Genomic DNA, 56,765 nt, shown 5'->3' on the forward strand with positions numbered 1-56,765 from the left:
CTCTCACAGGCTGACACATCGTAGGCCCGGTAAGCGCAGCGCCACCGGGCGATGATAGCGGGCACGGAGCCGTTTTATGCCCGGTGGCGCTGACAGCGGGCACAGAGCCGTTTTATGCCGGGTGCCGGCTGGCGCCTGACCCGGCCTGCGGCCCGCGCCATTTATAGCCCTTCCACCCGCTCCCCGCCGGGAAGAGGGCGTGACTCAGGCGCTGGCGCTGTCCAGCCGCGCCACCTGCTCCGCGCTCAGGCTCAGCGCCGCCGCGCGGGCAAAACTTTCCACCTGGGCCACGCTGGTGGCGCTGGCGATCGGCGCGGTCACCCCTTCGCGGCCGATCAGCCACGCCAGGGCCACTTCCGCCGGCTTCGCCCCCAGCTCCTCCGCAACCGCCACCAGGGTATCGATAATCCGCATCCCGCGCGGATTCAGGTACTTACCAATCCCCCCTCCGCGCTGACTCTGCGCCAGATCCGACGGCTGACGGTACTTACCGGTTAAGAACCCCGAGGCCAGGCTGTAGTAGGTCACCACCCCGATATCACGGCTGACGCAGAGATCGCACAGCGCGCCTTCAAAGGCGGAGCGGTGGTAGAGGTTATATTCCGGCTGCAGCACCTGCCAGGCAGGCAAGCCGCCCTTGCGCGCCACCTCCAGCGCCCCCGCCAGCTGCATCGCATCGAGGTTAGAGGCCCCCATCGCGCGAATTTTCCCCGCCTGCTGCAGGCTGTGGAAAGCCTCCAGCGTTTCCGCTACCGGAGTTTGCGGATCCGGCCAGTGGGAAAAGTAGAGGTCGATGTAGTCGGTATTAAGGCGGCGCAGGGAGTCGTCTACCGCCTGCTGGATCCAGGCTTTGCTGAGTCCCTTATGGCCAGGAAGGCCGAGATCGGAGCCGACTTTAGTGAAGATTTTGACCTTATCGCGCATGCCGGGACGCGCCTGCAGCCAGCGGCCGATAATGGTTTCGGATTCGCCGCCCTGGTTGCCCTCCGCCCAGCGGGAATAAACATCCGCCGTGTCGATAGCGTCAAAACCATGGTCAACAAAAGCATCAAGAAGGGCAAAACTGGTTTTTTCATCAATGGTCCAGCCAAAGACGTTACCGCCAAACACTAACGGGGCGATGGAAAATCCGGTTTTGCCCAAGGGACGTGTCATCATGCCGAGTACTCCTTAGCTTATATTCTGCTTCCCTCAGGTAACCACAGGGGTCAGGAGAGGAGGTCGATTGGATAATCAGAAAAGGAATCTTACGGCGGGCGATCCTTGCCCGCGGGTACACTCAGACATTATGTCCCGGAATAAACATCAAAGCTAAAATATTTGCTGGCTAATTTTTTATAGGTGCCGTCGGCAAGGATCTTCGCAATCGCGCCGTTTATTTCCTGACGCAGCGCCTCATCGTCTTTACGCAAGCCGATCGCCGCCCCGGCGCCAAACAGCTTATCATCCTGCAGATGGCCGCCGACAAAGGTGAATGCCTTACCCTGCGGCTGCTGCAGGAAGCTGTAGTCGGCCATCATCCCGGAAAGCACCGCGCCGTCGATGCGCCCGGACTCCAGATCGCGCACCACGCTATCGGCCCCCTGGTAGGCCACAATGTTGATCCCCTGCGGACGCCAGTGCTGATTGACGTAAGTCTCCTGCGCCGAACCCTGCTCGACGCCGATGGTTTTGCCCTTCAGCTGCGCCGGCGTATTGCCTTGCAGGGTATTTTTACGCGCCACGAGGAACACCGGCCCGTTATACAGCTTGTCGCTAAAGGCAATCTGCGCTTTACGCTTCTCGGTCATGTACATCCCGGAAAGGATGGCGTCGAATTTCCGCGCCTTCAGCGCCGGGATAATGCCGTCGAAATTGCTTTCCACCCACACGCATTTCGCCTGCAGCTGCTGGCAAATGGCGTTGCCTAGATCGATATCAAACCCCGCCAGCTTGCCCTGCGGATCCTTCCATTCAAACGGCGCGAAGGTCGGGTCGACGCCGAAGCGGATCGCCTTTCCCCCTTCGGCCAGCGCCGACGTCGACGCCATTAACGCCAGCCATAGCAACAGTGATTTTTTCATTCCAGTTCTTCTCCAGAGGTTAACGGCAGTGCTTTTCCACCAGGCGGGCGAACAGCGTCGCGCCGGTGGTGATAATGTCATCGTTGAAGTCGTAGCCGGGGTTATGCACCATGCAGCCGCCCTTCTCCCCCTGCTCGCCGTTGCCCAGCAGGAAGTAGCAGCCCGGACGTTCGCGCAGCATAAAGGCGAAGTCCTCGCTGGCGTTCATCGGCGAGACCGACTCCAGCACCCCCTCGCGACCAAACACCTCCAGCGCCAGCGCCCGGGCGAAATCAGTCTCTTCGGGGCTGTTGGTTAATACCGGGTAGGAGTCGTAAACCTCTACTGCGCTGCTGGCGCCATAGCTTTTGGCGGTAAATTCGCTGAGCTCGTGAATACGTTTGATCAGCAGGTCGCGGATTTCCGGCTTCATCGCCCGCACGCTGAGCTCCATCACCACGCTCTCCGGAATAACGTTGGAGGCGATACCGGCCTGGAAGGTGCCGACGCTGACCACCGCCGTTTCGCCCGGCGGCACGTTGCGCGCCACGATGCTCTGCAGAGCCATCACCAGCGCCGCGCCGGCGACGATCGGGTCGACGGTGCGCTCCGGATGGGCGCCGTGGCCGCCGTAGCCGGTAAGGGTGATTTTGACGGTGTCCGCCGAGGCCATAAAGTTGCCAGCGTAGAAGCCCAGCTTGCCCACCGGCAGCCCCGGCATGTTGTGCAGACCGAAAATGCGTTCGCAGGGGAACTGCTCAAACAGGCCGTCTTTAATCATTAAATCGGCGCCGCCGATAGCCTCTTCCGCCGGCTGAAAAATCAGATGCACCGTGCCGTTGAACTGACAGGCCGGCGAGGCGATATATTTCGCCGCCGCCAGCAGAATGGTGGTATGACCGTCATGACCGCAGGCGTGCATTTTCCCCGACACCGTGCTGGCCCAGGGTAAACCAGTGGTTTCATGAATCGGCAGAGCGTCCATATCGGCGCGCAGGCCGATGGTGCGCGGCGAGTCGCCTTTGCTCAGGCTGCCGACCACCCCGGTCTTGCCGAGGCCGCGCGTCACCTGGTAGCCCCACTCGGTCAGCTTGCCGGCAACCAGTTCGCTGGTATTAAACTCTTCCAGACTTAATTCCGGATTGGCATGTAAATAATGACGCAGAGAAATCATTTCCGCTTCCGTCGCTTTAATTTCTGGAATTACATAATCACTCATGCCGCTCTCCGGGGAAATATCGTAAGGACTTAACACGGTATCGTGGTGAAAACTTTATGCAAGCAGGATTTCTAATACCGGCGATGGCGGCATCTTATTTAATAATGCGCTCACAACAGTGTAATAAGCATTAAAAACGGCGAAGTTTAAAAATAAACGTTTATTTTATGGAGAATTAACCATTATTTACCCTACCATCCCCGGCCATATTCAGATTTAAATAAAAAGATTTCGATGAAATTACAGACGCTTTTCCTCGTCGCCATGACCGCGCTGGCGGGCTGCAGCGCGCAGGGCGATACCGCCAGCCAGCAGCGGGCCAGCATTCAGAAGATGCGCAACGAAACCCTCAATAAACTTTACACCCTGCAGCCCGAGGCCCGCAGCGATATTCAGCATGCGAAGGGTTATGCGGTATTCGCCAATAACAGCAGCAAGATCCTGCTGTTCGGATTTGGCAGCGGCTACGGCGTGGTGCGGGATAAGGCCTCCGGGAAGGACACCTATATGAAAATGGCCCAGGGCGGCGCCGGTCTGGGAATAGGGATCAAGCAGCAGCGCACGGTGCTGGTCTTCCATGATAAAGCGGCCCTGGATCACTTTATCCGCCAGGGATATATGGTCGGCGCCGATGCGAACGCCGCGGCGAAATATGATGACAAAGGCATCGCGCCGATCGCCGCCTCCGCGAACGGCGTAGCGAAGGACACCTCCTCGCTGCCGTCGAAAGTGAACGTCTATGAAATCACCGACAAGGGGCTGGCCGCCCAGGCGATGGTCAATGGCTATAAATACTGGCCGGATGACGAACTGAACCCGTAGCCCCGGCGGTGATCCATCGCCGGGTCAGGTGTTCCCTGCCCGGCGTTGGGAAACGCGCATTTAGTGGCCGAGGGCGCCGCTCACCAGAATCGAGGTGATGATCCCGGTCGCCGCGGCGATCAGCACATAGTTACCGTCGATATAGGACCAGTGATGGCCCTCCGGCGGGGGCGGCAGGCCGCGGTCGCTCCAGTCACGGACGCGATACTCATCGCCACGGAACGGCGCCGGAGCCGGGTGGCCTTTGCGGAAATCGTTACCGCGCCAGGCGAAATGGTCCTGCTCATGACGTGCCTGATCGCGTTTGTCATGACCGTCACGATCCGGGCCACGCTGGTCATGGTCACCCTGATGATGCGCGTCAGGTCCGCCCTGCGGCGCATGCCCATTATGATCCGGACCGTTCTGCCACACCGTTGGCTGCCCCGGGCGATGGCCGTCGTTCGGGCCATCGGCAAAGGCCGGGACGCTCAGCACAGTGGATAACATTACCGCCAGAGAAATCATCTTTTTCATCGTACACCTCCTGATTGAAGTTCTTTGTAACGGGAAAATGTGAAGAAAGAGTGAGTATCCGCTTAACCAGGACGATTCCTGGCACCTGGGGTTTCTGCTGTCGGGGAAGGCATTATGGGGGAGGACGAGCAATAAAAAAGGCCGCTCTCGCGACCTTTATTCAGACTACTATCAGGACTTACTCAGTCACTTTATTTTTTAACTCTTCAGCGCCGGATTTGGTTTTATCCCAGCCCTTTTCTGCGCCGGATTTGGTGGCGTTCCAGCCTTTTTCGCTGACCTCTTTGGTCTTATCCCAACCTTTCTCAGTCCCTTCTTTGGTCTTGTTCCAGGTCTTCTGCGCGCCTTCGCTCACCTGGCTGCCGACGCTATCCTGTTTGCCTTCGGCCGCATGTTTCGCCTTCAGCTGCTGCTCTTCGCCCTCGTGCTGGGCCTGGTGCAGCTTCTCTTTGGCGGTGTTGGCGTTGGCATTGGCCGCCGCGACGGTATCATCTGTTGCATGTGTTGTCGCAGCAAAAACCGGAGCCGCAACCAGAATAGCCGATAACGCAATCATTGCTTTTTTCATAATATCCTCTCTCACATGTCATGTTATGAGTCGCATTCAGGATGGCACAGCGAACCGGGGATGACATTAGGAATTAGCCTGAAAAACGTTTTCGACCTCCAATCATGGCAGAAAATGCTGCCGCCGCGCGCCCTGTCGGCGTTCACATAATTTCCAACACGTTTGTTACATTTCGTGAAATTTGCCCTTGATATACTTGCCGTTGAGGTTTACTCGAGAATAATTCTCAGAATCATTATATTTATAAATTGGCAAACGGAACTCCTTTTATGGCAAGAAAATCAGTAAGATCGCTGTTGCTTACTGCGCTGATCGCGACGCCCTTCCTCAGCTATGCGACCCAATATCCGCTGACGGTTACCGACCTTGACGGCCGGCAGGTCACCCTGGTCAAAGAGCCGCAGCGTATTATTTTGCAGGATGGTCGCGACATTATGACCCTCGCCCTGCTGGACCGGGACAATCCGTTTAAGCGGCTGGTGGCATGGAATAATCTGGCGAAAAAGCAGGATGTTGCCACCTGGCAGATGCTGAAAACGGCGTGGCCGCAGTCGGCTACGATTCTGGACATGGGCTTCAGCGACAAGGGGAACGTCGATCTTGAAAGCGTCATCGCCCGCCAGCCGGATCTGATGATCGCCCAGCTGCGCGCCAGGCCTGCGCTGATGGAGAGCGGGGTCATTGACAAGCTTAGCGCCCTGCACGTTCCGGTGCTGTTTGTCGACTATGAGATCGACCCGGCGAAAGATACCGCTCCCAGCATCGACCTGCTGGGCAAAGTGCTTAACCGCGAGAGCCAGGCCAAAGCCTTTACCGATTACTATCGCCATCAGCTGCAGACGATTCGTCAGAAAACCGCAGCCATCACGCCGAAGGCCAACGTCTTCGTGGAAGCGCTGGCCGGCAACAGCGACGCCTGCTGCTTTACTCACGGCCACAGCGGCTGGGGCGGGCTGGTGGAGGCGGTCGGGGCGAACAATATCGGTTCGCAGCTGCTGCCGGGCGCCTCCGGGTTCGTCTCGCTGGAGAAAATCATCAGCATGAAGCCCGACGCCTGGATCATGACCGGCTCGAAGCGTGGCAACAGCCAGGTGCTGCCCCTGGGCTATGAAGTCAAGCCGGAGGCGGTGAAGACCCAGGCGCAGACGCTGCTGGCGCGGCCAGGGGTCAGCCAGATCCCGGCGGTCCAGGAAAAGCGGGCCTATGGCGTCTATCACCACTTCTATAACCACCCGTGGAATATTGTCGGCATGGAGTATCTGGCGAAAGATATCTATCCGCAGGCCTTCCGCGATCTCAACCCGGATGAGACTTATCATTATATCGTGCGCCATTTCACCGACCTGCCGGACCAGCCGTTCGTCTTTTCCTGGCAGCAGAGCGAGTAATCCGGCATGCGTTTAACTTCCGACTCCGTTCTGGACGGGCTGCCCGCCGGGACGCCTGGCGTGATGGATCATTATCGCCATATCGTGCGTCGCCGCCTGCTGCTGATGCTGCTGCTGGCGCTGTTGATTGTCGCTTCGCTGCTGCTCGATTTTATGCTCGGCCCCTCCGGACTGCCGCTGCAGAGCCTGTGGCAGACGTTAACCGATCCGGCCAGCGCCGATCCGGGCACTCGCGCCATCGTCTGGGACATCCGGCTGCCCTATGCGGTGATGGCGATTATCGTCGGTCTGGCGCTGGGACTGGCCGGTGCCGAAATGCAGACCATCCTCAATAACCCGCTGGCCAGTCCGTTTACCCTCGGCGTCTCCTCGGCTGCGGCGTTTGGCGCCGCGCTGGCGATTGTACTGGGTATTGGCCTGCCCGGTATTCCCGGCCAGTGGTTTATCTCGGCCAACGCCTTTATCTTCGCCCTGCTGGCGGCCCTGCTGCTGGACGGCATTACCCGCTGGACCCAGGTGGCCACCTCTGGCGTCATTCTGTTCGGCATCGCGCTGGTCTTTACCTTTAACGCCCTGGTCTCGATGCTGCAGTTTATCGCCAATGAAGACACGCTGCAGGGGCTGGTGTTCTGGACCATGGGCAGCATCGACCGCACCTCCTGGAGCAAAGTCGCCATCCTGCTGGTCGCCCTGGCGCTGGTAATGCCCCTGTCGCTGCGCAGCGCGTGGAAGCTGACCGCCCTGCGGCTGGGCGAGGACCGGGCCATCAGCTTTGGCATTAACGTTCGCCGTCTGCGCCTGGCCACACTGCTGCGGATCAGCATTTTGTCGGCGCTTTCGGTGGCCTTTGTCGGGCCAATCGGCTTTATCGGCCTGGTGGCGCCGCATATTGCGCGGATGCTCTTCGGTGAAGACCATCGCTTTTACCTGCCCGCCAGCGCGCTGATCGGCGCCCTGGTGCTCTCCCTGGCCTCCATCGCCTCGAAGAACCTGATCCCGGGGGCCATTATTCCGGTAGGGATCGTCACTTCCCTGGTAGGGGTCCCGTTCTTTTTAAGCATTATTTTACGTCACCGGGGGCAGGTATGAGCGACCAGACGTTATCCGGGCTGTCGCTGTCTCACTTCAGCGCCGGCTACCCCAGACGCAAGGTGATCGAGAACCTGACGGTTCCCCATCTGCCGCGGGGGAAAATCACCGCGCTGCTGGGGCCAAACGGCAGCGGTAAATCGACGTTAATGCGGGCGATGGCGGGTCTGGGACCCTGCCGCGGCGATCTGCTGCTGGAGGGGGAAAATCTGCTGACGCAGCCCTTCGCACGTCGCGCGGAACAGGTGGTCTATCTTCCGCAGACGCTGCCCGCCGGCGTGCATCTGCATGTGCTGGAGTCGATTATCGTGGCCCAGCGCGCCGCCGGAGGACGCCACAGTCCGCAGCACCAGGAGGAGGTGATGGCGCTGCTGCGCCAGCTGGGAATTGCCCATCTGGCGATGAGCTACCTCGATCAGCTCTCCGGCGGGCAAAAACAGCTGGTGGGTCTCGCCCAGTCGCTGATTCGCCAGCCGCGCCTGCTACTGCTCGACGAACCGCTCAGCGCGCTTGATCTCAACTATCAATTTCACGTGATGGATCTGGTGCGCCGGGAGACCCGGCGGCGCAACATCGTGACCCTGGTGGTGGTGCACGATATCAATATTGCCCTGCGTCACGCCGACCATGTGCTGATGCTCAAAGCGGGCCAGCTGCTCGGCGACGGCCCCCCGGCCGCGGTCATCACCCCCGAGACCCTGGCGGCCGTCTACGGCGTGCGCGGTCGTATTGAGCCCTGTTCGCAGGGGGTGCGGCAGGTGATTATTGACGGGCTGGTGGACAGCGAGGCCTGACCGCGGCGCGGGGAGGATACGGCCTCCCCGCGCCCGCCGGCTTAGTGATCGAGATAGATATAGTTTTCCCAGCTCTTCATGCGGATCAAGATCTTCCGGATCAGCGACAGCTCTTTCAGGTGATCCGAGTAGACCGCCGCCTCGAGGGTGGCCCCCTGCGGCAGGGCGTATTCGGCAAATCGCGGATCGGTCACCTTCAGCACCACCAGCGCCCGGCCATGGGTATTGAGCGCGTCCGTGGTCAGCAGTTTGCCCTGGCCCTGAAACTGACTCTCGCCAATCGCCGGCAGCACGTCGGCCACTTCCCCGCGGAAGACGGTGCCCGGAATGGCCGGAAACATCAGCTCCGCGGGCTCGCCTTTGTGCAGACGCTGCAGGGCGTTCTGGCGAAATGCCGCGACATACTCCCGCGAGGCGTCGCCCTCCACCGGCACAAAGGTCATCACCGGCAGCATCCCCAGGGCGGTGGACATGGTGCCTGGCCGTAAGCCGACGGTGCTGACATAGCCGTCTTCCGGGGCGCGGACGACGGTGTTATCCAGCTGAAACTGCGCCTTCTGCAACTGCGCCAGCAGGGAGGCCACGGTGGTATTTTTGCCCTTCACCACCGAGTCCAGCGCGTTACGCGCCTGAACCACGTTCGCCTGAGCCGCGCTGACGCTGGCTTCATCGGCTTTCCACGTCTGCAGACGGGTATCGACCATTTGATCGGAGAAGGCGCCCTGGGCATGCCCCTCCCGAAAACGGGCATACTCCCGCCGCGACTGGTCGCGCTGGGCCACCGCTCTGCTCAGCTCGGCCTCCGCCTGGCTTAACGCGGCGTTGAGGGAGAGCGCATCCTGACTGGCCGCTTTAATTTGCGCCTGCAGATCGTCCACCTTTGCCTGGAACGGCGTCGGGTCGAGAGTAAACAGCACATCGCCCTTATGCAGCCTCTGGTTAGGCTTCACCGGTACGGTCTGCACCCGACCGCGCACCTGCGACACAATCGGCACGGTGCGAAACACCTGATTACCGACGTCGGTATAGGGGAAGTTGTAGTTCATCCCGAAGATCACCGCGCCAATCAGGGCGATACCGCCGAGCACCGCCGTCGGCACGGTCCACTTATTGAGCGGAATGCGGAAAACTTTAAACACCACGATGCATAGCGCGGCGTAGGTCAGCAACATTAACGTTTCCATTATTCTGCCTCCTTCGCTTTAAGTTCCTCGACCTCGCGCTGCACCTGCTCCAGTCGCTGAGCGACCGTCTCCAGACGCTGATGCAGGGCCTGCTGATCGTCGGCGATGCGGCGCATTCCCCATCCGCGGTCTTCGCGCCATAGCGTCGCCCAGATCCACAACAAGGGCCACAGGGCGTGCAGGGTAAATAAGCTGACCCAGCCGGCATAATGAATCGCATCCTGATGAGGATGGCGCCGCTCTTTGGCGATTTCATAAGGAATATCGTGAATAACAATCACGCCATAAAAAAGTATTAAGGCCACGGCGATGAGAATGGCCAGCGCCACATAGTCCAGGGTCATAAAATAACTCCAGAGTGAAAGGTTAAATAAATAAAACGGCCAGGTTCAGGCGTAACGGGGCCGGGGGAAAACGCGCGCGTAGCGCTTTCCTCGGGCGGGTTTTAGCGACGTTATGTCGGGGAGCCGACGAACCTGAATCAGAATTTCTCAGGAATATGACGGTCGATGGAAATCAGTTTGCCTTTTTTCACCGTGATATATCCCCCCTCGCGCAGGGCGGCCAGCACCTGATAAACATAGCTGCGCGAAAGATTGGTTCGTTTAATAATAAATGCCGACAGGCTTTCATGCTGACCACCATCGATTCCTCCACGATATAAATAGCGCGACAGCATTGATTTAATGGTCTGAAAGCTAGTCTGGCTGCCGCGTTCATAATGGGCATCAAGGGCAAATATGCCCATATAGGCCAGGATCGTGGTCAGCTCTTGCATATAGCCCGGCGACGAATGAAAGAATATCCGTTCAAAATCGCTGGCGGATATTTTCGCCAGCTGGCATTCGCCCAGACACCGATAATAGAGCGCCACCGACGGACAATAATGTTCAAGCAGCCCTAACGGCATATGCGCGATAACAATCCCGATCAGGTTCTGCTCATCACCAAAGGCCAGCGTCATTTGCCCCTGCAGCAAAAAATAGAGATAGCCCGGCTGCGGCAGAAATGGCTGGTCTTTACTCAGGCTCAGAGTTTCACTACAGGCGATGACCGCCGGCAGGTGCGTGGTCAGCGACAGCTTCTGGTACCGATCGTAAATATCGCCAAAACTGGGGTTCATCGCGCTACGCACTCCTTCACCTTTTATCACCGCGGCGGGGTTAACCGCGGCCTGTGGAACTATACCTAAGCGGGTCAGGAAGGAAAAGTCCAGATCTGGAGTGGCGAAATATTCCGCCTCGCTCACATTTTTTACCCTCGCCCCGCCCTTTCGTCTACCAATCGTTCCGCTTGCCGCCAGGCTGTGCTTTAATTAGCTAAACCGGTTTAACAAAGTTTAGCTAAGAGGAGCTGTCCTATGAATGGTAAAATCTGGGTACTCGGCGATGCGGTCGTCGATCTCCTGCCCGACGGAGAGGGCCGCCTGCTGCAATGCCCCGGCGGCGCGCCGGCCAACGTCGCGGTCGGCGTGGCGCGGCTCGGCGGCGACAGCGGGTTTATCGGCCGCGTCGGCGACGATCCGTTCGGTCGCTTTATGCGCCACACCCTGGCGCAGGAGCAGGTCGATGTGGATTTTATGCGCCTCGACGCGACGCAGCGCACCTCCACGGTGGTGGTCGATCTCGATCGGCACGGGGAGCGCACCTTTACCTTTATGGTTCGCCCGAGCGCCGACCTGTTTCTTGCGCCTGAGGATCTTCCGCCGTTCGCCGCCGGCCAGTGGCTGCACGTCTGCTCTATCGCCCTCAGCGCGGAACCGAGCCGCAGCACGGCATTCGCGGCGATGGAGGCGATAAAGCGCGCCGGGGGCTATGTCAGCTTCGACCCCAATATCCGCAGCGACCTGTGGCAGGATCCGCAGGAGCTGCGCGACTGTCTCGACCGGGCGCTGGCCCTCGCCGACGCCATAAAACTGTCGGAAGAGGAGCTGGCTTTTATCAGCGGCAGCGACGACATCGTCAGCGGCATCGCCCGGTTGAACGCTCGCTTCCAGCCGACGCTGCTGCTGGTCACCCAGGGCAAAGCGGGAGTCCAGGCCGCGCTGCGCGGGCAGGTTAGCCACTTCCCCGCCCGCCCGGTAGTGGCCGTCGATACCACCGGCGCCGGCGATGCCTTTGTCGCCGGGCTGCTCGCCGGGCTCGCCGCCCACGGCATCCCTGACAACCTCGCCGCCCTGGCGCCGGACCTCGCGCTGGCGCAAACCTGCGGCGCGCTGGCCACCACCGCCAAAGGCGCCATGACCGCCCTGCCCTACAGGGAGGATCTTCAGCGCTCGCTGTGATCCCGTTGGGCCGGCTAGCGGCCCACTTTGCTGGCGACATCACAATTCTTAAACCGGTTTAGCAATTTTTATTTTCACTGCGTTACCGACATGTTTACCATATCAACTAAACCGGTTTAGCAAACGTTAGCACACTCACTGATTTACCTTTGGATGTCACCAACATGTATAAAAAACGGAAGTTAGCCATTCTTATTGCTTTGCTAACCGGCGCCGCCGCCGCCCATGGGCAGACAGACCTGAACAGCATTGAAGCGCGTCTCGCCGCCCTGGAAAAACGTCTGCAGGATGCCGAGACCCGCGCCAGTACCGCCGAAAGCCGCGCCGCCTCAGCGGAGCAGAAAGTTCAGCAGCTAACCCAGCAGCAGCAGCAAACCCAGGCCACCACCCAGCAGGTGGCCAAGCGCACCACCCAACTGGAAGAAAAAGCCGAACGGCCCGGCGGCTTTGAGTTCCACGGCTACGCCCGCTCCGGGGTGATCATGAACGACTCCGCCGCCAGCACGAAATCCGGGGCCTATATGACCCCCGCCGGGGAGACCGGCGGCGCCATTGGTCGTCTTGGCAACCAGGCCGACACCTATGTGGAAATGAACCTCGAACATAAGCAGACCCTGGACAACGGGGCGACCACCCGTTTCAAAGTGATGGTGGCCGACGGGCAAACTACCTATAACGACTGGACGGCGAGCAGCAGCGACCTGAACGTGCGCCAGGCGTTCGTCGAGCTGGGCAACCTGCCGACCTTCGAGGGTCCGTTCAAAGGCTCGACCCTGTGGGCCGGGAAACGCTTTGACCGCGACAACTTCGACATCCACTGGGTTGACTCGGATGTGGTGTTCCTCGCCGGGACCGGCGGCGGGATCTACGACGTGAAGTGGAACGACAGCCTGCGCAGCAACTTCTCGTTATATGGCCGCAACTTTGGCGATATCGCCGACAGCAGCAACAGCGTGCAGAACTATATCGTCAGCATGAATAACTTTGCCGGCCCGGTGCAGATGATGGTCAGCGGGATGCGGGCGAAAGATAATGACGACCGCCAGGACGCGAACGGCAATCTGGTGAAAGGCGATGCCGCTAACACCGGGGTTCATGCCCTGCTGGGTCTGCACAATGAGAGCTTCTATGGTCTGCGCGACGGGACCAGCAAAACGGCCCTGCTGTACGGCCACGGACTGGGCGCCGAGGTTAAAGGCATCGGCTCCGACGGCGCGCTGCGTCCTGGGGCCAATACCTGGCGTTTCGCCAGCTACGGCACCACGCCGCTGAGCGATCGCTGGTTTATTGCCCCGGCCGTGCTGGCGCAGAGCAGTAAAGACCGCTATGTCGATGGCGACAGCTATCAGTGGGCCACTCTCAACCTGCGTCTGATTCAGGAGGTCACGCAGAACTTCGCCCTCGCCTGGGAGGGCACCTATCAGTACATGGATCTGCAGCCTGAAGGCTACAACGATCGCCATGCGGTCAACGGCAGCTTCTACAAGCTGACCTTCGCCCCGACCTTCAAGGTCGGCAGCATCGGCGACTTCTTCTCGCGTCCGGAGATCCGCTTCTACACCTCGTGGATGGACTGGAGCAAAAAGCTGGATAACTACGCCAACGACGACGCGTTAGGCAGCAACGGATTCAAATCGGGCGGCGAATGGTCGTTCGGTATGCAAATGGAGACCTGGTTCTGACGTGAACCCGGACGACAGGGTAAGTCACACATAAATATAAGGTTCGCGGTGCCTGCCACGGCCGGCGCCGCCCACGCCATATCATCATGCATTCAGAGGGTACTATGGATTTTGAACAGATTTCCCGCTCACTGCTTCCCCTGCTGGGCGGCAAGGAAAATATCGCCAGCGCCGCGCACTGCGCCACCCGCCTGCGGCTGGTGCTGGTCGACGACGCGCTCGCCGACCAGCAGGCGATTGGCAAAATCGACGGCGTGAAAGGCTGCTTTCGCAATGCCGGCCAGATGCAGATCATCTTCGGCACCGGGGTGGTCAATAAAGTCTATGCCGCCTTTATCCAGGCGGCGGGCATCAGCGAATCGAGCAAATCCGAAGCCGCCGACCTGGCGGCGAAAAAGCTGAACCCGTTCCAGCGCATCGCCCGCCTGCTGTCCAACATCTTCGTGCCGATTATTCCGGCCATCGTCGCCTCCGGCCTGCTGATGGGCCTGCTGGGGATGGTGAAAACCTACGGCTGGGTCGACCCGGGCAACGCTATCTATATCATGCTGGATATGTGCAGCTCGGCGGCGTTTATCATTCTGCCGATCCTGATCGGCTTTACCGCCGCCCGCGAATTTGGCGGTAACCCTTATCTGGGCGCGACCCTCGGCGGGATCCTTACCCACCCGGCGTTGACCAACGCCTGGGGCGTCGCCGCCGGCTTCCACACCATGAATTTCTTCGGCATCGAAGTGGCGATGATCGGCTATCAGGGCACGGTCTTCCCGGTGCTGCTGGCGGTGTGGTTTATGAGCCTTGTCGAGAAACGGCTGCGCCGCATTATCCCTGACGCGCTGGATCTGATCCTCACGCCGTTCCTGACGGTGATTATCTCCGGCTTTATCGCCCTGCTGCTGATCGGCCCGGCCGGCCGCGCGCTCGGCGACGGCATTTCGTTTATCCTCAGCACGCTTATCAGCCATGCCGGCTGGCTGGCGGGCCTGCTGTTTGGCGGCCTCTATTCGGTGATCGTCATTACCGGTATCCATCACAGCTTCCATGCCATCGAGGCGGGCCTGCTCGGCAATCCGTCGATCGGCGTCAACTTCCTGCTGCCGATCTGGGCCATGGCCAACGTCGCCCAGGGCGGCGCCTGCTTTGCGGTGTGGTTTAAAACCAAAGATGCCAAAATCAAAGCTATCACCCTGCCGTCGGCGTTTTCGGCGATGCTGGGGATCACCGAGGCGGCAATCTTCGGGATTAACCTGCGCTTTGTGAAACCGTTCATCGCCGCGCTGGTGGGCGGTGCCGCCGGCGGCGCCTGGGTGGTGTCGATGCACGTCTACATGACCGCGGTGGGCCTGACGGCGATCCCGGGAATGGCCATCGTGCAGGCCAGCTCGCTGCTGAACTACATTATCGGGATGGCGATCGCCTTCGCCGTGGCCTTCACGCTCTCTCTGACGCTGAAATACAAAACGGACGCTGAATAATGTCATTACCGTCACGCCTGCCTGCGATCCTGCAGGCCGTTATGCAGGGCCAGCCGCAGGCGCTGGCCGACAGCCATTACCCGCAATGGCATCTGGCGCCGGTCAGCGGACTGCTGAACGATCCCAACGGCTTTTGCCAGGTCGCCGGGCGTTACCACCTGTTTTATCAGTGGAACCCGCTCGCCTGCGACCACACCTACAAGTGCTGGGGACACTGGAGCTCAGCCGATCTGCTGCACTGGCGGCATGAACCTATCGCCCTGATGCCGGATGAAGAGTATGACCGCAACGGCTGCTACTCCGGCAGCGCGGTCGAGTTCGAGGGCGCCCTGACCCTGTGCTATACCGGCAACGTGAAATTCCCCGACGGCGGGCGCACCGCCTGGCAATGTCTGGCGACGGAAAATGCCGATGGCACCTTCCGCAAGCTGGGGCCGGTGCTGCCGCTGCCGGAAGGCTATACCGGCCATGTGCGCGACCCTAAGGTGTGGCGACAGGACGGGCGCTGGTACATGGTCCTCGGGGCGCAGGATGTGCAACAGCGCGGCAAAGTGCTGCTGTTTACCGCCAGCGACCTGCGGGATTGGCGCCTGGTGGGCGAGATAGCCGGGCATGACGTTAACGGCCTGGCGAACGGCGGCTACATGTGGGAGTGCCCGGACCTGTTTCCGCTGGCGGACACCCACCTGCTGATCTGCTGCCCGCAGGGGCTGGCCCGCGAAGCGCAGCGCTTTCTCAATACCTATCCGGCGGTGTGGATGGCAGGCCGTTTCGACGCCGAACGCGGCGCCTTCGACCATGGTCCGCTGCACGAGCTGGACAGCGGATTTGAGTTCTACGCGCCGCAAACCATGCTGGCCGAGGATGGCCGCCGCCTGCTGGTCGGCTGGATGGGCGTCCCGGACGGGGAAGAGATGCATCAACCCACCCGCGCGCAGGGGTGGATCCACCAGATGACCTGCGTGCGCGAGCTGGAGTGGCAGGCGGGCACCCTGTATCAGCGCCCGCTGCGCGAGCTGGCCGCCCTGCGCGGCGAAGCCGAGGGCTGGCGCGGACAGACCCTGCCCCTCGCCCCGATGGAGCTGGCCTTTGACATCGCCCCCAACAGCACGCTGGGGCTGGATTTTGCCGGCGCCCTGCAGCTCACCGTCAACCGCGACGGCCTGCGTCTGTCGCGCCGCGGGCTGCAGACGGCGGAGATGCATCACCGCTACTGGCGCGGCGAGGCGCGGCGCCTGCAGATCTTTATCGACCGCTCCAGCGTGGAGATTTTCATCAACGATGGCGAAGGGGTGATGAGCAGCCGCTTCTTCCCGGGCTATCCGGGGCAGTTAATCTTCAGCGGTGCGACGCCGGTGGCATTCTGCCGCTGGCTGCTGCGGCCATGCATGGTAGAATAACCGTTTTGCTTTCAGGCTCCCGGGTGCTGATGAAAACCAAACGCGTAACTATCAAAGATATCGCCGAACTGGCGGGCGTCTCCAAAGCGACCGCCAGTCTGGTGCTTAACGGTCGTGGCAAAGAGCTGCGCGTGGCGCAGGAGACGCGCGAGCGCGTGCTGGCGATCGCCCGCGAGCAGCACTATCAACCCAGCATTCACGCGCGCTCGCTGCGCGATAACCGCAGCCATACCATTGGTCTGGTGGTGCCGGAAATCACCAACTACGGGTTTGCCGTTTTCTCCCATGAGCTTGAGACGCTCTGCCGGGAAGCCGGCGTGCAGCTGCTTATCTCCTGCACCGACGAAAACCCCGGCCAGGAGAGCGTGGTGGTCAATAACATGATTGCCCGCCAGGTCGACGGCCTGATCGTCGCCTCGTGCATGCACAGCGATGCCGACTACCTGAAGCTCAGCGAACAGCTGCCGGTGGTGCTGTTTGACCGCTCCCCCAGCGACAGCGCCCTGCCGCTGGTGATGACCGACTCGGTCACCCCAACGGCCGAGCTGATCTCCCGCATCGCCCCTCAGCATGCGGACGAATTCTGGTTTCTCGGCGGCCAGCCGCGGCTATCGCCATCGCGCGACCGGCTGGCGGGATTCACCCAGGGCCTGGCTCAGGCGGGGGTCACGCTGCGTCCCGAGTGGGTGATCAACGGCAACTATCACCCCAGCTCCGGCTATGAGATGTTCGCCGCGCTCTGCGCGCGGCTGGGCCGGCCGCCGAAAGCGCTGTTCACCGCGGCCTGCGGCCTGCTCGAAGGGGTCCTGCGCTATATGAGCCAGCACCATCTGCTGGACTCCAATATTCATCTCGCCAGCTTCGACGATCACTATCTGTACGATTCACTTTCCCTGCGCATTGATACCGTGCAACAGGATAATCGCCAGCTGGCCTGGCACTGCTACGATCTGCTCAGCCAGCTGATCGACGGCCAGGCGCCGGAGCCGCTCCAGCGCTATCTGCCCGCCACCCTGCAGTTTCGCCATGCCTGACGGCGCCGTCGGCAATTAGCGTTTTCGCCGCCCGCGCGCCGCCCGCCTCACCGCCAGCAGCGTGCCGGCGAGCACCGCGCCGAGGCCCATCGTGACCGGCCAACGGTAAGCCATCAGCAGCGAGGGCAATCCGCCGTCCGGCGCCAGCATCACGAGATTCCAGCCCGCCAGGCCCGCATTGCCGTTCAGCGCCCGGCTTAACATCCGCTGATGCGGGGCGAAGGGCTGAATGGTCTGGTAATGGCTGCCGAACAGCGGCGGCTGCATCTCCCTGGGAAATTGCGCCTGAACCTGGGCCAGCACGCTGGCCGGCAGCGCATGCGATGCCGCCAGCAGATGCCCGTCGCTATTTACCAGCAGCAGCTGATAATGTCGCTGACGGGCCAGGGCATAGAGATCCGCGCGCATCACCGCCAGCGGCCAGGTGGCTTCCCGCTGCCGCGCCGGCGTGTTCATCCGCCGTTCGAGGCGTGACGCCACCCACTGCGCATCCTTCTCCAGCTGCCGGGTATACATTTCGCGGCAAACCTCTCTGGCCAGAAAATGCCCGCCCCGGCCGATGATCAGGATCGCCAGGCCAACGAGCAGCGTGACGATCACGCCCCTTCTTCCCGGTCGCCAGACCGGCGAGGATTTGCCTATGGATGGTGTATTCATACGACTCCAGAAACAAGGGGGCAAGGCGTGGCCCCCTGGCGAATGGACAACAAAAGTCGCGAAACTGTACAGGATGCGCAGCGCGGGAAAAATAGACAGCCGGCGCCAGGCGGGGAGTATTTTGTTTATTTCTGGACAGGACTGGCGGCAACGACGCGCTTCGCCGTTGCCGCCAGTTGATAAGATTAGTGTTTTTTCCGGTTACGGCGCATGTCGATGGTCACCGCCGCGACGATAATGATCCCTTTAATAATATCCTGCACGTAGGCATCGACGCCGACAAAGGTAAATCCGCTCTTGATCAGGCCAAGGATCATCGCGCCAATCAGGGTGCCGGTAATGCGCCCCACCCCGCCCATTAAGCTGCTGCCGCCGATCACCGCTGCGGCAATCGCGTCCAGCTCGTAGGACATCCCCATGCTGGACTGACCGCTGCTGACGCGCGCCGCCAGCACCACCCCCGCCAGCCCGGAGAGCGCCCCGGCGATGGTGTAGACAATCACCAGGTACTTATTCACGTTGATGCCGGACACTTTGGCCGAGGTCATGTTGCCGCCGATGGCATACACATATTTGCCATACCGGGTATGCTTCAGCGCAATGTGAAACACCGCGGCGATCACGAAGAAGATGATCACCGGCATCGCCCCCTGGCCTATCGCCGTAAAGCTGTCGGAGAGGAAGCTTATCGGGTTGCCCTGAGTGTAATACTGCGCCAGACCGCGCGCCGAGACCATCATCCCGAGGGTGGCGATAAACGGCGGGATACCGGTTCGCGTCACCAGGAAACCGTTGGTCAGCCCGCACAGCAGGCCGACGCCGATCCCCGCGCAAATCGGGATCACCGCCGGCAGGTTGACCAGCGACGGGAACATCGGCGACAGGCTGTCGGAGGTTTGCGCCAGGCTCGCCGCCACCACCGCCGCGAGGGCGATAACCGAGCCGGAGGAGAGGTCAATCCCGGTGGTGATGATCACCTGGGTGACGCCGACGGCGATGATGCCGATGATCGCCACCTGCAGCACAATCAGCACCAGGCGGTTGGTATTGAGCAGGAACGACTGGTCGCGAACATACCAGCCGGCGATTTCAAATGTCAGGGCAATCACCAGCATCACCACAAAGATGCCGGTATCTTTCGGCATTTTATGCCGCAAATTAGCGAAGAAGGAGGAACCCTCGCTGGCCGGAGCCGCCGTTAATTTCATATTACTCATTCTCTGTGCCTCAATGGGATGCCAACGACAAAATGGTTTCCTGGTCGGCTTCGTCTTTTTCCAGGATGCCGGTGATACGACCTTCATGCATCACCATGACCCGGTCACTCATGCCAAGGATTTCCGGCAGCTCAGAGGAGACCATAATGACCGCCACCCCCCGATTCGCCAGTTCACTGATAAGATGATAAATTTCCGCCTTCGCCCCGACGTCGATGCCGCGGGTCGGCTCATCGAGAATTAAGATTTTCGGTTGCGCTAACAGCCAGCGCGCAATCAGGACTTTTTGCTGATTCCCCCCGCTGAGGTTATTAATAATTTGATCCATCGTCGGCGTTTTAATATTGAGCCGGCGGATTTGCTCCATGCAGTCTTCGGCCATTTTCACGTGCTGGACAAAACCGCTCTTGCCAATATATTCCGGCATTTTTACGATACTCATATTTTCCAGCACCGACAGCACCAGAAACAGGCCCGACTTTTTGCGGTCTTCGGTTAATAACGCCATCCCCTTTTCAATCGCCACGGAGGGAGAATCAATGGTCACCGGCGCCCCGTCGATCAGCACTTCGCCGCTGTCGAAGCGTTCCATACCGAACAGGCTTTCCATCACCTCGCTGCGCCCGGCGCCCACCAGCCCGGCCACGCCGAGGATCTCGCCGCGACGCACGGTAAAGCTGACGTCATGGAACACGCCCTGGCGCGTCAGGTTGCGCACCGTCAGCACCTCTTCGCCGATGGTGTTATTAAATTTCGGGAACAGCTGGGTTAATTCGCGGCCCACCATCTGGGTGATCAGCGACTGGCGGGTAAATTCGGTGGTGTTTTTGCTCCCCACCCAGGTGCCGTCGCGAAAGACGCTGATCTCATCGGTGATGGCGAAGATCTCATCCATTTTATGGCTGATATAGATGATCGCTTTGCCCTGGGCCCGCAGGTCGCGGATGATGGTGAACAGGTGAGCCACCTCGCCTTCGGTCAGCGCCGAAGTGGGCTCATCCATGATCACAATATCCGCGTTCCATGAGACCGCTTTGGCAATCTCCACCATCTGCTGGGCGGCGATGCTCAGGTCGCCCACCAGCCGGTCGGCAGTTAAGCGAATATTCAGCTTATCCAGCAGCGCCTGGGTCTGGCGGGTCAGCTGGCCGTGGTCGACAAAGCCGTACTTCATCGGCTCGCGCCCCAGCCAGATATTTTCCGCCACCGTCATATGCGGCACCAGATTCAGCTCCTGGTGAATCATCGAGATCCCCGAGCGCAGCGCATCCATGGTGTCGGTAAATTCCACCGGCTCACCTTTCACGCGAATCGATCCTTTATCCGGGCGATAGATACCGATCAGGCACTTCATTAGCGTGGATTTACCGGCGCCGTTCTCGCCCATCAGGGCGTGCACCGTTCCCGGGCGCACGCGTAATGAGACATTGTCGAGCGCCTTCACGCCGGGGAAGAACTTACTGATACCTTCGGCTTCAAGGGCAAAAGCGTTCATACATCCACCTCCGTACCACAGGTTGGCCAGGATTATTTCTGATTACGATTGGTAAATTCAGCCATGTTCTCTTTGGTGATCAGCTGATACGGCACGTCGATGATCTTTTCCACTTTCTCGCCGTTCGCCAGCTTAATGGCCGCGTCTACGGCGCCCTCGCCCTGGCCTTTCGCATCCTGGAAGATGGTGGCGATCATCTTGCCGCTCTTCAGCATCTGCAGCGCATCCGGGGTGCCATCCACGCCGGCGATGAGAATGTGGTTCGGGTTTTTACCCAGCGCCTGCAGGGCGCCGATCGCCATTTCATCGTTGTTGGAGGCGATGGCCTGGATATCCTCGCCGCTGGTCATCCAGTTGCTGACCACGTCCACGGCGTCATTGCGGGTAAATTTCGCGGTCTGCTTCTGCACGATTTTGATGTTCGGGTATTTCGCCACGACCTCTTCCACCCCTTTGGTGCGGTCGCGAGTGGATTCATTCGCCAGGTCGCCGAGCAGGATCGCCACATTGCCCTTGCCGTTCATCGCTTTCGCCAGCGCTTCCATCTGCAGACGGCCGGCGAGAATCGAGTCCGACCCCACATAGGCCATCTTGTCGGTCAGCTCCGCCTGCGGGCGACGGTTTACAAACACCAGCGGGATCCCGGCTTTGGTGGCCTGATCCATGATCGGTTTCACCGCGTTGGTATCCACCGGGTTGACGATAATGGCGTCCACGCCCTGGCCGATAAAGTTCTGCACCTGCTGCAGCTGCTGGGAGACATCCCCTTTCGCGTCCTCGATCTGCGATTTCACCCCATCTTTTTTCATCTCTTTTTGCATCGAGGTACGCAGGATCGTCAGGAAGTTATCGTCAAACAGCGCCATCGAGACGCCAATGGAGACATCTTTTGCCATAACCACCGCAGGCAGCATGCAGGCTAACAAAGAGGCAACAATCGTTTTCTTAATATTCATAGTTGATCCTTGATTTTGTAGGTACGCCGGTGAATGAAACAAAATGAAAAATTAATTTCAGTTAGATTGCGACAAATGTCTGTTGTGACGGCGACGGCGCTGCGGGGTTTTCCGCATTTCGTCGTGATCGTAATCACAAATAATGGTTGTATTATCATCACTTTTTTGAAACATCAGTCCATTTATGCCACACCGTGAATTCCAGACCATTTATTTCATTAACAAGACATTTGAAACTTTTATAAGTAAATAACTGAAATGAAAATTTTAAAACCATGCAGTAACAGAATTTTGACAGACATCTAACATTGCTGCATAAATGAGCGAAAAATGAGAGGCAGACAACGCTTTACAGCGATCGCCCCCGGCGGGGTTGGCATTTACCCGGCGGGGAGATCCGCGTTGTCAGGAAGGGAGGCGCCGCACGCCTTAGTCGACGTTCTCGGCGCTGTAGAGGATAAAGTCGACTTTCCCGTCGGCATAGGTTTGCGGCTGATAGCCGGACTCCAGATGGCGCAGCATCAGGTCGATCGCCAGCTGGGCGTGCTGGCGGGTGTTCTGATCGAGCGTTAACGCCAGGCTGCCCCTGGCCAGCTGCTGGCGGGTGGTATTGTAGCGCTCATGGGTGATCCAGCAGACGTCGCCTTCGCGGCGGTGGCGTGCCAGCGCCTCGGCAATCTGAGTATTGCCAAGTCCGGTGTTATAGATCCCGACAATATGCCGGCTGCGGCACAGGGCCTGCTCCAGCAGGCGGGTGATCTGCTCCCGCCGCTCCTCGCCCGCCAGCACCTCGTTGAGCTGCAGATGGGGAAAACGCTGGCTCAGCACCTCGCGGAACCCCTGGATGCGCAGGCGATGCGCGCTGTAATCCTCCCGGCCGCTCACCATCAGCACCTCCCCGGGCCGCGGCGTCATTCTCCCCATCATTAACCCCGCCGTGCGGCCAGCCTGCAACTGATTGATCCCGACGTGGCAGAGCCGGTCGGCGCCGGGCAGATCTGTCGCCAGGGTAATGACGGGGACGCCCGCTTCCCGACAGCGGCGCAGCGCGTCATTCACCACAGGATGGTCATTGCCGAAAACGATGATCCCCTGACGCTGCTGGCCGCTGCGCATAATGCGCCGGGCCAGGGTCGCCGGCTGCGACTCCGGGACAAAGGTGCGGTGCAGGGTCAGACGGCGATAGCCGAGGCTATCCGCGACGGCGGCGAAATCCTGCGCCAGCTGCGGAAAAAAGAAAGAGTCATTGCTGCTGAGAAAGAGCTCAATCTGCCAGGGAAAGCGGTGCTCCTCCGGCAGGATCCGCTTCAGCCCCGCCTCCCGCGCCGCCTGCAGCACTTTGCGCGTGGTCTGCGGCGATACGCCGCCGCGTTCGTTCAGCACCCGGTCAACGGTGGCCACGCCGACGCCAATCTGTCTGGCCAGCATCGCCAGTGACATGTTTTTCATCGCCCCTCTCTTCAATGATGGAAATACATCAAAACGGCAGTGTCAGTGAGTTTAGCAAACCGATTATGGTGGCAGCGTCCCCTCGCCATTCTGGAGAATAAAATGAAGTGCAAACGTTTTGCCCTGGTAGGCAGTGGTTTTATCGGTCAGGTTCATGCCGCCAGCCTCGCCCGTCACGACGGGAGCGAGTTGACGATGGTGGCCGATGTCGCGCCGGAGCGTGCACAGGCGCTGGCCGCCCGCTATGGCGCCCGGGCGGTGACGGTGAGCGAGGCTCTCCGTAGCGACGCCATCGACGCTGTGCTGATCGCCAGCTCGACCCCGTCGCATGCCGAACTGCTGGAAGCCGCCGCCCGGGCGGGCAAGGCGGTCTATTGCGAAAAACCGATCGACCTTTCCCTGGCGCGCGCCCGCGAGGTGGTGGAGCGGGTGCTTCCTCTTAAGGTGCCGGTCACCGTCGGCTTTAACCGGCGCTTCGACAGCAGCCATCAGCAGTTGCGCCGCCAGCTGGAGCAGGGAGCGATCGGCAGGGTCGAGCTGGTGCAGATGGTCTGTCGCGCCTCCAGCATGCCGCCGCTCGACTATCTGCGCAGCTCCGGCGGTCAGATGCGCGATCAGGCGATCCATTTCTTCGATCTTCTGCGCTTTCTCACCGGCGATGAAGTGCATACCGTAGCGGCGATGGGCGCGGCGCTGGCCCTGCCGGAAATCGCCGAATTTGGCGATGTCGACACCTCCATCCTGATGATGCAGATGCGCGGCGGCGCGCTGGCGCAGCTGGACAACACCCGCCGCACCGGCCACGGGTATGATGAACGGATCACCCTGCTGGGGGCAGAGGGCGCGCTGGAGTCCGGCAGCCAGTCGCCGGCGGGCCCTACCCTGTGGCGCGGCAATCAGCGCATTGAGCCAGGCCTGTGGCCGGACTGGTTCAGCCGGGTGCAAGGATCTTATTACCAGCATCTCGACGCCTTTATCCGCTCTCTGAATGGTGAAACCGTGGCCGACCTGCCCGGCCTGATGGACGGCCTGCAGGCGCAGGCCATTGCCGAAGCGGCGGTTCAGTCTCTGCAGCGCGGCCAGTATGTCGCCGTCGACGACTGTCGGTGAGTGGTTGCGTGGCAACCGCTATCAGGCTCTGAACCTGCCTTTATGCCGGGCGGCGGCGACGCCTTGCCCGGCCTACGGGCATGATAACCATCCATATCACACAGTTGCAGTGACATCCCAGGCCCGCGCAAGCGCCGCGCCGCCGGGCAGCAGATATCCGGCACCGTGCGCGTCCCGGTGCCGGACGATGGCGTGCACGCTCGCGCTGTCTGCAAACCAAAGCCCGGCCGGCCCCTTAACGTTCTTCGTTAAACACCGCACCCACCTGGCGCCGCACCTCATCCATCACCTGCAGATTCTGCAACACCCGACTGAGCGGCCGCAGCGGCGAGTCCCGCAGCCCCTGACCGATGCACCAGGCAAAATGCTCCGCCTGCCAGAACAGCTGATCGTAGCGATTGCGCGGCTCTTCCCAGCGCAGCGCCTGCCCGCCCTGGCTGGCGGCGAGCGTGAACCCGCCGGGGGCGTAAAACTGACCGTCGATCGTCAGGGTCGCCTGGCGTCCGGCCACCACCGCCCCGCCCGGCGTGTTGCTGAACAACGTCGTGTTTAACAGCCCCTGCATCCCGTTCCGCCAGCTGAATAGCATTGACGTCTGGCCGTTAAGCCCCTCCGCCGTCGCGCGGCCGCGGGCGACAATCTCCTGCGGCATGCCGCCCACCATCAGCGCAAACGAGGTCAAATAGCTGCCGAGATCCATCATCGGCCCGCCGGCAAGGTCGGCATTAAAGATGCGGTGGTCGGTAGTGAAATACTCGCCGTGATCGGCCAGCAGGGTATGCAGGTCGCCGAGTACCCCATCCTCCAGTAGCTGGCGGATCACATCATACTTCGGCGCGTAATCGCACCACATCGCCTCCAGCGCCAGCTTCCCCTGGCGGGCGGCTTCGGCCTGCAGTTCACCTCCTTCGCCGAGGTTGAGCGCGAAGGGCTTCTCTATCAGCACATGTTTGCCCGCCTTCAGCGCCTGCATGCCGTCGGGAAAGTGATGGTTGTGCGGCGTCGCAATATAGACCGCATCAATATCCGGACGCGCCAGCATCTCCTCCACCCGGCCGTAAGCCTGGGGGATCCCCCATTCCGCGGCTACCCGGTCGGCCTTCGCCTGGCTGCGGGAGGCAACGGCCACCACCTGCTGCCGGCTCTGGGTTTTCAATGCGTGCACAAAGCGCTCGGCGATCCAGCCCGGACCGATGATGCCCCAGCGCAGGGAGGGAATGCTCTGCGCCGCCGGGCGGCGCGGGGTCGGTAATTGTGAGGGAAACATAGCGGCTCCTTAATCCTTAACCACGTTAACCCAGCGACGGCTGACCATCGAGGCTTCAATCGCCGACAGCACGCGCTGATTCTGTAAACCAAATTCAAAGCTGGGATAGCAGTCGTCGTCCCCACAAATCCCCTGCACCAGGTCATGCACTTCCATCACCTTGACGTCAAAATAGCCCAGCCCGCCGCCGCCAAAATCGAAGCCGAAGAAGCCGGCATAGGCCGGGATCTGGCTCCCGGCATACAGCGTTTTAAAGCCGCGGTCGTGTTTGTCATCGCGGAAGCGATACACCTGCAGTTCGTTAAAGCGCTCCCCGTCCATATACAGCGTGCCTTCGGTGCCGGAGACCTCCCAGAACACGCCGAAGATGCGCCCGGCGGCGATGCGCGAAGCCTCAATCACCCCCGCGGCGCCGCTGTCGAAATTGACCAGGCACTGAACCTGATCGTCATTTTCCACTTCCCGCCACTCGGCATCGGCCGCGACCCGGCTGGCATACCCGGCATCGGTCTGTGGCACCGGACGCTGGCGCAGGCAGGTTTGCGCGCTGGCGGTCACTTCACGGATCCCGCCCATCAAAAACTGGGCGACGGACAGGGTATGGGCGCCGAGGTCGCCAAGCGCCCCGCTGCCGCCGAGGGTTTTCGAGCAGCGCCAGGACCAGGGCAGGTTCGGGTCGTTATAAAACCCCTGATCAAAGGTGCCGCGGAAGCGCACCGGTTCGCCAATATCGCCCCGGGCGATAAGCTGCTTTGCCAGCAGCGCCGCCGGGGTTTTAATGTTGTTAAAGGCCACCATGGTCTTCACCCCCGCGCGCCGGGCCGCCTGCGCCATCTCCTGCGCCTGCTGCTCGTTAACCGCCAGCGGTTTCTCGCAATAGACATGTTTACCCGCCGCGATCGCCGCCATCGCCATCGTGTAGTGCAGATGGTTCGGCGAGGTAATATCCACCACGTCCACCAGCGGATCGTTCACCAGTTCGCGCCAGTCACCGTAAGCTTTCTCCGCCCCCAGCTTCACCGCATGACGTTCAGCCAAAGCCTGATCCTGATCCGCCAGCGCGTAAAGATAGGGGCGCTTCGGCAGATCGGGATAGAACATGGCCGCGCGACGGTAAGCGTCGGCGTGCGCCTGGCCCATAAAACCGGAGCCGATAAGACCAATATTTAACCGCGCGCTCATGATGCGTGCTCCTCTGATGATGACGGGGACGAAAAGTGGTGCGCCAGCCAGGCGAAGGCGCGGCGGGCGGTGGCAAACGGCGGCGCCATCGCCGGGTCCTGCTCTGCTTCGATAATCAGCCAACCGCGGTAGTCGCTGTCCCGGGCAAAGTCGAGGATCGGCGCATAGTCGATGCAGCCGTCGCCAGGGATGGTAAACAGCCCGGCGCGCACCGCCTCGTTAAAGCTCAGGTTTTCGCGATACAAGCGCCCCAGCACCTGCGGACGGACGTCTTTCAGATGCAGATGGCGGATACGGTGGCCATATTTCTCCAGCACGCGCGGGATATCGACCCCGGCGACGAAGGCGTGTCCGGTATCAAACGCCAGCCCGACGTTGTCATGGGTCTGGGACAGAAACCGCTCCAGTTCGTCGTCGTGCTCCACCAGCATCATCAGATGATGGTGATAGGCCAGCCGGAGGCCGTAGTCCCGCAGCAGCAGGTCGGCAAAGGTATTTAGCTTATGGCAATACGCCGTCAGGCTGACGCGGCTTAACGGCGGCGAGAGCGAGATCGGCTCATCAAGCGGCGTTTCACCGGGCAGTTGCCCGCACTCGCCATAGACCATTACCCTGGCGCCGAGCTGCTGCAGTAGCTGCGCGTGGCCCCGCACCGCCTCCAGCTCCGCTTCCACGCTGCGGTCGCCCAGCAAGCCGCTGTACCAGCCTGACGCCAGGCGCAGGTCAGCCGCCGCCAGCAGAGGCCCCAATGTCTCCGCCTGGCGGGGAAACTTCCGCCCTAACTCAATGCCCTGAAACCCCGCCTCCCGCGCCTCGCGCAGACACGTGTCGAGAGGGATATCGCCGCCTAAATCCTCCAGCACATCGTTGGTCCAGCACAGGGGGCTAATGCCCCACTGCAGGTGCTCTGTCGCCATGTTTATCTCCTTTTCAGCCAGTCGTCTGGTGTGCCGTCACTATAAGCAGGCGACGACCAGCGATGAAAACGGAGAAATGATGGAAATCCATCATTGCCGCGGGCGAAATATCCGCTGGCGCGAGTAGCCCTGAAAAATAAATGGAAATAATGCTTGCCGCTGGCTTATTTTGCAGATAAAAATTACTAGCTTAATAACCCGCTTCAGAGGTTATCCCTTTCATTCGAAATATGATGATAGCAATATGAAAAAATCTCAACACCGCAGCGGCGCGGGTTTTAGCCCTGCGCCCAGGCCTGGCCTGCTGTTATTTGCGTAAGTGACAAATAGTCCCTTTTAAAACATCAATTACTTAACATTCTCTCTGCAATAATAAGACATGCAGCGGGAAGATACGGTGATAAATAAGCCCAGGGTAATGATGTTTTTACAAATAAATAACCCTTCTCCTTTCTGCTCGTTATTTATCAGGAATGGCTGCGGTTATATTTATTCTGACGCCCCCGGAGAATGCACCAATGTGTATCAACCTTTATGACAATGCGCGCCGCTATCGCGATGAGAAACAACAAGATGAATAAGACCTGGCTTTTCACCACCCTCACCCTGGCGCTGGTCGCCACCGCGCCGGCCCACGCCATTAGCGCGAAATACCGGGAACAGCTTGAACGCTCCGGTTGCACGCAGATGACCGACGGGACCACTTGCGATATTCATAAAACCAAAGCCGAGAATGCCGCCGCCGCGCAGCAGGCCAGCAGCGGCTTCGGCCCCTGGGTGGGCACCTGGTATGTTTATACTGACTATGGCAATAAAATTGATGAGATTACCGTCACCGCTAAAACGGTGAAAACCCATGGTCATCTGGTCGAGGAGGCGAAAGCCAGCCAGGGTAAACTGACGTTCCGGGTGAAAAGCTCAGCCTTTACGCTGAACGACGCCTTTAACGGCGTATGGGCAAACGGCAGCCAGCGCGGCACGTTGCAAAAAGTCCTGTAATAACATTGCCCTGCCGACAGGATGGGGATAATGCAGGAAGAACCTCCCGGCGCAGGCCGGGAGGGAGTGCAACGGTTTACTTCTGCGGACGCATCGCCGGGAAGAGGATCACGTCGCGGATGGTGTGGCTGTTGGTAAACAGCATCACCATCCGGTCGATACCGATGCCCAGACCGGCGGTCGGCGGCAGGCCGTACTCCAGCGCGGTGACGTAGTCTTCGTCATAGAACATCGCTTCGTCATCGCCCGCCGCTTTGGCGTTAACCTGATCCTGGAAACGCTGCGCCTGGTCTTCGGCGTCGTTCAGCTCGCTGAAACCGTTACCGATTTCGCGGCCGCCGATGAAGAACTCGAAGCGGTCGGTGATTTCCGGGTTGACGTCGTTACGGCGCGCCAGCGGGGAGACTTCCGCCGGGTATTCGGTGATGAAGGTCGGCTGGATGAGGTGCGCTTCCGCCACTTCGTCGAAGATTTCGGTGACGATGCGCCCCAGACCCCAGCTTTTCTCTACCTGAATACCGAGAGATTCCGCCAGCGCTTTCGCCGCGTCGAAGTTATCCAGATCCGCCATGTTGGTTTCCGGACGATGTTTTTTGATCGCCTCGCGCATGGTCAGTTTTTCAAACGGCTTGCCGAAGTCAAACACCTGGTCGCCATACGGCACCTCGGTTTTGCCCAGCACCGTCTGCGCCAGGGTGCGGAACAGCGACTCGGTCAGTTCGATCAGGTCTTTGTAGTCCGCGTACGCCATGTACAGTTCCATCATGGTGAACTCTGGGTTATGGCGTACCGAGATCCCTTCGTTGCGGAAGTTACGGTTGATTTCAAACACGCGTTCGAAGCCGCCGACCACCAGACGTTTCAGATACAGTTCCGGCGCGATGCGCAGGTACATATCGAGATCCAGCGCGTTGTGATGCGTGATAAACGGACGGGCGGAAGCGCCGCCGGGGATCACCTGCATCATCGGGGTTTCCACTTCCATAAAGCCGCGGGCTACCATGAACTGACGCATGGTCGCGAGGATCTGCGAGCGGATGCGGAACGTATGGCGCGACTCTTCGTTAGCGATCAGATCCAGATAGCGCTGGCGATAGCGGACTTCCTGATCCTGCAGGCCGTGGAATTTATCCGGCAGCGGGCGCAGGGCTTTGGTCAGCAGGCGCAGCTCGGTGCAGTGGATGGAGAGTTCGCCGGTTTGCGTTTTGAACAGCTTGCCGCGGGCGGCGATGATGTCGCCAAGGTCCCATTTCTTAAACTGTTCGTTGTAGACGCCTTCCGGCAGGTCATCGCGGGCCACGTACAGCTGGATACGGCCGCCGACGTCCTGGAGGGTGACGAAGGAGGCTTTGCCCATCACGCGGCGGGTCATCATCCGGCCGGCCACCGCAACTTCAACGTTCAGGGAAGCGAGTTCATCGTTATCCTTCGCATCGAATTCAGCGTGCAATTGGTCAGAGGTATGATCGCGACGGAAATCGTTGGGGAAAGCTACGCCCTGCTCACGCAGCGCAGCCAGTTTTTCGCGACGAGTTTTCAGTTCATTATTAAGGTCAATGGCCTCATCGGCACCTTGTGCTTGTTGTTCAGACATATGGGTTCCTCATAACCTTGCTTTCAAACTAGCTTCGATAAATTGAACCAGGTCACCCTTCCGCGCGGCCTGTCTCCGGCTTTACACCGAAGAACAAGAGTAACGAATCTGGCTTCTCTTCAAGCTGATCTCACTCAGCTATGCCTTCACTAACGGTATTTTTTATCGTTGGCTTCCGCGCCTGCCAGAATATCCTCCTCCTGTTCAGTAAACGGTGCAAGGAGCGGCTTGTCGCTCCACTGTTGGGGTTACCGATCCCCGGCTCGCGGCGTAAACGCCTTAGCCGGGCTACCAGGCAGCACGATTTTGTAGCCCGGTAAGCCGGACCTGTCGCCAGACGGGGCTAGGCGCCGCCGCCGGGAAGCTCGCCAGCCGCCGCGCGGCGTTTGCCGACGCTACAGGCTGCGGCAAAGGCGATAACCACCATCACCGCCACGCAGCCGAGGGTCCATTCCCCCATCTGCGAGAAGAAATGCTGATAGGCGGCAATCGCCGTATCGCTGATTTGCGATTCGGTGGTCTGCTGGGCGACCACGCCCGCCAGCCAGTTGGCCACCGCGCCGGTGGCCAGCATATAAATACCGGTCAATACCCCGGTGACGCCGGGCATGTTCAGGCGGGTGATTTGCGCCATCGCGACCGGGTCGATAAACAGTTCGGCAAAGCCCATCATCGCCAGTCCAGCGACCATCATGCCCATCGAGGCCTGACCCTCAGCGGCGCCGTGGCGGGCGTTGAGCGCCAGCAGCATAAAGCCGCCGCCCATCAGCAGCAGGCCAAAAGCGAATTTCAACCAGACGCGCAGCACCGAACGCGCGCTGCCTTCCGGGCGCATCAGCCACGCCAGCGCCACGCCGGCCGCCATCACCGCCACCGCGTTAACCGACTGGAACAGCGCCGTCGGCACGTCCCAGTTCAGCAGGCGGCGGTTAACAAAGTGATCGATAAACAGGCTAATCGAGCTTCCGCCCTGCTGCGCCAGCACCCAGAACAGCGTCCCGGCAAGCATCAGCAGGACGATCTGCCACAGCGCGCGACGATGCTCGGGGGCTTTGATCATGATCCGCGCCACCATCTGGGCGGCGAACAGACAGACGACGGCCAGCAGATAGCCGGACCAGTTGTTTTGCAGCAGCAGCGTGAAGAACACCGGCGCCAGGCAGAGCATCACCAGCAGCCAGCCCCAGGTCGGCAGCACGAATTTCACCGCCCGCAGCGCCGGTTTATCGACGCCGCGGGTATGCCGGAAGTGGCGGCTGCCGCTTAAGAAAATCATCAGGCCGATGAACATCCCGATCCCCGCCAGGGCGAAGCCGATATGCCAGCCGTACCACTGGGCCGCCAGCCCGCAGGCGATGGGCGCGGCGATGGAGCCGACGTTGCCGGCGGCGTACAGCAGCGAGAAGCCGCCGTCGCGACGCGGATCGTCGTGGGCGTAAAGTTCGCCAAGCAGGCAGCTGATATTGGATTTGAACAGGCCGTAGCCGCAGATAATGATCGCCAGCGCGACGTACAGGCTCCATGCGGAGGTCGACTCAACGCCCAGCACCACGTGGCCGAGGGTCATCAACAGCGCCCCGGCAATCACCGCCGTGCGGTTGCCGAGCAGGCGGTCGGCAAGCCAGCCGCCAAGAATAGGGGTAACGTAAACCAGAGAGGCGTAAGCGCTGAACAGGCTGATGGCGTGGCTGTCGTCGAAGCCAAGCTGGTGGGTGAGGTAGAGGATGAGTAAGGCGCGCATGCCGTAAAAGCTGAAGTACTCCCAGATCTGGATCGCAACGATGTAGTAAATCGCGCGCGGCTGTGAGGGTGTTTTCATGTGTTCTCCTTGCAGCGTGAAAAAGGGAAGTGGCAAGCCACTTCCCTGATGTGCGTCTATTACTTGTTATTCTCTTCTTTCAGCACTTTAACGGTGTAACGACCATCCGCCTGACGATAGGCGCCGTGGATATCGGTTTCGAAGCCCGGATAGTGGGCGCCGATTTCGCACAGCATCTGCAGGAACTCCAGCACCGGACGGCTCTCTTCGGTGATCATTTCACCCGGCATGACCAGCGGCACTCCCGGAGGATACGGCAGGATCATGTTGGCATTGACGCGGCCGACCATCTCTTCGAGGTACACTTCTTCCGTCTGACCGTGCAGCTCTTTCTGGAACGCGGCATACGGGGTCATCACCATGGATGGCAGCACTTCAAACGCGCGGAACATCAGGTCCGGCAGGTTGTGATGCTCAACCAGTTTGTGAATGTTCTGCGCCAGGTCCTGAATACGCATGTTTTCATAGAATTCAGGATCTTCACGGTACAGCGACGGCAACATGTTTTTCACCCGCAGGTTCAGGTCGAACGCGCGTTTGAAGTCGGTCAGCGCACGCAGCAGGCTCAGCGCTTTGGTTTTGTCGATACCGATGCTGAACAGGAACAGCAGGTTGTACGGACCGGTTTTCTCCACCACGATGCCGTGTTCGTCGAGATACTTCGCCACGATGCTGGCCGGAATACCGAACTCATCCATGGTGCCGTCTTTCTTCATCCCCGGGGTCAGCAGAGTGACTTTGATCGGGTCGAGATACATGTGCTCGTTGTCGATGTTTTTGAAACCGTGCCATGCGCTGTCGGAGCGCAGCGGCCAGCATTCAGGACCGTCGATATGTTCCGGCTGCCATACGTCGAAGAACCAGCCGTCAGACTCGCCTTTCAGACGTTTGATCTCTTTACGGAACTTGATGGAGCGTTCGATAGAGCCGTCGATCAGGCGCTTACCGGCGTTGCCTTTCATCATCGCCGCCGCGGTTTCGGTGGACGCCACGATCCCGTAGTGCGGGGAGGTGGTGGTGTGCATCATGTAGGCTTCGTTAAAGGTCTCTTCGTTAACATCGCCTTTCACATGGATCATCGATGCCTGAGAGAACGCCGCCAGCAGTTTGTGCGTGGACTGGGTTTCGTAAATCACTTTCCCTTCGACGCGACCGCCGCTCATCCCGCATTTGCCTTCATAGATCGGCGAGAAGTTGGTGTAAGGCACCCATGCGGAGTCAAAGTGGATGGATTTCACATCCAGGGTTTTCTTGATGAAGTCAGTGTTGTACAGCAGACCATCGTAAGTCGAGTTGGTGATAACGGCGTGTACCGGCCAGGTCGCGTTCGGCGTCTCTTTCACACGCTTGGCGATAGTCGCGTGCTGGAATTCGCTCTGCGGGATACCGCCGAGGATGCCGTAGGCGTTACGGGTCGGACGGAAGTAGATCGGCGTAATGTCGCTCATCATCATCAGATGGGTCAGCGATTTGTGGCAGTTACGGTCAATCAGCACGGTGCTGCCGGCCGGCGCGGAGTACATACCGACGATTTTGTTGGCGGTCGAGGTGCCGTTGGTCACCATGTAGCTGCGTTCGGCGTTAAATACGCGAGCGATATACTCTTCCGCTTCTTTGTGCGGGCCGCTGTGGTCCAGCAGGGAACCGAGTTCAGAAACTGAAATCGAGATATCGGATTTCATGGTGTTGGAGCCAAAGAAATCGTAGAAGATGCTGCCTACCGGGCTTTTCTGGAAGGCGGTACCGCCCATGTGGCCCGGGGTACAGAAGGTGTATTTGCCTTCACGCACATATTTGAACAGCGCTTTGGTCAGCGGCGGCAGAATGGTGTCGATGTATTCGTCAGTGTTCTGTTTGATTTTGTTCGCGATATCTTCCGCAGCGCCCAGCGCATATTCGAAGAAGCGAACCTGCATGCGCAGATCGTTCAGGCTAACGTCCAGCGTGGAGTAGGTGTTAGCGAACGCATACAGCGGCATGTACTCGTTCATTTTGCTGATTTCTTCGCACAGCTCGAGATTGTATTTATCCCAGTCGAAGATCACGCCGCACAGACGAGAGTTGTTTTCGATCAGTTTTAATAAGTCGTCACGGTCGTTCGGGTAGACAATGCGGAAGTCCAGGCGTTCGAGAGCACGATGCAGTTCACGGATGGGTTCTTCTTTGAAGTAAACCCCCATGTGATTCATGATTGCAATAACGTTCATAGTCAAATCTCCAGATGTAGAAAGCCCCTCCCGTCGCGCTATGACAGGTGATGGAAGGAGCCTCAGGAAAAAGGGTTACTGATTAGTGCGCGTTAGCGGGGCTGTTGCTATCCGATGCGTTGCTCTGGCGCTGGTGCATTTTGCGACCGTAGAACATCAGGATAATCAGGCTAACGATAAAGGTGCCGGCCAGTTCGAAGGAGCTTGCGCCCATCAGCGCGATGAAGCAGAACACGCAACCCAGTACCGAACAAATCAGGCTGACGAAGTTACGGATGTTGATGCCTTCGAAGCGAATCAGGTCAACACAGGAGTAGAAGTAAGGCAGCATGGTCAGCAGTACCGCGATACCGGTCAGTTCGCCGAACAGGTCAGAGGCTTTACCACCGGCGGAGTTCATCAGGGTAATCAGCACCATCAGCGCGGTCATTTTCACCGCGGCCAGCAGCAGGCCTTTTTTCGGGATACCGTTGCTATCGACTTCGCCATACACTTTCGGGAAGTTGCCATCGTTGGCGGCACGCACACCCGCCTGGCCAACCAGCATCATCCACGAGCCCAGAGAAGTCAGGCAGGCGAAGGCGGTGAAAGCGGATACCATCGGCGCAGCCCAGCCGCCGAGGATGGTGGAGGCGCTAATCGCGAACGGCGCACCGGACGCTGCCATCTGAGAAGCAGGATACATACCGGCGATAACCTGAGTCGCGGCGATGTAGACGATACCGGCCATCGCGGTACCCAGCATGGTGGCCAGCGGCACGGTACGTTTCGGGTTTTTCACCATCCCGGTACTCACGGCGGCGGATTCTACGCCAACGAAGGCCCACAGGCAGAGCAGGATACTTTTGATGACCGCGTGGCTATCGGTGGTGCTGGAGGTGTTCCAGTTCGCCTGATAGGTAGCGACATCAAACCAGTGCCAGCCGACGACCGCGGTCATGACTACCGGAATAAGCACCAGCACCAGACCAATGGTGGTCAGACGGCTGACCCAGGTCCCGCCGAGCATATTAACGAAAGTAAAGATCCACACGATGGCAATACAGGCAATCCCTGCTGGCACCGGGTTATTTAAAATGGGGAAGAACGTAGACAGATAAGAAACTGCGGTAATCCCGATAGCCAGGTTACCAATCCAGTTTGCGTGATAATAAAGTACACCGGTCTGGAAACCGAATGCCGGAGATATTTCCCCTGCGTAAGCAATGGGACCACCCTGCTGCGGGTTTTTAGTGGCCAGTCGGGCATAAACATAAGCCAGAGACATCGCACCAATAATTGAAATTACCCAGCCCCAAATGGCAATACCACCGATGCTGGCCAGGTTCGCAGGTAATAATGCAATACCGCTCCCCATCATATTACCGGCGACGACACCGGTACAGGCAAATAGCCCGATCTTCTTGGCAGAACTCATGGTTGTTTTTCTCCTAAGTTTATTTGGGAGGTACAGATCATGATACAGAACCATTAATTGACCCGACCAACTGCCAACAAGATTACTGATTTGTACGAGATAAGTCCTAAAGATAAAGTGAAATAACAACAAACATCAGACAAATGATATTTTGACCTTTTTCGCTTAACATATAAACATGACAACAGGGTGTCAGAAAAAGATAAACATTGTTGTTTTACATGAACTTAGATGATGGGCGGTGTGTTACCGGACTGTTATTCAAGGCCTCCTGAATGCTAAATATAAATAACAACAGGAGGCTTCATGAGAAACATAAATTTAACCTCATCATGCCAAAAACCTTTCGCATGATGAGGGTTTACTTATTCTGAAGAGAGGAAATTATCGAGATACGGAACAACCCGGTTGACCGACGTCTGGAAAACTCCGTTTTCAATCCAGTACAATGTGTCTCCACCGGGTCGTAAATTAAACGCCGTAATGTAAGAATCCGCTGCCAGCCGGTTCTCACCTTTCATCTCATAGACTTTGCCTAACAGCACATAATTCAGCCACGACATCTCTAAATCGATCGCGTGGTTAATCGCTGTGTTCGCTTCGTCAACTTTTCCCTTCCCCAGCAAATCCACTGCGTTTATTTGATAATAAATCGCCATATCTTTTATACCCGGCATCTCCCCTACTCGCTCAACTTCGCTGTAGAGGGCTGCCAGCTGTTTATCATCCAGCGGCTGTTGCGAATGGCGTAATACATCCACCAGCGTTTTTTCGGCATACGCGTAAATAAAATCAGGCGCCCGCTTAATCACATCATCCAGCAGGCTGATGGCCTTGCTTAATGAGTCAACATCGCCCTTCATTAACAGCTGATGCGACTGGTAGAAATAGGTTAACGCCACGCTTTGCGAGGGCTGATATTGCCTGAGCATCGCCTGCATTCGCGCCGGCCACGGCTGCGCCAGCGCGTCCGACAGGCTGTTCATCAGATCGTTCTGGATGGTGAGCTGGTTGTCATTGGTCACAAAGTAGCGCTTATCGAGCATCGTCGAGCTGTCGGCGTTATCCACCAGCTGGACCGACATAAAGCATTGCTGCGCCCGGTAGTGGCGCTGATTGACGAATTCAATGGTCAGCGTTTTACCGGAACTGCTCGGCTCATTGATGTTGTAGTCTGTTTTGTCATGCACCATAAAGGTCGAGAAGGTGTTCAGCGAGGTGGTGATCAGGCTGGCCAGGCCGACCGCGTAGGAGTGCTGCGAAGACCAGTTGGTGCAGGAGTTACCATTGACCAGGTGGATATCGATATCGCGCGGGTTGAGTAGCAGGCGCGCCTTGTTGACCGGCGGCCGCGATTCCATGCTCGACAGCGCCACCAGCGCCACGCAGGTGCCCAGCGCCAGCAGAAACAGCCCCCACACCAGGGCGGTGGTGAGCCGTTTACGCACTGACGGCGCGCTGGCACCTGTCGGCGCGGGAGCTGGCGCGGCGGGATCGGCGGTGGAGATGGGCGCGTCCGGCGGCGCACCGGCAGCCGGCGGCGCGGGAGCGGCGACCGATGGCGAAGGCGTCAGCGCCTCCATCTGCGGGGCGAGTTCCTCCCCCTCTTCGGTGCACCAGATCACCGGCACCGTGAGCTTATACCCCCGTTTGGGTACCGTCGCGATGTACTCAAGGCTAACGTCGTCGCCGTCTTTGAGCGACTTGCGCAGTTCGGAAATACTCTGCGTGACGACGTGGCTGGTCACAACGTTCCGGGTCCAGACGTTTTCGATAAGCTCGTCCCGGCTAAGCACTTCCCCCGGATGGCGAGCAAAAAAGACCAGAAGGTCGATTAAACGCGGTTCAAGGGTAAGCTGGCGCCCCTTCCTGCTGATTTGGTTTACAGAGGGGGTTACCAGCCATTCACCGACGCGAACAACAGGTTGTAGCATACAAGAAAGCCCCAGACAAAAAGGGAAAGGCGCGATGATAACACATTTGTCCTACCTATTTTTGCCAGGGGTCACTCCCTCAGGCATTAGGCTGGAATTCGCCTTTTAGCGACAATAAAAAGCAATATTTCATTAACATCGTGATCATCAAAACTATATATAGCGATAAAAATGCGTTTTCGCCGTCGCTTAGCCGGTGGAACGCGGGCGGCGGAAAAAAAATAAGCCCGGAGGCGTAACGCGCTCCAGGCTCAGTCAGTGGCGTGCCGTTACGGCAGCGGCACAATCGATTATTTATACACTTCCGCTGTGGCTTCAAAGTTAGGGCCATGCTCACGCGCAGCAGTAATCACGTAGTACTTTCCGCCTTTCTCATCGGCCAGCTTAGAGAGCTGATCGTGCAGATCGGAGGGCGAAGAGAACTCACCGCCGGACGGCCCCACCGAGATCGGTCCGACCTTGGTCAGTTTGAAGTGTTTCACTTCTTCTTTGGTGATCAACTGCGCGGCGGAGGCGCCAAATGCAACGGCTGAAAGGGCTAACGCGACTATCACTTTTTTCATCCTAAAATCTCCTTGGAATAGGCCTTCAGTCAGGCCCTTTCAGTATAGACGGCGATTTACTAAGCGTGCTACCGATGCGCTGATTTTTTGGCCGCAGCGTTTAGTAACGCGGCGGCACTCCTTCCGGGCGGGTCTTAAAACGCCGGTGCAGCCACATATATTGCTCGGGCGCCATCAGGATGCACTGTTCGATAATCTGGTTCATCCACGCCGCCGTCACCTCGGCGCTTGCCAGCGGCGGCGTGCGTTCCGGCGTCAGGGAGATCAATTCATATCCCCTACCGTTGGGCTTGCGTCGGGGAACAAACGGCACAATCGTCGCCCCGGACATTTTCGCCAGCATCCAGGTGCCGGTGGTGGTCGCCGCCTGCTCGACGGCAAACAGCGGCGCAAAAACGCTGCTGGCCGGGCCGTAATCATGATCCGGCGCGTACCAGAGGATCTCCCCCTCTTTCAGCGCCCTGACCATCCCTTTCAGATTTTTTCGATCCAGCATGGTCTTGTTCGAGCGCAAGCGTCCCCAGGTCTGCAGCCAGTCAATCAGCGGGTTATCATTGGGCCGGTAGACGCCGATGCCCGGGGTAAACATGCCATACATCCGCGCCCCCATCTCGAGGGTGAGAAAATGAATGCCGATCAGTAAGATGCCCTGCTTTTGTTCGAGGAGGTCGACCACCTCGTTCACGCCGCTGGTCTCGGTCCAGCGCGCCACCCGGTGCGTCGGCCAGAACCAGGCCATGCCGGTCTCCATCAGCCCCATGCCCAGCGATTCAAAGTTTTTCACCAGCAGCGCCTCACGCTCGGCGACGCTCATCGCGGGAAAACAGAGTTCCAGATTACGTCTGGCAATCCGCGCGCGGCTTTTCATCACCCGCATTGCCAGCCGCCCGAGCGCCGTGCCCAGTCGGTAGATCACCGGATACGGTAATTGCACCAGCAGCCATAACAAGCCAATTCCCAGCCATAATAGCCAGTAACGCGGGTGCAATAGCGCGCGGGAAAATTTGGGTAAATTTGACATAGTAATCCTGTTAATTCACTCAATAATAGCTGAGCAAAAACCGCGAAATAAAGTAGCGGATCCTGCAGGTTATATTTTTCCAATTCGTGCGGTAATACTCAGTCACAAAGCGCGTTATTATAAGCCGATTCCATGATAATTTCAGCCCTTGCGCTGGGGTTACTCTAGTATTAGACACTTAGCGTAAAATTTCCTGATTTGTGCATAAATAAATAAACCTAACCTCTACGACGCGGCCGATTGCCGATAAAATCGCCAGTGCCTTATCCTCAGCCTCTCGCACAAAGCCTTTTTTACTCACGCTTTATTATGGCGATAGCCAACGCAAACAGGCCGTTTCGCCCGGTCTAACATGGTCAGCATGCGGTTATTTGTGACTCGGGCAAAGGTTAAGCATCGCCAATGCGGATCCTTTTCCCAGATATGCTACGTTTACAGCGCTCATTCGACGCAAGTGCCTTTGCCGACGTCGTCGCTTTCAGAAGCCATAGTGAGAAGGAACTATGACAATGAATTATCAATTAGTGAAGCAAGTCAGAGAAAATAACACATTAAGAAAAAGCTTCATTGACCTTGCCGTTAAGACTTTCGACCTGTCTTTTGAAGAGTGGTATCAACAAGGTTACTGGACTGACGCCTATATCCCCTACGCCTTTGTCGAACGTAATAAAATTATCGCTAACGCCTCGGCCAACATCATCGATCTGCGCTGGCAGGGCGAACCCCGGCGTTATATTCAGATTGGCACCGTGATGACCGAACCGGACCACCGTAATAAGGGCCTAGCCGGTCAGCTTATCCATCACATCCTGCAGGACTGGCAGCAGGAGGCGGACGCCTTCTTTTTATTTGCCAATCCCACCACGGTGGATTTTTACCCCAAATTTGGTTTCACCCGCAGCGAAGAGCATCAATATATTATGCCGGTCTCTCCGCGCGCCGGTGATTTTCGCAAACTGGATATGGACCGCGCGGACGATGTCGCCCTGCTCCGCCATTACTATGAAAAATCCAACCCGTTCTCACCGCTGCGGGTGGAGAACAACTTTGGCCTGCTGATGTTTTACTGCTCCGCCTTTATGAAGCATTTCGTTTACTATTCGGCAAAAAATGAAGCGGTGGTTATCGCCATGCAAAACGGCCCGGTGCTGATCTGCTTTGACCTGTTCTGCGACACGGGCAAAAGCCTGTCGACGCTGGTCAACGAGCTGGCCGATGACCATGTTTACCAGGCTATCCTCGGTTTTACCCCCAATGAAGACCGGCTCGGCGAGTACGAGAAGATTGAGGGAGAAGATATCCTCTTTGTCTATGACCACAAGGAAAACCTGTTTAAAGACAGGAAGTTGATGTTTCCTTTACTGGCGCATGCCTGACGGCGCCGCGCCGTCAGGCCGATCAGTTATAGGTCACCACGAAGGTCGCGCTGGCATTCGCCTCGCCCGCTGTCACCGAAGGTTGGGTCTGGATATAACGGGCCTGATAGGCAAAACGGTAATTCGTCTGGCTACCCTTGCTTCCGGACCAGATCTGGCTCACCTGGTTTAGCGGCACCAGCGCGCCGCCGGCGGTGAGGATCTGCACGCCGAGCCCGGATGCGCCTTCAGGTTGGTCATCGATTTTAATCACCTCGTTGGCGGCCATGGCGCTGTCCGCCGTCGCGTTAAACTGCATAAACACGCTGCCGACATTTTCACACTCCGTCAGGTTGATGTTAAAGGGGATCGGGGCGGTAGTGCTGTTGAGTCCGGTAAACGCCGTTTTATTATGCCGCCCGAGGAAGACGTTAATATTTTTACTGTCGTCTGTAATCTTGCAGGTGGGCGATTTGATATGGATACAGAGCCCGCTGACGCTAAAACGCATCGCCTGCACGCCGCCCAGAAAAATATCGCCGAGGTAATCGTTAAGACAATACTCGCCTGGCGGCGGCAGGCCGCCGTTGTCGGCAATACGCCAGAAATAGATGGTCGGTTTTTTATTTTCCGCCTGAAATGCGCGCTGGCCGGAAAATACCGGCGCGGAAGGCCAGGCCGTGAACAGGGGATCGAAATTAATGCCATCCTGTTCCCCCATCTGAAAGCTGTAGCCGATGCCCGGCAGGCGGTCGATGCTATAGATATCCCCCGGCTTGCCGTTTCCCGCCGGGCCGACCCGGGAGCCGCCAATGCTCTGAAACCCGCCGGACTCGCTGCCGCTGCAGGCGATCTCCCAGCGCTCATTATTGGTGATTATCATCCCGCCGTAACTGTACAGCAGGGAGCCGACGGGGCGATTGCTGACGTCAAGGTTGATACTGGCCTGGCTGACGTTGACCGAATACTCGATAGTTTTACCACTCACCATCTGGCACGCCGCCGACGGCGAGGCGCAATAGCCCCAGGCCAGTAAGAGGGCTCCCCCTGATGCGATGATTTTTTTCATATTATTTCTCCTTTAATCCGGGACGGCAGACCTGGTGCGGCGTACCTCTGCTATCCTGCTGCGCCGCCTCGCCGTGGATGGCATAGTCCAACCGGCAGCGCTGCGCGCTGCGTTCCCCCCAGACTACCGAGACGCTACCGCGGACCTGCGGCACCCGGGCATACAGCAGCCCGCCCTGACCGACAGCGCCAATCGCCTGGTCGCTGTCGTCTAATACTTCCGCGCCCAGTGGCGGCGCCGCGCCATCGGACAGCGTGACGTGGGCAAACCACGGGTAGCCGGTGCGCGTGACAAATTTTACCTTCACCGCAGCGCCCGAATCGGGCACCACCGTCGTGCTGCTGGAAACGATCTCCACATGGTCGTTCATGCCCTGCGGATCGAGATCGAGCCAGTTATCGGTAAAGGGATCGAGGTAAGGGATAATCGTGAAACCCTGGCGATTAATCGGCTGTCCGAGGCGGTTCGCCACCCTGGCCCCCGCCGCGCCGGGCGCTTCCACAATCGCAAAGGTCTCACCCAGCTCGGGGGTGGCGGTCATTCCGCCCTGATGCGCCACCAGGGCACCCGATGCCCCCAGCGAATACTGCTGCTGATGTCGACCCGCGCTGGCGCTGGCATTCAGGTACGCATAATCCGTCCGCAGATTACCGTTGGCCCCCACGCTGGCTTCATGCGGGTTCTGCCGCGGCATGTCGTAGCTGGCTGTCAGGCCGTAGCTGAAGGCGTTTTTAGCGCCAGCGCTGCCGGTATAGCTGGACTGCAGCTGGCTGCCGTAGTTCTTATCGTGGTTAAAGCGGGTGGTCAGGCTGCCCGCCGGGCCGAACGTCAGCGAGAAAGAGGCCCCCACCACCTGATTATTGCGGTGATGTATATCCTGACTCTGCTGGGCGTACAGATAGTAATTGAGCCGACCATAACGATTGGCGTACCCCAGCTGATAGGAGCGCCAGCGGTGGTGGCGGACGTCCTCACTCCATATTCCGTTAAACGACAGACTGCCGCTACCTGCCTGCTGGGACAATGTCGCGCTGTAGCGCGTCATCTCCCGCCAGTCATTGGGATGACTGTCATGCTCCCAGGCGGCATCGCGAATGGATCGATAGTTGCCGTCGTTGCTGTGGCTCATCGACACCAGCATTCGCGTGTCAGAGGAGAAGGATTTTGCTGCGGACACCCGCCAGCGATAGCCCTCCTGCCAGCCGCGTTCCCTGCCCCTGGCCGCAGAACGAGAAAGATCGACCGCCAGCGCCCCCCAGTAAGTGTTGAAGGCGCTGCCGACCAGCGTCGAGTAATAATCCGTCGTCGCGTTGGCCCCGGTGTAGCCGCTGACATAATCATTGAAGCCGTACTGCACCGTTGCTTCGCCAAATCCCGGCCGCCCGGCGATCCCGTTCTCATCCAGATAGCCCAGCGACAGGTCATAATAGACGGCGCCGGCCCGCACCAGACCAGGTAGCACAGCGTAAGGCACGGTAAAGGTGTCCTGACTGCCGTCCGCCTCATGGATCGTCACCTGTAAATCGCCGCCGGCGTTGGTGGGATAGAGATCGTCGAAGGTGAACTTACCCGGCGGAACCGTTGCCTCGTACAACAGGGCACCGTTCTGGGTGACCGTCACGCGAGCATTAGTGCGCGCCACCCCGCTGATCGACGGCGCAAAGCCGCGACGGGAGCCCGGCAGCATGCGGACATCGGTGGCCAGCCTGCCGCCGATAAAACTGACGCTGTCAAAGAAGGTCCCGTCGGTCCACCCCTGACCCAGCCGTAAGGTGGAAGCCCAGTTCACCAGACTTCTCTCTGCCCAGGTGGCGATGCTATCCCAATGCTTATCCCCGGCCTGAGCCTGGTAGCTGGACTGGTGATGTAACCGCCAGCCAAAGGCGCGCAGGCTGGCATCCAGGCCGAGGTAATGATGGCTGCTGCTATCCCCGTCGACGATGCTCTGATAGCTGTTGGCCTGATAGCGCAGCACCGCGGCGGGCACGCCGCTGTCTACCTTCTTCAGATTCACCGCCCCGCGATAAGGGGATTGCAGCAGCGCCTGGGGCATATTCACCCGCAGGACATTTTCTCCGCTGTCATACTCCCAGGCAATCGCCTTATCGATTTGCGCAAAGCGCAGGCAGGTGGCCGCCGCTGGCCATTGAGCGTCCTTCAGCTGCAGGGCGTCGAACAGCGAGGGCGAGATGCAGGGCTCGGGCTGGCCATCGTATTCCTGGATAACAAACGTCTCTTCCGCCATGTCCCGGCCATTCACCGAGAGGAGGCTGCGATACTGTCCGGGGTGCAGCGGATTACCGTATTGATATTTCTGGAGATCAACCGGCGCGGCGCCGTGCAAATGGGCACGGTTAAAACTAAACGCTTCTGCCGCCCATGCCTCTTGCCAGGGTAGGAGGAGCATTAACCCAAACTTGATCTCCCTGAGTTTCATAATAATGTCCTTACTGAGGATAATTATGATTCACTACTGCGCCGTAATCATTGATGGTGGTGAAGCTGAATCTCGCTGGCAGCATGTGCAGCGCGCCCCCTTTAGGCGTGATAACCAGCGAGGAAAAAGGGGCTACCATGCCAGCGGACTGTTTTTGTCCGTTAAGGGTGATGCTGTCGATGGTGATATAGCGCGATGAGGCATTACTCACCCGCAGACCACCGCCTGCGGGAGCCAGCGCCCAGCTCAGCGCTTTGTCCGGCGCTATTTTGTCCGCCGCCACGCCTGCCGGACGGTAAAACAGCTTGATGCGCGACCGTATCGCGAGTTGCAGATAATTGATTGCCGTGCCGTTTTTCGGCTCAGGCGGGATGTCCAGCAGATTGAACCAGAATAGCGATTCCCGATCCTGGGGCAGACGGCTGCCGTTGAACACCAGGCGCCAGCTTTGGCCTTTTCCCGGCTCAATGCGCACAATCGGCGGCAGCACAATAAACGGCGCCGAATCTTTTTCCGGTCGATTTTGCACGCTGCCATCGTCGACCCAGACCTGGGTCAGCGACGGCGTCTCCCCCACATTGGTGGCCCTGACCGCGATCTCTTTTTTGTCGCCGGGAAAAACGATCCGTGTGCCGTCAATAACCATGCTGGCGTCCGCCGAGGGTAAAATGCTGGAAAGCAGCCATGCCAGAACCATACGCCGCATATTCACCTCCTCCTTGCCGGGTGGATAAACGGCCCCTGATCGGGGCCGTGGACTGGGTTTACGGATAGACCACCGTAAAGTTGACGTAGGTCGCGACTTTTCCAGCCGTAGCGGCGTCGGTCGCATAGTAGCGGGCGTAGAAAGGCAGCGAAGCGGAACCATCCTGCTCAGCGACCGCCACCGGGATCACCGAAGGGCGGGCAACGGTGCCGTCCGCAGCAATCGTCGGGCTCTCCGCGAGGTTAATCGCCGTAAACCGGGTGTTCAGCAGCTCCACATCGACATTTTCTGCTTCCGTGCCGTCAGACAGAGTGTTTTTTAGTCGCCCCTCCGTGGAAACGAATTGATCCTTCTCGAAGTACACCGAGACATCGGATCCCGGGGTACAGCTCATCAGATCGATGGTGAAGGGAACGACGCCCGCCGTCTCGCCCGCACTGCTGAGCGCCGAACGCTGGACCGTCGGCAGAGTCACCGTCTTGTCTTTATTCACTACCGTACAGGTATTTTCGATGACTTCACCATTAAAGGTGACTTTGCCATCAGCAGCCTGCGCCGCTACCGGAGAAAGCATCATCATCGCGACGAAAGATGCCGTTCCTTTGCTATATTTTTTCATAATCACTCCTCATCACCACGCTTATGGTAGGATCGTTCAGGAAATACCCCTGGCGTACTTTCTACGTACAATTTATTAATACTCAGCCTATTGGATTAGCCGGTTATCTTTTAACCCCTTCCTTGCACTGACATCCTACTCATTTCGTCATTTATTATTCAAACTCACCACCAGGACAGTTTCTTATTTTTATAGAATAGTCTTAAAGTCATGCGAATAAATAAAAAAAAACACAAATAAAAACACAACAACCTGAAAATTAAGAGAAATTTTTATTTTTTATTTCATTGAAAACATCTAAAAAATGCGATCTACCTATCTCACCCTGATTATCGCCATTATCCTCCTGCACCCTCCCCCCTGGATTCACACCGCAGGGAGTATGTTATTTTTGATCTTTAATACCTACAGTAAATTGTCGAATCAAGCAGGACAGCATGCACAGCTGTATTTATGCCAGGAGGTCATTATGTTGATCTGCATTACGGATTCAGAATATTTTAATATTGCGCTGAAGGCGTATATTAATGAGCCCCACAGCAAGCCTCTGGATATTAAAGAATTGATCTGTTACCCATTTAGCGGGCAGAGTGAGATGTTTTATACTTTTTTTGCGACCGATGCCGGTGCCCGGTTAAGCACCATCCTGATCGATTACAGCCGCGCCAGCATCGAAGTGCTGCAGGTCGCACTGAGCCTTAAAGCATTTAATCCCCTGCTCCGTATCTTTCTTTTTACCAGGCCTGGCTACACGCTGAGCGAACTGGAAAGCAGCCTGGCCATCGTGGTCGGCGCGGAGTTTATTACCTGCTTTGCCGGGCTCAGCGCGGCGCTGGCCCGCTGGCCGCTACGGTCATCCCCGCCGGCAAACAAACTTTATATTGCGATCCCGGACAGCTATAACCTGACCCGTAAGGAGACCTTTTTAATCAGCCTGCTGATGGGGGGGATGCCGTTGTGCCACGTGGCCAGCACCATGCAGCTCACGATCAAACGGGTCTACTATTATCGTTCACGCGTGCTCAGCAAGCTGGCGGTAAAAAATAACGTGGAATTGGTCACTAAAGTTCAGGGAATGGTATTGCGCCACTATCGACAGGAGACTGGCCATGAAATCGTATCTCTACGCTAAAGATCGCCTCATGCTGATGATCCTGAGCTGGCTTAACGCCGACGAGACGCTCCCGTCTCGCCACGATTATCATCAGGCCGAGGCCCTGCTATGCACGCTGCATATTCCCTATGTGCTGAAGCCCGACCTGGAACAGCTAAGGGCTACGCTGCAGCCGTTACTCACCACCGCCGGGCCGCAGGTCGGTGAGGTAAACGCATTTATAAGCGCCTTGCTAACGCTGTATACCCGACTCACCGAATATACCGCCGTTGAGCACTACCTGCTCTCCCGGCACCTCTGAGTGACATGCCGCCAGGGCAGGAAGACGCCGCGCGCCTCCTGCCCGTAAGGCATTACCTTGGGTTAGCAGACGGCTCGCCGCGCCGTGAGACGTAATTCCGATAGTCCTCGCCAACATAAATCTGCCGTGGCCGGTAGATGGTCAGCGGCGCCTGGTGCATCTCGTTCCAGTGCGCCACCCAGCCGACCGTCCGTCCGACGGCGGTGACCACCGCAAACATCGACGAAGGCAGATTCATCGCCTTGAGGATCACCGCGGTATAAAAATCCACGCTCGGCGACAGGCCATTTTCCACAAAGTAGGGGTCGGTCAGCGCCACGTCCTCAAGGGCCATCGCCACCTGCAGCAGACGGTCGGACATTCCTATCTCCGCCAGTACCCGATGGCTGGTTTCACGCAGGATATCGGCGCGCGGGTCGCGGTGACGGTAGCGTGAGTTGCCAAAACCGAGGCGGCGAAATGCCTGCGGGTCGCGTTTTGCCTGACGCAGAAACGCCGGAACCTGATCGACGCTTTCAATCTCTTCCAGCATCCGCATGCTCGACTCATTGGCGCCGCCGTGCATCGGTCCCCACAGCGACGCTAGCCCGGCGGCGACGCAGGCGAATAAGTTCGCCCCGGAGGAGCCCGCCGCGCGCACCGTGGTGGTGGAGGCGCACTGCCCGTGATCGGCATGCAGGACCAGGATCTGGTTCATCGCCTGCTCGATGACCGGATTGAGGACGTACTTCTCGGCCGGGATAGCAAACAGCATCTGCAGGAAATTGCCGGCATAGGAGAGATCGTTGCGCGGATACGCGGCGGGTTGTTCAATGGTGTACTTGTAGCTCATGGCGGCGATAGTGGGCATTTTCGACAGCAGCCGCGTGGCGGCCAGCGCCCGGTGCTCCGGATTTTCCACATCCAGGACATCATGATAGAACGCCGCCAGCGCCCCCACCAGGGCGCACATCAGCGCCATCGGGTGCGAATCGCGACGAAAGCCACTGCACATGCGGGCTATCTGCTCATGCACCAGGGTATGGCGGGTGATGGTTTCGCGAAACGTTTGATAGCTGGCCTCATCCGGCGCGTCGCCCCGCAGCATGATGTACGCCACCTCGAGAAAATCACACTGGCGGGCCAGCTGGTCCACCGGATAGCCGCGGTGCAGCAGCACGCTGTTTTCCGTATCGATCCACGAGATCGCCGACTGGCATCCGGCGGTGTTGGCGAAGCCGGGGTCGTAGCTGCAGAATCCGGACTGATTCAGCTCGCGTATGTCGACCCCCACGTGGCCCCGGCTTCCCGGCACCTGCGGCAGGGTGATGGGCGTCGGTTGCCCGGCAATAGAAAGCGTTAACGGTGTGGTGCTCATCCTGTCAGTTCCCCCAGCAGCTTATCAGCGACCTGAAGTCATTCTTCAGGCGGAAAGACCAACATAACCAATGTGATGCAGCTTATTCATTGATGTCATCACTATAACGCTGACAAAGAGGATATTTTGCTGGCCTGCCCGGGGAAACAGGCCGTCTTTCCCCACCCCACCGCTGGATAGCGGCACAAATCGCCAAGGATAAAGGCGATCAGCGCTGTCAAAATTTACGCTGAGTAAAGAAAGGATGAAGAGGAGCTACCATGAATTTTGTGCTGTCGATGACCCTCATCTGCATCGCTATCGCCTGGCTGATGATGAGCCTGCTGCCGGTATAGACGCAGCGCTAACCGCCACGCCAGTGGCCTGGATAACGCCTCATTCAATGGATTTCCGCCGTGGTCTTCGCCTCTGAAGTTTCAGCAGAGTCATACAAGAAGTACTGGTCGCATATCAGGCTGTTGCGGTTTCCCGGCGAGGGGTAGGCTAAAGGCCCACTGTTAAGGAGGTGATATGTCTGGACTGATCAACCCACATGCGGCCCCGGAAGAAGCAGCCTATGCGCTGATAATTGAGCTCGTTCGCGCCCAGCGCGTGCCGCAATATGAAGGCGATATTTCCGGCCTGCTGGCGATGTACGACGAAGCCGTTAACCATTTTAAAGAGAAAGAGACCAAGCGTTAGGCGTGGGCGTCGTTGTGCGGGGAAAGGGTGACGCCTGCGGGAGACGCGCAGGCGTTGGCTGGATAACGGCTTGAGTTATCAGCTGCCGCGGTAGGTAGAGTATCCGTACTGACTGAGCAGCAGCGGGATATGCAGTTTTTGATTTTGCTTTGTGACATTGAAAATAACCGGAACCACCGGGAAGAACGTATTCATGTTTTGGCTTTTAAAATAGTCACCGGTTTTAAACGTCACTTTATACACCCCCGGCTCCATATTTTCCGCCTGCGGATAGAGCGATTTAATCCGCCCATCGGCATCCGTTTTGCCGGTGGCGATATGCTGCCAGCTCTCCCCTTGCTGCTTATCCAGCTCAATCTGCACCCCCGGCGAAGGGAGCCCGGTTTGCTGATTAAGAATGTGTACGCTGAGCGTGCCCTCTGGCGCCGCCAGCGCGCTGAAGCTGAGCAGGGAAATTACGGAGGCGATAACTAATTTCATAATCGTGACCTTTTGGGCAAGTGAAAGTGCCCTAACTATAGTCAGCGCGGCGGGGAAAAAAATTAAACTTTTTGTTATCAGATTGCGGTGATGGGGACTGTCTCCATACACAACACGCCGAACCGGTTTTGTCGTGAGAAGAGGAAGTGTCTTATGTGTACTCTGCGTAACAGGATACGGGGCACTTAAACTGTCAGAGAGGGGAAATAGATTAGCTCGGGTCAAATATCACAAGGTTAAAGAATATACGCCGTGGCCTCTGCCCCCTCTAACAGAACAGTGCTCACTGAAAATGGCCTGCCGTATTCGAAATAATCATTTAATATTATTTAAACGACTATTCCAGTGGAAATAATCACCTGGTGAAGATATTAATTATTATCATTGATTCTCTTGTCGCCACGCCTTCACCATCTCCTTTGTTACCTCTTTCTTGTAGCAAATGGGTGAATACCCACCCGCTTTGCTCCAGGCACTGCGGCCACCGCACGAGCTGCCGTTCCGCGCGGTATTGAAGGGGCAGGCACAGGTGCCGGGGTAGGATGCGACAGAGTCATCAATAATTCTTTGCCTGACCTGATCATCGCTTAAGGCATTCGATTTGGCGATAGAAATATCTGATGCAAAGACAAACACAACAGCGAATACGGAGATGGTGACGAATTTGATGTTCATTTGGATCTTTCCAGGTCGAAGATGAACATCGAGGGTATGCTTTCAAAAAGCATTGAATATTGATCTTTAGCAACTGTCATTCGCGCCAGCTTAAAATGCGATACCTAGCCCAGGTAGCATAAATTAAAGTTATGAAGAGTATTAGCCTGTTTATTATTTGCCTGCAAACATTTATTGCATGCGGAAATATTTTTCAGAAATGAAATTAATCAATAAGGCGACCAGATTACGGAAAATCGCTATCCAGGATAGTAACGTGTGAGACGCTAGCTCCAAGACAATGACGCCATTTTTGCCGCCAGCGACACAAAGACGACACAGAGAGGAAAATAGTCTGGATGAAGATTGGTATAACGTTTTGATTCAAAATGGCACGCCCTACAGGATTCGAACCTGTGACCTACGGCTTAGAAGTTCCTAGAACTATACGCTAATTCATATACTTACCGCGTCATTCCTGCGCTCACACGTCCCATGATGCGAAAAGTTAGAAAGAGATGAAAACGGTTAAGAAACTATGATTGTCCCAAAACCGTCTCACCCAGCCCCATTACGCGAATTCTTCCACGATCGCCATGCCATTAGCACCATCGCCGCCGGTAAATGCCGTGCTGGTAAAACCGAGGTCATAGGCTCCACCACCACCGGAGCCGGGAGCAGTGCCAGAAATACCAGCCTGAGAGCCTGCCCGGCCTCCACCGCCAAAAAACGATGCTCCGCCATTCCCCGGCAAAAGACTTGAGCCTGTCTGCCCATCGGAGCCAGTACCGCCGTTGATCCGGACGTCGCCAACTGTAGCCGTGCCGCCGGCACCACCGGCAGTATTCGAGATGCCAGACTTCACGCCACCTTTACCGCCCGGCGCCGAGAACAGACCCGCAAACGAGGAAGATTCGCCATCGCCCCCGCTTACTGCGCCCACACCGCCCTTACCCCCCTTACCGATAGTTATCGCGTAAGAGCTTGCAGCTGACAGATCAACCCATACAACAATAGTTGCCGCCGCGCCGCCGCCGGCACCGGAAAAGGTTTCGGTGTTATTAGATGCCTGGCACCCGCCACCGCCGCCGCCGCCTCCGACCAACGTTACTTTTGCAAAACGGGCCAAGGGTGAGCGCGTATAGCTTCCATTAGCATAAAAAGCTTTTGGAGCACCAAGAGAACGCCCGACAAAACCAGAGGAATCAGATATTCCGAGGTTATAACGGGCTGCATTTACCGCATCCTCACCGGCATCTTTAATTTCTGATAGGTTATTACTGATCTGCAGGAAAGATAACAATGACCCGGCGGTCATTAAATTCGCGACAATGTCATTCGTTGACCATACGCGTGCCGTAGTTCCTTCCTGACCACGAATTACTGTCATCACGTCACCGGATACAGACGTGACGTGCATAATTTCAGAAATTGTTTTCGTGGCCGCGTCGGTTATCGTTAATTTGAAATAACTCTGCCCAGATACAGGGGAAGGGAATAATGACCCCGCTCCAGTACCCACGGTAATAACGGTAGCGGACGCGCTAATACCCGCAGCGAGCACACTCTTTGCGTTATTATTGGCTAATAGCTTCAGCGCCATATATACCCCAGTTAAATAATAGAATTATCAGAACGAACATCGCAGATAGTAAACGTCACGGCGCCGATGACAGTAACATCGTCCAGGGCTTCGCCCTCGATCGCTTCGCCGTCTTCAGTAATCAGCGCCCTCCCTCTCAGCGTGGCAAGCTCCGTCCCGCCACCGTGCTGGATCAGAACCTGACTTCCCTGCCTTGGTTTCAGGGAGATATCCAGCACAACGTAACCGCCAGACCGTTCGAAGAGCAACGTATTAGGCCCAACATTGCAGATCGAGTTGACAGACAGTCGCTGCTCGACGTAATCCGTCGCGGGTGAAGGGAATCCCATTAGATCACCCTCCCCATGTTGGCCATCATCCACAGCCTGTTTTCGCTATGGTCCGGCGTCTTATCGACGAAATACGTCTGCTCACGTGCGATCCAGGAGTTAGCCTCCACCTCGGAAAAATGGATGCCGCGCCGGCGCAGCGCGGTAACGAAGTCGCGGGTGTGAAGGTACTGGAACCCCTTGGAACTGCGCAAAATGGACTCGCGGAAAGCCTGATTGATGTCTGACTGACGGTGCATGATCTGCCTCCGATTAACACTGTTTTTATATACAGTAATTTCATTGGGAGATCTGATCAATACAGGCTACAGCAATCGATCATGAGCACAGACGCAACGTAATGATTATTAATAAACTGGCGGGTAGAGATATGTATTACAGGCTAATGCCAAAGGCCGAAGCCAATGCGGAAACAACTTTAGCCCTTTGTTCGGCATTATGGTACTGTCGGAAGGCATGCATCCGGTTCAGGGTCATCTCGCTTTCCTGTCCGGCCGTGTAATAATTGTACCCTAGCGTAAAATCGCCAGTCGCTTCGCTGATTAACGCCTGACTGACCTGTGGCATTGCGGTGATAACTTCAGTTCCATTAAATCCGACAAATATCTCTTTATTAGCCACTGAATAACCGCATGAAACGATTGCCGTATCGGTTGATGGCCTCGGAACGTGAACTGAAGCTACGTTTACTGGTGTTCCAGGGTCGTAGGTGAATTGCAGTTCATTATTCGACGTATATCTCCTGAGGTATACCGCCTTGTTATCATTGCTTGTCGCCGCCTCAACAGCCCCCCATTTAAAGTAAACATCATTCGCAGTATCAGCGATAAACTTACCAACCAGGTAGAAGGTGACCTCACCATACCCGGCAAGGGAAGCAAAAGGGTTTACAAGCAAACCCTGGGCGCCACTGAAAACCAGACCGACAAAGCCAGCATCATCAGTCACAATTCCCGGGTTTTTAGCAACAGCCGGAGAGGCGTAAATAACAGATGGCTGCATGTAATCAGCAACTTTGACAAGTGAGTCAGATGAATCCGTAAACGCATTTTCAGCCGCAATATGTATTCCATCACTCAGCATGAGGGGCATCACATCGCTGTCCAATGATGACGGGGACTGTAAAACAAGCGATTTAGACATTAGAAGGACTCCAGATAATTAAGTGTCATATACGATTCCGACTGAACAACATTCATAACAGCAAAGAAGGTGTCACTGTTTCCAGCCTCATCCTCTGTAGACCATGCCATCACCAGGTTATTTCCGATAACGTCCATACCCTGCACACCTACGTTAGTGGAATTTCCGCTGGGTATCGCGGAGTTCAGTATCTGCCCAATTTTCATTTTGTAAAATGAAGCCACAGAACTACTGTAAAAGTCAGATGGCGTTCCAAACCATAAATTCATTGTCCCTGTGTTATATCTCTCAATGAATAACGCCACCATCATCCCGTTAATGCGTTTCACTACCACATCACTGTAAATCACGTTTTCCGGGGCGTTATACATCGTAAACCCTGAAAAATCAGGTCGCATGAAATAAAACTTTGACGGGTATGCTGCATCCTGCGTTCGTATGCCGCCATAAATATATCCCGTACCATCCTGAACCAGATCGATACCCAGTGTTGGTTCAACCAGCTTGGTCGTAGGATAAGCACCATCGGCAATAGCATCGAACGTTGTGATGGTGTTCAGTGGGTCGGAAATATCAAATGACAGAAAGCCCATCCGGGATGAGTTTGCAAAATGATACCCGGTATACATCCTGCCGTTATAATATAAAAAATCGTGATACAACTCAGGAACATATTGTGTTCCGGATATTGTCTGGGTTAGCGGGATTTCCCCTATTTTTGACCATGTAACTCCTCTGTCCGTGGACCTGTAGATATTATGAGCAGTTACTCCCTGAGCGTTATTCGTGCCGCGGCTTCGTATGATTCCCCACAGATGGTCCGCGCTATCGCAGCCCAGTGCCCACCAGTCTGAACCACGCGCTTTTCCTTCGCTGGCGATGGGCTCAATGGTATCGCTCCATGTTTTGCCTTCATCATCACTGTAGCGAAGCGCACATAATTGGTCACTACTACCGTGAGCCGACGCATGATTGTACCCAACATAAATTCGCCCGGTAGAATCATGACATACTTTGCCCTGAGGCCATGAATTCAATGTAAACCCAGTATTTTTAGTTACCCTGGATACCAGAAGGGACTGGGTTATAAGTGCACCACTTTTGTCCGTTGCATAAAATGTCCTTCTAATCTGAGGGAGACCGTCAGCTTCAATTTCCGCTATAGCTTTAATTGCCTGCGCAATTTGGCTCTGATTTTTTATGGCATAGATTTTCTGGATGGGGATGGCAAGTCCTCGAATCCATACCATTCCATCTGGTGTAACCGCTATTGCCGAGCCACCGGTGTAATCATCGATAGATGCAACCTGAGAATATGTTTTAATTGCCGTTATTTTTTCACTCACACCATCGGAGATATTTTCACGTTCACCAATCCGGTAGCTTTTCCCATCTTTGAATATAATGTCAATTATATTCCCCTGGGAATCAATCTGCTTATAAACAAACGGATCCTCATCACTGCCGTAGAAAATTCTGGTGTTAATGTCGTCAATCTCAGCCTGAGAAGGCATTTTCCGCCCAGTAGGCTGCAGAGTGCCTGAGGTGTTAATTACTTCAATCGCTAGTGAGCTACCATCAGAACTACGGTAGTAAGCCGTTGACCCCACCGAAATATTTCCAGCGTCTGCATCAGCCTGCGCGTCCGCCAGTGTGGGAAATTCGCGGATTGTCCCGGTTACAGCGGCTGTGCCTGGCTGAGAAGCCTGCAGCACAGCCACACCATCCTGGTTCTCGTAGGTTTTGAATGCCGCTGTCGCTTCCGGACCTTCCGCTACACGAAACGACTGTCCGTTGGTTGTAGCAGCGAGCCCTGCAATTGTGCCGTCCGGATCGCTCGGTGTTTTATAGAAAGTGAACTTGTTCAGCGCATATTCAGAGGCATCATTCTTGTACTCTTCGGCCTGCGCAGCTGAACCTGCGGCTGCCGTTGCCGATTCGGATGAGGCAACGGCCGAAGTAGCAGCACTTTGTTCAGCAGTTTCTGCTGAGTTCTTGGCAGCTTCAGCCGTAGTGGCAGCATTAATCGCTTCCTGAGTGGTGGCGCTAATATCCTGATATCCCTGCTGGACCTCGATCAGGTACTGCTTTGCCTCTGCGGCACTCACGGACGCCTCTGCCGCGAACTGTGCTGTTTGCTGTGTGTCGGTAGTCGCCATAATTTTTCCTGTTATTACCACTCGATATGCACAATGCCATCGGCGCCATCGCCGGACGGGTAAGCTATTCCGCTGAAATCAATATCGTAAGCACCACCACCGCCAGAGCCTGCTGCTTTCCCTTTCACACCGCCGGTTGCGCCGCTACGTCCGCCACCACCCCAGAACGAAGCCCCGCCAGAACCGGTAAGCATGTTGGTCGCAGCCTGGCCGTCCTGACCGGTACCACCCTGAATGTTGATATCGCCACCTGATGCAAGACCGCCATCACCACCGGCGCTGTTCACTATGCTGGCCTTGTTGGATTTTTTTCCGCCGCGACCGAAGATGATCCCACCCAAAGAAGAGTCGCCGCCGTCATTGCCAGACACGGCTCCTGATACCGCTACGCCACCTTTGCCAACGACAACGGATAAGGTCGTTCCCGGAACAACATCCAGCCAGCCTAAAGCTGTACCGCCAGCACCGCCGCCGCCGCCGCTATAGGACTCACTTGAGGAGGACGCCTGACAACCGCTTCCTGATCCGCCTGCACCCGTCACGGTGTAACGAATGCGCGTCACCCCTGCAGGCACGACGAACGAATACGTCCCGTTGACTGCGTAAGCGATGTTTCCATGAGGCTTCGAAAGGGAGGTTACGTTGGTTCCATCAGAGTGGACTTGAGTAACTGTGCCTGGCTTGCTGACAACCGTTGCGCCCGCTGCCCTGGTGCTTAACTGAACGTAGTAAGCGCTGCCGGTGCAGTTATTTTCAATGGTCCAGTCTTTTACCCATGGAGGGAGATAAAGGACCCGGTTACCAGTTAGCGCGCCGGTGAGAATTAGCCGCGGGTTAGCAGCCTGCAGATCGGTGGCGTTAACGTTAGCCGTCGATATTGAAATGCTTGCCGCTCCGCATCCCCATGAAGGCATCCAGCCAGATGCCGTGGCATCGGTTTTTTCCGGCGCGGTGTTATTGGAGTCAATGGTGTTGAGCCACGACACCGAGTAATCGCTGGAAGGGATCACCGCACCTTTCGGATAGCCTGAAATGGCAGTTCTGAAATCTGCGTTAAAGGGGTACCCCATCCCGGCTGCGGACCATTGCAGGCGCGTGTAAACGTCATTAAATATGCCGTTAAAGTCCTGCCCCTTCGGCGGTTTACCGCCGGCAGAGAGTGCGATACGGGTCAGCGGCGGGAAACCGGAGTCCATCGCCGCCAGGCCATCAGCCAGCGTTTCAGAGGTGGAATTGACCGGGATCGTGTTTTTATCGCCGCTCACAGAAAAGACAACCGTCAGACGTGACGGTATGGCTGAATTATTCAATTCAGACCTCCTGAACGATGTTAACTTTTACCCCGGGAGGGGACGGAAGCGCGCCGGAGCTTTGCACTATGGCCAGCTCCGAATCGGAAAGCTGGAACTCGAATACGTAGCTCATGACATGGTTGCCATCGTCACGCACGTAAGCCC

52 protein-coding genes and 1 pseudogene (1 of these 53 running past the window's edge) are annotated in these 56,765 nt (G+C 57.5%); 15 read left to right on the forward strand and 38 right to left on the reverse strand.

What is annotated here, in order from left to right:
- Window positions 1–204 precede the first annotated feature (204 nt).
- The 3 genes from ABLV54_RS08185 to ABLV54_RS08195 form a co-directional block, all read right to left on the reverse strand.
- Window positions 205–1,158 (reverse strand): aldo/keto reductase, encoded by a 954-nt coding sequence (locus ABLV54_RS08185; RefSeq protein WP_050533033.1) that lies wholly within the window; start codon window positions 1,156–1,158, stop codon window positions 205–207.
- A gap of 128 nt (window positions 1,159–1,286) precedes the next feature.
- The gene (locus tag ABLV54_RS08190; RefSeq protein ID WP_050533034.1) at window positions 1,287–2,063 is read right to left on the reverse strand and encodes a lysine/arginine/ornithine ABC transporter substrate-binding protein; all 777 of its coding nucleotides are present in this window, start codon (window positions 2,061–2,063) and stop codon (window positions 1,287–1,289) included.
- A 19-nt stretch (window positions 2,064–2,082) separates the two neighbouring features.
- A complete protein-coding gene (locus tag ABLV54_RS08195; RefSeq protein WP_023288703.1) occupies window positions 2,083–3,261 on the reverse strand; it encodes a M20 aminoacylase family protein in 1,179 nt (392 codons plus the stop codon).
- Between the two features lie 234 nt (window positions 3,262–3,495).
- On the opposite strand from ABLV54_RS08195, the gene ABLV54_RS08200 reads away from it, so the two are divergent.
- Complete coding sequence (locus ABLV54_RS08200) at window positions 3,496–4,083, forward strand: YSC84-related protein (protein WP_050533035.1); 588 nt, start codon at window positions 3,496–3,498, stop codon at window positions 4,081–4,083.
- 60 nt (window positions 4,084–4,143) lie between these two features.
- On the opposite strand, the gene ABLV54_RS08205 is transcribed toward ABLV54_RS08200, so the two are convergent.
- Both ABLV54_RS08205 and ABLV54_RS08210 read right to left on the reverse strand, forming a co-directional pair.
- On the reverse strand, window positions 4,144–4,599 hold the full coding sequence (locus tag ABLV54_RS08205; RefSeq protein ID WP_023288701.1) for an RcnB family protein: 456 nt from the start codon (window positions 4,597–4,599) through the stop codon (window positions 4,144–4,146).
- A gap of 178 nt (window positions 4,600–4,777) precedes the next feature.
- Window positions 4,778–5,167: a hypothetical protein gene (locus ABLV54_RS08210; protein WP_023288700.1), complete on the reverse strand. Its 390-nt coding sequence runs from the start codon at window positions 5,165–5,167 to the stop codon at window positions 4,778–4,780.
- A gap of 269 nt (window positions 5,168–5,436) precedes the next feature.
- Here ABLV54_RS08210 and ABLV54_RS08215 point away from each other — a divergent pair, with 269 nt between their 5' ends.
- From ABLV54_RS08215 to ABLV54_RS08225, 3 genes are read left to right on the forward strand one after another with little or no spacing between them, the layout of a single operon-like run.
- Entirely contained in the window at window positions 5,437–6,555 is a 1,119-nt protein-coding gene (locus ABLV54_RS08215; protein WP_050533036.1) for an ABC transporter substrate-binding protein, read from the forward strand.
- Window positions 6,556–6,615: 60 nt separating this feature from the next.
- Window positions 6,616–7,644, forward strand: a complete 1,029-nt coding sequence (locus ABLV54_RS08220) for an iron ABC transporter permease (protein ID WP_248861056.1) — start codon at window positions 6,616–6,618, stop codon at window positions 7,642–7,644.
- Entirely contained in the window at window positions 7,641–8,438 is a 798-nt protein-coding gene (locus tag ABLV54_RS08225) for an ABC transporter ATP-binding protein (protein ID WP_050533037.1), read from the forward strand. Before ABLV54_RS08220 ends, ABLV54_RS08225 begins: the two co-directional genes overlap by 4 nt.
- A 41-nt stretch (window positions 8,439–8,479) precedes the next feature.
- On the opposite strand, the gene ABLV54_RS08230 is transcribed toward ABLV54_RS08225, so the two are convergent.
- The 3 genes from ABLV54_RS08230 to ABLV54_RS08240 form a co-directional block, all read right to left on the reverse strand.
- Window positions 8,480–9,622 (reverse strand): HlyD family secretion protein, encoded by a 1,143-nt coding sequence (locus ABLV54_RS08230; protein ID WP_023288696.1) that lies wholly within the window; start codon window positions 9,620–9,622, stop codon window positions 8,480–8,482.
- The gene (locus tag ABLV54_RS08235; RefSeq protein WP_044521392.1) at window positions 9,622–9,966 is read right to left on the reverse strand and encodes a DUF3302 domain-containing protein; all 345 of its coding nucleotides are present in this window, start codon (window positions 9,964–9,966) and stop codon (window positions 9,622–9,624) included. Before ABLV54_RS08235 ends, ABLV54_RS08230 begins: the two co-directional genes overlap by 1 nt.
- A 137-nt stretch (window positions 9,967–10,103) precedes the next feature.
- Complete coding sequence (locus tag ABLV54_RS08240; protein ID WP_072096480.1) at window positions 10,104–10,745, reverse strand: Crp/Fnr family transcriptional regulator; 642 nt, start codon at window positions 10,743–10,745, stop codon at window positions 10,104–10,106.
- Between the two features lie 237 nt (window positions 10,746–10,982).
- Between ABLV54_RS08240 and ABLV54_RS08245 the strand changes: the two genes are divergently transcribed.
- From ABLV54_RS08245 to ABLV54_RS08265, 5 genes are all read left to right on the forward strand, one after another.
- On the forward strand, window positions 10,983–11,906 hold the full coding sequence (locus ABLV54_RS08245) for an aminoimidazole riboside kinase (protein WP_050533039.1): 924 nt from the start codon (window positions 10,983–10,985) through the stop codon (window positions 11,904–11,906).
- 164 nt (window positions 11,907–12,070) lie between these two features.
- Complete coding sequence (locus ABLV54_RS08250; protein WP_023288692.1) at window positions 12,071–13,588, forward strand: carbohydrate porin; 1,518 nt, start codon at window positions 12,071–12,073, stop codon at window positions 13,586–13,588.
- Between the two features lie 104 nt (window positions 13,589–13,692).
- Complete coding sequence (locus ABLV54_RS08255) at window positions 13,693–15,063, forward strand: sucrose-specific PTS transporter subunit IIBC (RefSeq protein WP_023288691.1); 1,371 nt, start codon at window positions 13,693–13,695, stop codon at window positions 15,061–15,063.
- Window positions 15,063–16,463, forward strand: a complete 1,401-nt coding sequence (locus ABLV54_RS08260) for a sucrose-6-phosphate hydrolase (RefSeq protein WP_044521387.1) — start codon at window positions 15,063–15,065, stop codon at window positions 16,461–16,463. Before ABLV54_RS08255 ends, ABLV54_RS08260 begins: the two co-directional genes overlap by 1 nt.
- A gap of 23 nt (window positions 16,464–16,486) precedes the next feature.
- On the forward strand, window positions 16,487–17,497 hold the full coding sequence (locus ABLV54_RS08265; protein ID WP_017898803.1) for a LacI family DNA-binding transcriptional regulator: 1,011 nt from the start codon (window positions 16,487–16,489) through the stop codon (window positions 17,495–17,497).
- Between the two features lie 47 nt (window positions 17,498–17,544).
- Here the strand turns inward: ABLV54_RS08265 and ABLV54_RS08270 are convergent.
- The 5 genes and pseudogenes from ABLV54_RS08270 to ABLV54_RS08290 form a co-directional block, all read right to left on the reverse strand.
- Window positions 17,545–18,154: pseudogene (locus tag ABLV54_RS08270) on the reverse strand (hypothetical protein).
- Window positions 18,155–18,339: 185 nt separating this feature from the next.
- Window positions 18,340–19,362: an ABC transporter permease gene (locus ABLV54_RS08275; protein ID WP_164481539.1), complete on the reverse strand. Its 1,023-nt coding sequence runs from the start codon at window positions 19,360–19,362 to the stop codon at window positions 18,340–18,342.
- A 19-nt stretch (window positions 19,363–19,381) separates the two neighbouring features.
- Entirely contained in the window at window positions 19,382–20,866 is a 1,485-nt protein-coding gene (locus ABLV54_RS08280; RefSeq protein WP_004202401.1) for a sugar ABC transporter ATP-binding protein, read from the reverse strand.
- Window positions 20,867–20,898: 32 nt separating this feature from the next.
- Window positions 20,899–21,822, reverse strand: a complete 924-nt coding sequence (locus tag ABLV54_RS08285) for a sugar ABC transporter substrate-binding protein (protein ID WP_002892597.1) — start codon at window positions 21,820–21,822, stop codon at window positions 20,899–20,901.
- Between the two features lie 429 nt (window positions 21,823–22,251).
- Window positions 22,252–23,271 (reverse strand): LacI family DNA-binding transcriptional regulator, encoded by a 1,020-nt coding sequence (locus ABLV54_RS08290; protein WP_050533042.1) that lies wholly within the window; start codon window positions 23,269–23,271, stop codon window positions 22,252–22,254.
- Window positions 23,272–23,373: 102 nt separating this feature from the next.
- Between ABLV54_RS08290 and ABLV54_RS08295 the strand changes: the two genes are divergently transcribed.
- Window positions 23,374–24,381, forward strand: coding sequence for a Gfo/Idh/MocA family oxidoreductase (locus ABLV54_RS08295; RefSeq protein ID WP_050533043.1), 1,008 nt, complete (start codon window positions 23,374–23,376; stop codon window positions 24,379–24,381).
- Between the two features lie 235 nt (window positions 24,382–24,616).
- Here the strand turns inward: ABLV54_RS08295 and ABLV54_RS08300 are convergent, their stop codons facing one another.
- Genes ABLV54_RS08300 through iolE form a run of 3 tightly spaced genes read right to left on the reverse strand, consistent with a single transcriptional unit; the run spans window position 24,617 to window position 27,747 of the window.
- Window positions 24,617–25,648: a Gfo/Idh/MocA family oxidoreductase gene (locus ABLV54_RS08300; RefSeq protein ID WP_050533044.1), complete on the reverse strand. Its 1,032-nt coding sequence runs from the start codon at window positions 25,646–25,648 to the stop codon at window positions 24,617–24,619.
- Between the two features lie 9 nt (window positions 25,649–25,657).
- On the reverse strand, window positions 25,658–26,830 hold the full coding sequence (locus ABLV54_RS08305) for a Gfo/Idh/MocA family oxidoreductase (protein WP_023288684.1): 1,173 nt from the start codon (window positions 26,828–26,830) through the stop codon (window positions 25,658–25,660).
- Complete coding sequence (gene iolE / locus ABLV54_RS08310) at window positions 26,827–27,747, reverse strand: myo-inosose-2 dehydratase (RefSeq protein ID WP_050533045.1); 921 nt, start codon at window positions 27,745–27,747, stop codon at window positions 26,827–26,829. The genes ABLV54_RS08305 and iolE overlap by 4 nt, the downstream gene beginning before the upstream one ends.
- A gap of 573 nt (window positions 27,748–28,320) precedes the next feature.
- Between iolE and ABLV54_RS08315 the strand changes: the two genes are divergently transcribed.
- Window positions 28,321–28,746: a hypothetical protein gene (locus tag ABLV54_RS08315; protein ID WP_050533144.1), complete on the forward strand. Its 426-nt coding sequence runs from the start codon at window positions 28,321–28,323 to the stop codon at window positions 28,744–28,746.
- Window positions 28,747–28,822: 76 nt separating this feature from the next.
- On the opposite strand, the gene lysS is transcribed toward ABLV54_RS08315, so the two are convergent.
- The 7 genes from lysS to ABLV54_RS08350 all read right to left on the reverse strand — a co-directional run bounded on the left by lysS (window position 28,823) and on the right by ABLV54_RS08350 (window position 39,301).
- Complete coding sequence (gene lysS, locus ABLV54_RS08320) at window positions 28,823–30,340, reverse strand: lysine--tRNA ligase (protein ID WP_004202393.1); 1,518 nt, start codon at window positions 30,338–30,340, stop codon at window positions 28,823–28,825.
- Window positions 30,341–30,683: 343 nt separating this feature from the next.
- Window positions 30,684–32,159: a dipeptide permease DtpD gene (gene dtpD / locus ABLV54_RS08325; protein ID WP_044521382.1), complete on the reverse strand. Its 1,476-nt coding sequence runs from the start codon at window positions 32,157–32,159 to the stop codon at window positions 30,684–30,686.
- 59 nt (window positions 32,160–32,218) lie between these two features.
- Window positions 32,219–34,366, reverse strand: coding sequence for a lysine decarboxylase CadA (cadA, locus tag ABLV54_RS08330; protein ID WP_023288680.1), 2,148 nt, complete (start codon window positions 34,364–34,366; stop codon window positions 32,219–32,221).
- Window positions 34,367–34,448: 82 nt separating this feature from the next.
- Complete coding sequence (gene cadB, locus ABLV54_RS08335) at window positions 34,449–35,783, reverse strand: cadaverine/lysine antiporter (RefSeq protein WP_023288679.1); 1,335 nt, start codon at window positions 35,781–35,783, stop codon at window positions 34,449–34,451.
- 365 nt (window positions 35,784–36,148) lie between these two features.
- On the reverse strand, window positions 36,149–37,717 hold the full coding sequence (cadC, locus tag ABLV54_RS08340) for a lysine decarboxylation/transport transcriptional activator CadC (RefSeq protein ID WP_348813922.1): 1,569 nt from the start codon (window positions 37,715–37,717) through the stop codon (window positions 36,149–36,151).
- A 290-nt stretch (window positions 37,718–38,007) separates the two neighbouring features.
- On the reverse strand, window positions 38,008–38,280 hold the full coding sequence (locus ABLV54_RS08345) for a DUF1471 domain-containing protein (RefSeq protein ID WP_002892402.1): 273 nt from the start codon (window positions 38,278–38,280) through the stop codon (window positions 38,008–38,010).
- Window positions 38,281–38,380: 100 nt separating this feature from the next.
- A complete protein-coding gene (locus tag ABLV54_RS08350; protein ID WP_023288677.1) occupies window positions 38,381–39,301 on the reverse strand; it encodes a Kdo(2)-lipid IV(A) acyltransferase in 921 nt (306 codons plus the stop codon).
- A gap of 509 nt (window positions 39,302–39,810) precedes the next feature.
- On the opposite strand from ABLV54_RS08350, the gene ABLV54_RS08355 reads away from it, so the two are divergent.
- A complete protein-coding gene (locus tag ABLV54_RS08355; protein WP_050533046.1) occupies window positions 39,811–40,677 on the forward strand; it encodes a GNAT family N-acetyltransferase in 867 nt (288 codons plus the stop codon).
- Between the two features lie 22 nt (window positions 40,678–40,699).
- Here ABLV54_RS08355 and ABLV54_RS08360 read toward each other — a convergent pair whose 3' ends face one another.
- The 4 genes from ABLV54_RS08360 to ABLV54_RS08375 are packed head-to-tail and all read right to left on the reverse strand — an operon-like array spanning window position 40,700 to window position 45,487.
- Window positions 40,700–41,725, reverse strand: a complete 1,026-nt coding sequence (locus ABLV54_RS08360; RefSeq protein ID WP_048296920.1) for a fimbrial protein — start codon at window positions 41,723–41,725, stop codon at window positions 40,700–40,702.
- Window position 41,726: 1 nt separating this feature from the next.
- Window positions 41,727–44,162, reverse strand: a complete 2,436-nt coding sequence (locus tag ABLV54_RS08365) for a fimbria/pilus outer membrane usher protein (RefSeq protein ID WP_050533047.1) — start codon at window positions 44,160–44,162, stop codon at window positions 41,727–41,729.
- 10 nt (window positions 44,163–44,172) lie between these two features.
- Window positions 44,173–44,868 carry a molecular chaperone gene (locus ABLV54_RS08370; RefSeq protein ID WP_050533048.1) on the reverse strand — a complete coding sequence of 232 codons (696 nt, stop codon included), beginning with the start codon at window positions 44,866–44,868 and terminating at the stop codon, window positions 44,173–44,175.
- 58 nt (window positions 44,869–44,926) lie between these two features.
- Window positions 44,927–45,487, reverse strand: coding sequence for a fimbrial protein (locus ABLV54_RS08375; protein ID WP_048296917.1), 561 nt, complete (start codon window positions 45,485–45,487; stop codon window positions 44,927–44,929).
- Window positions 45,488–45,956: 469 nt separating this feature from the next.
- Here ABLV54_RS08375 and ABLV54_RS08380 point away from each other — a divergent pair, with 469 nt between their 5' ends.
- Together ABLV54_RS08380 and ABLV54_RS08385 are read left to right on the forward strand one after the other, a co-directional pair.
- A complete protein-coding gene (locus tag ABLV54_RS08380) occupies window positions 45,957–46,619 on the forward strand; it encodes a LuxR C-terminal-related transcriptional regulator (protein ID WP_048296915.1) in 663 nt (220 codons plus the stop codon).
- Window positions 46,597–46,902, forward strand: a complete 306-nt coding sequence (locus ABLV54_RS08385; RefSeq protein ID WP_044521373.1) for a hypothetical protein — start codon at window positions 46,597–46,599, stop codon at window positions 46,900–46,902. The genes ABLV54_RS08380 and ABLV54_RS08385 overlap by 23 nt, the downstream gene beginning before the upstream one ends.
- Window positions 46,903–46,954: 52 nt before the next feature.
- Here the strand turns inward: ABLV54_RS08385 and ABLV54_RS08390 are convergent, their stop codons facing one another.
- Complete coding sequence (locus tag ABLV54_RS08390; protein WP_348813926.1) at window positions 46,955–48,259, reverse strand: citrate synthase; 1,305 nt, start codon at window positions 48,257–48,259, stop codon at window positions 46,955–46,957.
- Between the two features lie 45 nt (window positions 48,260–48,304).
- The gene (locus ABLV54_RS08395) at window positions 48,305–48,445 is read right to left on the reverse strand and encodes a hypothetical protein (RefSeq protein WP_044521369.1); all 141 of its coding nucleotides are present in this window, start codon (window positions 48,443–48,445) and stop codon (window positions 48,305–48,307) included.
- Window positions 48,446–48,769: 324 nt separating this feature from the next.
- Here ABLV54_RS08395 and ABLV54_RS08400 point away from each other — a divergent pair, with 324 nt between their 5' ends.
- Window positions 48,770–48,940, forward strand: a complete 171-nt coding sequence (locus ABLV54_RS08400) for a hypothetical protein (protein ID WP_023288674.1) — start codon at window positions 48,770–48,772, stop codon at window positions 48,938–48,940.
- A gap of 78 nt (window positions 48,941–49,018) precedes the next feature.
- Here ABLV54_RS08400 and uraH read toward each other — a convergent pair whose 3' ends face one another.
- From uraH to ABLV54_RS08445, 9 genes are all read right to left on the reverse strand, one after another.
- The gene (gene uraH, locus ABLV54_RS08405; protein ID WP_008805473.1) at window positions 49,019–49,420 is read right to left on the reverse strand and encodes a hydroxyisourate hydrolase; all 402 of its coding nucleotides are present in this window, start codon (window positions 49,418–49,420) and stop codon (window positions 49,019–49,021) included.
- A gap of 381 nt (window positions 49,421–49,801) precedes the next feature.
- Window positions 49,802–50,095, reverse strand: coding sequence for a hypothetical protein (locus tag ABLV54_RS08410; protein ID WP_048296911.1), 294 nt, complete (start codon window positions 50,093–50,095; stop codon window positions 49,802–49,804).
- A 550-nt stretch (window positions 50,096–50,645) separates the two neighbouring features.
- A complete protein-coding gene (locus ABLV54_RS08415) occupies window positions 50,646–51,677 on the reverse strand; it encodes a glycine-rich domain-containing protein (protein ID WP_348813929.1) in 1,032 nt (343 codons plus the stop codon).
- A gap of 11 nt (window positions 51,678–51,688) precedes the next feature.
- Window positions 51,689–52,006 (reverse strand): hypothetical protein, encoded by a 318-nt coding sequence (locus ABLV54_RS08420; RefSeq protein WP_348813931.1) that lies wholly within the window; start codon window positions 52,004–52,006, stop codon window positions 51,689–51,691.
- Window positions 52,006–52,245, reverse strand: a complete 240-nt coding sequence (locus ABLV54_RS08425; protein ID WP_089647983.1) for a hypothetical protein — start codon at window positions 52,243–52,245, stop codon at window positions 52,006–52,008. The genes ABLV54_RS08420 and ABLV54_RS08425 overlap by 1 nt, the downstream gene beginning before the upstream one ends.
- 136 nt (window positions 52,246–52,381) lie before the next feature.
- Window positions 52,382–53,149, reverse strand: a complete 768-nt coding sequence (locus ABLV54_RS08430) for a hypothetical protein (RefSeq protein ID WP_348813933.1) — start codon at window positions 53,147–53,149, stop codon at window positions 52,382–52,384.
- Window positions 53,149–55,308, reverse strand: a complete 2,160-nt coding sequence (locus tag ABLV54_RS08435; RefSeq protein WP_348813935.1) for a sialidase family protein — start codon at window positions 55,306–55,308, stop codon at window positions 53,149–53,151. Before ABLV54_RS08435 ends, ABLV54_RS08430 begins: the two co-directional genes overlap by 1 nt.
- 14 nt (window positions 55,309–55,322) lie before the next feature.
- Entirely contained in the window at window positions 55,323–56,618 is a 1,296-nt protein-coding gene (locus ABLV54_RS08440) for a hypothetical protein (RefSeq protein WP_064169456.1), read from the reverse strand.
- 1 nt (window position 56,619) lies between these two features.
- A protein-coding gene (locus ABLV54_RS08445; protein ID WP_110236459.1) for a DUF2612 domain-containing protein crosses the window boundary here: on the reverse strand, window positions 56,620–56,765 show its end. It continues 442 nt past the right edge of the window; only the last 146 of its 588 coding nucleotides appear in the window; its start codon lies beyond the right edge, outside the window — the gene reads right to left on this strand; its stop codon occupies window positions 56,620–56,622.

The sequence above is a fragment of the Klebsiella sp. JB_Kp042 genome (genome assembly GCF_040065275.1).
Taxonomy (GTDB): Bacteria; Pseudomonadota; Gammaproteobacteria; order Enterobacterales; family Enterobacteriaceae; genus Klebsiella; species Klebsiella quasipneumoniae.

What these genes read in the sequence shown, in the direction of transcription:
- ABLV54_RS08185 (WP_050533033.1), bottom strand. Translation starts at nt 1,158, where the DNA reads ATGATGACACGTCCCTTGGGCAAAACCGGATTTTCCATCGCCCCGTTA.
- ABLV54_RS08190 (WP_050533034.1), bottom strand. Translation starts at nt 2,063, where the DNA reads ATGAAAAAATCACTGTTGCTATGGCTGGCGTTAATGGCGTCGACGTCG.
- ABLV54_RS08195 (WP_023288703.1), bottom strand. Translation starts at nt 3,261, where the DNA reads ATGAGTGATTATGTAATTCCAGAAATTAAAGCGACGGAAGCGGAAATG.
- ABLV54_RS08200 (WP_050533035.1), top strand. Translation starts at nt 3,496, where the DNA reads ATGAAATTACAGACGCTTTTCCTCGTCGCCATGACCGCGCTGGCGGGC.
- ABLV54_RS08205 (WP_023288701.1), bottom strand. Translation starts at nt 4,599, where the DNA reads ATGAAAAAGATGATTTCTCTGGCGGTAATGTTATCCACTGTGCTGAGC.
- ABLV54_RS08210 (WP_023288700.1), bottom strand. Translation starts at nt 5,167, where the DNA reads ATGAAAAAAGCAATGATTGCGTTATCGGCTATTCTGGTTGCGGCTCCG.
- ABLV54_RS08215 (WP_050533036.1), top strand. Translation starts at nt 5,437, where the DNA reads ATGGCAAGAAAATCAGTAAGATCGCTGTTGCTTACTGCGCTGATCGCG.
- ABLV54_RS08225 (WP_050533037.1), top strand. Translation starts at nt 7,641, where the DNA reads ATGAGCGACCAGACGTTATCCGGGCTGTCGCTGTCTCACTTCAGCGCC.
- ABLV54_RS08230 (WP_023288696.1), bottom strand. Translation starts at nt 9,622, where the DNA reads ATGGAAACGTTAATGTTGCTGACCTACGCCGCGCTATGCATCGTGGTG.
- ABLV54_RS08235 (WP_044521392.1), bottom strand. Translation starts at nt 9,966, where the DNA reads ATGACCCTGGACTATGTGGCGCTGGCCATTCTCATCGCCGTGGCCTTA.
- ABLV54_RS08240 (WP_072096480.1), bottom strand. Translation starts at nt 10,745, where the DNA reads ATGAACCCCAGTTTTGGCGATATTTACGATCGGTACCAGAAGCTGTCG.
- ABLV54_RS08245 (WP_050533039.1), top strand. Translation starts at nt 10,983, where the DNA reads ATGAATGGTAAAATCTGGGTACTCGGCGATGCGGTCGTCGATCTCCTG.
- ABLV54_RS08250 (WP_023288692.1), top strand. Translation starts at nt 12,071, where the DNA reads ATGTATAAAAAACGGAAGTTAGCCATTCTTATTGCTTTGCTAACCGGC.
- ABLV54_RS08255 (WP_023288691.1), top strand. Translation starts at nt 13,693, where the DNA reads ATGGATTTTGAACAGATTTCCCGCTCACTGCTTCCCCTGCTGGGCGGC.
- ABLV54_RS08260 (WP_044521387.1), top strand. Translation starts at nt 15,063, where the DNA reads ATGTCATTACCGTCACGCCTGCCTGCGATCCTGCAGGCCGTTATGCAG.
- ABLV54_RS08275 (WP_164481539.1), bottom strand. Translation starts at nt 19,362, where the DNA reads ATGAAATTAACGGCGGCTCCGGCCAGCGAGGGTTCCTCCTTCTTCGCT.
- ABLV54_RS08280 (WP_004202401.1), bottom strand. Translation starts at nt 20,866, where the DNA reads ATGAACGCTTTTGCCCTTGAAGCCGAAGGTATCAGTAAGTTCTTCCCC.
- ABLV54_RS08285 (WP_002892597.1), bottom strand. Translation starts at nt 21,822, where the DNA reads ATGAATATTAAGAAAACGATTGTTGCCTCTTTGTTAGCCTGCATGCTG.
- ABLV54_RS08290 (WP_050533042.1), bottom strand. Translation starts at nt 23,271, where the DNA reads ATGAAAAACATGTCACTGGCGATGCTGGCCAGACAGATTGGCGTCGGC.
- ABLV54_RS08295 (WP_050533043.1), top strand. Translation starts at nt 23,374, where the DNA reads ATGAAGTGCAAACGTTTTGCCCTGGTAGGCAGTGGTTTTATCGGTCAG.
- ABLV54_RS08300 (WP_050533044.1), bottom strand. Translation starts at nt 25,648, where the DNA reads ATGTTTCCCTCACAATTACCGACCCCGCGCCGCCCGGCGGCGCAGAGC.
- ABLV54_RS08305 (WP_023288684.1), bottom strand. Translation starts at nt 26,830, where the DNA reads ATGAGCGCGCGGTTAAATATTGGTCTTATCGGCTCCGGTTTTATGGGC.
- iolE (WP_050533045.1), bottom strand. Translation starts at nt 27,747, where the DNA reads ATGGCGACAGAGCACCTGCAGTGGGGCATTAGCCCCCTGTGCTGGACC.
- ABLV54_RS08315 (WP_050533144.1), top strand. Translation starts at nt 28,321, where the DNA reads ATGAATAAGACCTGGCTTTTCACCACCCTCACCCTGGCGCTGGTCGCC.
- lysS (WP_004202393.1), bottom strand. Translation starts at nt 30,340, where the DNA reads ATGTCTGAACAACAAGCACAAGGTGCCGATGAGGCCATTGACCTTAAT.
- dtpD (WP_044521382.1), bottom strand. Translation starts at nt 32,159, where the DNA reads ATGAAAACACCCTCACAGCCGCGCGCGATTTACTACATCGTTGCGATC.
- cadA (WP_023288680.1), bottom strand. Translation starts at nt 34,366, where the DNA reads ATGAACGTTATTGCAATCATGAATCACATGGGGGTTTACTTCAAAGAA.
- cadB (WP_023288679.1), bottom strand. Translation starts at nt 35,783, where the DNA reads ATGAGTTCTGCCAAGAAGATCGGGCTATTTGCCTGTACCGGTGTCGTC.
- cadC (WP_348813922.1), bottom strand. Translation starts at nt 37,717, where the DNA reads ATGCTACAACCTGTTGTTCGCGTCGGTGAATGGCTGGTAACCCCCTCT.
- ABLV54_RS08345 (WP_002892402.1), bottom strand. Translation starts at nt 38,280, where the DNA reads ATGAAAAAAGTGATAGTCGCGTTAGCCCTTTCAGCCGTTGCATTTGGC.
- ABLV54_RS08350 (WP_023288677.1), bottom strand. Translation starts at nt 39,301, where the DNA reads ATGTCAAATTTACCCAAATTTTCCCGCGCGCTATTGCACCCGCGTTAC.
- ABLV54_RS08355 (WP_050533046.1), top strand. Translation starts at nt 39,811, where the DNA reads ATGAATTATCAATTAGTGAAGCAAGTCAGAGAAAATAACACATTAAGA.
- ABLV54_RS08360 (WP_048296920.1), bottom strand. Translation starts at nt 41,725, where the DNA reads ATGAAAAAAATCATCGCATCAGGGGGAGCCCTCTTACTGGCCTGGGGC.
- ABLV54_RS08365 (WP_050533047.1), bottom strand. Translation starts at nt 44,162, where the DNA reads ATGAAACTCAGGGAGATCAAGTTTGGGTTAATGCTCCTCCTACCCTGG.
- ABLV54_RS08370 (WP_050533048.1), bottom strand. Translation starts at nt 44,868, where the DNA reads ATGCGGCGTATGGTTCTGGCATGGCTGCTTTCCAGCATTTTACCCTCG.
- ABLV54_RS08375 (WP_048296917.1), bottom strand. Translation starts at nt 45,487, where the DNA reads ATGAAAAAATATAGCAAAGGAACGGCATCTTTCGTCGCGATGATGATG.
- ABLV54_RS08380 (WP_048296915.1), top strand. Translation starts at nt 45,957, where the DNA reads ATGTTGATCTGCATTACGGATTCAGAATATTTTAATATTGCGCTGAAG.
- ABLV54_RS08385 (WP_044521373.1), top strand. Translation starts at nt 46,597, where the DNA reads ATGAAATCGTATCTCTACGCTAAAGATCGCCTCATGCTGATGATCCTG.
- ABLV54_RS08390 (WP_348813926.1), bottom strand. Translation starts at nt 48,259, where the DNA reads ATGAGCACCACACCGTTAACGCTTTCTATTGCCGGGCAACCGACGCCC.
- ABLV54_RS08400 (WP_023288674.1), top strand. Translation starts at nt 48,770, where the DNA reads ATGTCTGGACTGATCAACCCACATGCGGCCCCGGAAGAAGCAGCCTAT.
- uraH (WP_008805473.1), bottom strand. Translation starts at nt 49,420, where the DNA reads ATGAAATTAGTTATCGCCTCCGTAATTTCCCTGCTCAGCTTCAGCGCG.
- ABLV54_RS08410 (WP_048296911.1), bottom strand. Translation starts at nt 50,095, where the DNA reads ATGAACATCAAATTCGTCACCATCTCCGTATTCGCTGTTGTGTTTGTC.
- ABLV54_RS08415 (WP_348813929.1), bottom strand. Translation starts at nt 51,677, where the DNA reads ATGGCGCTGAAGCTATTAGCCAATAATAACGCAAAGAGTGTGCTCGCT.
- ABLV54_RS08420 (WP_348813931.1), bottom strand. Translation starts at nt 52,006, where the DNA reads ATGGGATTCCCTTCACCCGCGACGGATTACGTCGAGCAGCGACTGTCT.
- ABLV54_RS08425 (WP_089647983.1), bottom strand. Translation starts at nt 52,245, where the DNA reads ATGCACCGTCAGTCAGACATCAATCAGGCTTTCCGCGAGTCCATTTTG.
- ABLV54_RS08430 (WP_348813933.1), bottom strand. Translation starts at nt 53,149, where the DNA reads ATGTCTAAATCGCTTGTTTTACAGTCCCCGTCATCATTGGACAGCGAT.
- ABLV54_RS08435 (WP_348813935.1), bottom strand. Translation starts at nt 55,308, where the DNA reads ATGGCGACTACCGACACACAGCAAACAGCACAGTTCGCGGCAGAGGCG.